Origin of the sequence: Pantoea sp. EKM103V, assembly GCF_011800365.1 — a bacterium.
In the GTDB taxonomy this organism is placed as follows: domain Bacteria; phylum Pseudomonadota; class Gammaproteobacteria; order Enterobacterales; family Enterobacteriaceae; genus Pantoea; species Pantoea anthophila.
The window spans coordinates 1-56,954 of sequence record NZ_JAALFQ010000002.1 but is presented as its reverse complement, the minus strand read 5'-3'; the positions used below and the strand labels follow the sequence as shown (position 1 = coordinate 56,954).

Here is a 56,954-nt window from a genome sequence, read left to right as displayed (position 1 = left end):
AAGTTTAGCTATTGCTTAAGCATCTAATGTTTTTATAGCGAATCATTTATACACAAACATAATGAATTTATATAAATTCAGAACTTAATCATAGTGGCTTAACCTGGCGCTGATCCCAGCGTGACCCGTCTTTAATCTTTGTCTCAGAAGAGGCCCGTTATGAATAATAGTCTGTCATGCTGTCTTGTTTCACCTCAGTCAGGCTTTGAAGGTAAGCAAGGTCTGAAATATTACGTGGGAGTTTCAAGAGAAACCACAGGTTCCTCTCATCTTCATATGCAACTCGCTACAATACCCCCTTCAACTCAGGGCAAGGCTCACCTTCATGAAAATCATGAAACCGCGATCTATGCATTGCAGGGAACGACCAGAATAAGATACGGGGAACGGCTTGAAAACGAACTTGAGGTACCAGAGGGCAGTTTCCTGTATATCCCAGCAGGCTTACCACACTTACCTTTTAACACCAGTGACTCTACCGCCACCCTCGTTATTGCCAGAACTGATCCTTCTGAGCAGGAAAGTGTCACCCTCTTACCTGAGCTGGATATCAACCTGATTAAATGAGACAGGTCAAACCCTATTCCATTTCCCGTTAGTGATGGGCTTTGGTTGGGCCAGCTTTTACAGTTACTTATCACATCTTTACTGGCCCTGAACACGGTAAAGCTAAGCTGTTTTTCGCGGAGGCTGGAAAGTGCCGAACCCATGCTGTGGAATCTTCCTCTGGGGCCGGCTGGCAGCCAACAGGATAGAGGAAGATTAGAAGAGCCCCTGAGTTAGCTCTTCTATTTCAAACGCACGGAGTAAAAAATTGCGCCATCGGCAACTCATCCTTCAGCTGCAGTTAACGAAAGCGCATCCCCCCTTACTCACGCTGTGCTCGTGCGGACCACACTGACAGCATCCCTCAGATTAGCAGCACGGCTAGCAAGCTCATCAGCGGAAGACGCTGATTCTTCGACAAGTACGGTGTTCTGCTGCGTGACCTGGTCCATTTACGTAACAGTAATATTCATTTGTGAGACACCCGCACTCTGCTCTTCTGATGAAGATGAAATCTCTCTGACCAGCTGGGATGTTTGCTCAATGAAGTCATAAGAAACCATGCAGCCCTCATCCGGTTTCCACTTCGCCACACCCAACATTCGGCTTTGGCTTAGTCCTTTTTCTGATACCGGTGTCCAGATGTCATAACAGTCTCTTCACTGACTACCTAAAAAAATTTCAGACAGAGCCTTGATTAGGTAGAACGATCGTTCTACCATCCTTTTATGAAAAAAATTACGACAGACACGCGGGAGAAAATTCTCGCAACCGCTGAACATCTCATTTACCAGAACGGTATTCACGCCACCGGCATGGATCTTCTGGTAAAGACCTCAGGCGTAGCCCGAAAAAGTATTTATCACCATTTCACTAACAAGGATGAAGTGGCTGCCGCCGCTCTGAATGCCCGTGATGTGCGCTGGATGGAATGGTTCAGGTATGAGTGTGACAGGGCTGATACGCCACGAGAGCGCATCCTGAATATGTTTGTTGTGCTTAAAGGATGGTTTGAGTCGGAAGGATATCGCGGCTGCGCCTTTATCAATACGGCAGGCGAAATGGGTGACCCTGACGATCCGGTTCGTCAAATCGCCAGAGTTCATAAAGAAAAACTGCTTAACTACCTGCTGGAGCTTACCGGGCAGCTGAATACCGCGGAGCCATTACCTCTGGCCAGGCAGTTACTGATACTGATCGAAGGCGCCATCACCATGTCACATGTTATGAGTGATTACCGCGCCGCTGATGATGCAAAAGATATCGCTCAGAGGTTACTGAGCCAGAGCCCTGAAGAGAGCTGAATACACGAACAAATAATCGTTATATTTTCCGGTCCTACAGGAGGCTCCATCATGTCAGATTCACATATCCGTCCACCCCTGCCGCCGTTCACCCGTGAGTCGGCAACTGAAAAAGTCCGGCTCGCAGAGGATGGGTGGAATTCCCGTGATGCCGGTAAAGTCTCTCTGGCTTACACGCTGGATACCCAGTGGCGCAATCGTGCTGAATTTGCCAGCAATCGCGAAGAGGCCAGGGGATTCCTCGAGCGCAAGTGGAAGAAAGAGCTGGACTACCGGCTTATCAAAGAGCTGTGGGCATTTGAAGGTAACCGCATCGCCGTCCGATACGCTTACGAATGGCACGATGACTCCGGCAACTGGTTTCGCTCTTACGGCAATGAAAACTGGGAGTTCGGCGCTGACGGGCTGATGCATCATCGATACGCGTGTATCAATGATATGCCGATTGAAGAGAGTGAGCGTAAGTTTCACTGGCCTCTGGGACGTCGTCCGGATAACCATCCGGGATTATCAGAGCTGGGACTGTAACATTATCAGGCAGGTCAGGATTCAGTCACGCCTGTCATCCTAACTTCCTTTATTGTACACATTTAGCTTTTAGCGGACGTTCATCTGACTCCGTCCGCTTTGTGCCAGAAGCGGACATTGCTTTAACGGCATGCCTGGCCAGTCACTCCACCGCACAAGTAATCCCCTGATGTTGCAATGTTTATTTTTTCCTCCGCTATCACCCTTATCTGTCAGTTGACTCGGTTTAAAGTTTAAAAGGTGACATCAATTAAGCTGTAGTCAATTTAATTAATTAATTAACTAATCCCCGCTACTGACATACCGTTTCATGCCGATAAATTTTCCATTCGGAACCATAAGCAAGGCAACAATCACACGGCGCGATATCACTTAATGAAAATTTCAACCCGCCTCAGCGCAGATTTTGGCCTGCTTATTTTACTTTTTAACCTTTGTACGGGCATTGCCGTTCACACTCTGAGGCAGGTCTGGGATGTTATTCAGGTGAAGGCGGCATAGCTGTAGCTACCGGCAGAGGAGAATGCAATCTTAAGATAGTCAGCATGGTGGGATAACTGGCGGACTGCATGGATATCCGCTCTGCCATCAGGCAAACAGATGCAGGGTATCTCTCAGGTTCAGCATCGCCGTAAGGCAGACTGACCGGGTAAAGCAGAATAACATCGCTCTGGTTGAGGAATCTTCCACGGCTCCACATTCACTATCGGCTCAGGCTCCGGACCTGCGCGGCGTGGTGGAAACATCCGGGTATGATGAAAGCTGGCGGAACTGCGAATCGGAATGTTTTCGCCGTATTTTATGAACTCATCAGGAACTGATATATGAAATCTCATGCATGTGATCGACTCGGCTTGGCGGTCTCTGAGACGTCACTGTGTGCCATATACCTGCTGTCCTCATCCGGGGAGGTCCTGAGCTGGAACCGGGGAGCCCGGAATATAAAAGGATGGGAAAGGCAGGAGATTACAGGACTGCACTTCTCGATTTTCTACGATGACGATGAGCGGGCCAGACATGTACCGGAGGAAAACCTTATCGCTGCCCGCAGGTGCGGACGGCATTCTGTAGAGGGCTGGCGCCTGCGCGGGGACGGCAGCGCTTTCAGGGCACTTGTGGACATAGAGTTTCTTTATCCGGCTGAAGGTGAGCAGGCTGCTTTCATTAAAATTGTGCGTGACGTATCACGTCATTATGAAGAGAAAATGGCGCTCAGTATTGCGCAGCGTGTGACATCCCGGCGTGAGGCAGCACTGTCAGATGCAAGCCAGTTACTTGATGAGATTTTCAGCCACACACCCTATGCGCTCATTCTGTGCGACGCGGGAACAGGGAATATTGTCCGCACAAATCAGTCTGCCATCCACTCGGCATGGCTCAGAGCTGCTGTTCTAGGTGGTAACATCCTTACCCGTCAGTCGGCAATGCGGCCAGCGGCACTGGAAACAATATTCAGGCGCGGTCTGCACCTCTCGCCGGGGGATGGACTTGTTGAAACGTTCACTTCCGGAGAGAAGGTGCCGGAGACTGCTCTGAGGATAGTGGCAGAAAGGTTGAAAACCGGCGGGGCCGGCGAATTTATTCTTTTCACCGTTCTGGATATCACCGCTGAGCAGCAGGCTATAGTCAGGGCGACTTATCAGTCCCTGCACGATCCCCTAACGGACCTGCTGAACCGCCGGGGTCTCATGCCGGCGCTTAACGGATTTCTGAAGGATCATCTGTCTTTTACACTCATGATACTTGATGTCGACCGCTTCAAAAGCGTCAATGATGCACTGGGGCATGCTGCCGGGGACGCCCTGCTCACGGGAATCGCTGACCGTCTGCAGGCCGTCCTGAGCACAGGTGATTTGCTGGCACGAACAGGTGGCGATGAATTTGTCATTCTCCTGCCCGGAGTGATTGATGCGGAAGCTGCAGGCGAAACAGCCCGCCTGTTTACCGGCCTGCTGTCGGAGCCGTTTACAATCGGGGACAGGAAAGTAATGTCCGGATGCAGCATCGGTATCTGTCTCAGCAATGGCGACGTGCGGCAGGCAGAAGGTATGCTTGCCGCCGCCGACATTGCGCTGTATGAGGCAAAAGCTGCAGGGCGCAACGGCTACGCGATGTTTTCCTCCCGGCTGGCAAGTGCAGCGGCAGAACGCTTCAGCCTGGAGAATGACCTGCGCAGCGCGCTGGCGAACGGTGAGTTACAGCTCTTTTACCAGCCCGTGGTTAACAGCAGCTCAGGTGTGACGGTGTCTTATGAGGCGCTAATGCGCTGGTATCATCCCGTCAGGGGCAGCGTACCGCCGTCCGTATTTATTCCTTTGGCAGAGCAGACCGGTCTTATCCATGAGGTGGGGGCTTTTGCCCTGAGGCGGGCATGTGCAGAAGTTGCCGGCTGGCCTGACAGCGAACGCATAGCCGTAAACCTTTCGCCCTGCCAGTTTCGCGAGCCCCAGCTGGCCGACATCGTCAGACACGCTTTGCAGCAGAGCGGACTTGAGCCACACCGGCTTGAGCTGGAAATTACTGAGTCGGCCCTGTTTCAACATCCGGAAGACAGCTATCGCGTCATTCATGAGTTAAAGGAAATGGGGGTGCATATAGTACTGGACGACTTTGGCACAGGTTATTCATCACTGAGCTACCTGCGTACCCGGATGTTCAGCAAAATCAAAATTGACCGGTCCTTTATCAGCGATTTAATTTCAGATGCGGGCGCAACGTCAATTGTCGGTGCCGTCCTGATGCTGTGTCGCGAGCTAGGACTGGAGGTGGTGGCGGAAGGCGTTGAAAAAGAAGAACAGGCGGAATGGCTCCGGACGTCCGGCTGTGGGCTGCTGCAGGGCTTTCTCTTTGGCCGCCCGGGGCCGCACAGAAAGCAAAACCCAACGCCCTGACGAACTTCTGATGCACGTTTACTGGTCATCCACTGCTCTGTTAATGCAGGCCGACGCGTAATGAACGTAATACCCGAAAAGATGTCTTTGAAAAAAGGATGAAACATAGTGAATTTTGTTCACTCAAAGCGAGTCACGCTGTGATACCGGTAACGTCTGTTTTGTGCCAAAGGCGGACATTGCCGCCATTAGCAAATAGCAGGTCACTACAGAAATAACTGTACAATAAAATTTAATTTGTATAATTTCACTTGCATGTACTGTACAGCACTCATACAACCGGAGTTCACTATGCTACAGACCCTTACGGCTAACAGCCTGAACAAAGAAGTTGCCGCTTATTTCAGCCGCGCGGTTATGCCGTCACAGCAGGAAGTGCTCGGCGCTATCGTGGTTGAAGTATTACGTTCCGGCCGCAAACTCAGCCGTAAAGCCATCTGCCTTCGTCTGATGGCTCGCCTGGAAAAAGCCTCTTCGCCTGAAGAGGAGCAGCACCTGCAGGAGCTGGTTGGCCTTATATTTTCTGAGTAAATTGTCCGTCAGCAGGGCTGAGAACGTGCTCAGCCGGACAGCTATAACTGATTAGAGAGCACTGGCAGTAATGAAAAGCATCAGAAATAAAGCACCCGGTGAGATACTGATTGGCGAAGCCGCACTGACGCTTCTTGATGAGAAAAAGCCCGTGTCATGGGCAGGTATTCTGAGCAGGCTTGAAGCCAGGCTTGCGGATGAGCAGGATGAATCCAGAGCTGAAGCTTTTAAAGCGGCCATTGCTGATATCAGGACAGAGATGCAGCGGCGTAATTCAGGCCGGAACGAACATCACCAAGGTAAGGACACGGCATCACCTGATGATCATGACAGACTGACCCGCCACTGATAACAGAAAATCTTTTTCTAAGCCGGTCAAAACCGGGGATTAATATTAAACCGATAGCAATAAGGCTATGGATTATAATATGCATCAGATACTTAACTCAGACGGACCCGGGCTGATATATACCCTTGAGAATATCGATGATATTTATGACGAGGAGAAAAGAGTTTTTTCTGCTGCAGTCAGGACACTTCTGACCGAAAAGGGCAGCGTGACCAGCAGGGAGGTGCTTTTTTATCTAATCGCTCAGATGGAAGCTACCACTGACATCGTCCGGCTTGACGTGCTGCGTACGTGCCTGGAAATTCTGTTGGGCCTTAAAAACCCGGCTCGCTCAGTGTGAACTGGCGTATTTTCCTTCAGTGCAGCTTCTTCATTAGACGCTGAATCAGCCGCAGGCAGTCAAGGCAAATCTCAGTATTACCGTCAGTCTGACTGAGCTGGTACAGTGCCTGAATAAGGCTCTCCGGCGTGACAGCATGTCCTGCCGAAAGCATTCGCGTGACAATGTGTCCTGTCAGGGCACAGACTTCATCTGAAATATCGTGCGTATTGTCCTTCAATCCGCCCCCACATAGTGTACATATACCCAGTACATCATCACCCACCACGGCCAACTGAACAGCAACTGCTGTCACAGTTTTTTCACGGATAAAAGCAGAGAAATTTTGTCAGTGCTGACTCGCACCAGTGCGGGAAAATCAGCAGCTCCGATGAACATCAGGGCCGGACATGAATGCTCCGGTCAGTATGAACCTGCGTGCATACAAAGATACAGCATCTGAAGCAAGTGCCCTTTTTCAGCAGCGGCCCCGGCGGTCTGAAACAGCAGTTCAGGAGTATTTACATGTGCGTCATTCTTCAGGGCGACTACAGTCAGTGGTGAGGTTATCAACAATCGTGCTAACAGAGGATGTACCGTGTTAATTCAGGACGACGGGAAAGTCCACGCCATTATTGGCGAAGCGGCACTGCCCCTGGCGCTGGCTGAAAAGGAGATAAACGTTATCTCTCTCATCGCTGAACTGGGTCATATGGCTGCAAATGAATCCTGCGATGAAAGGCTTGGCTACATTTTCGCGGCCAGAAGCTGGCTTAAGAAGTACGCGAATCCCGGACCCGCAGAGCAGCGCGTGCCGTTCCTGCAAAAACTTGCAGGTCTGAACGAAGAAAAGCATTAACGCCACAGGACATAGTCCGGCTCCGGCCGGAAGACGATAGCACCAGATGACCTCATCGGTTGCGTGAAAACGTATACCGGCCGGAGAAACTGTCAGGAATGATCTCTCCGCTCCGCTTCAGAGGCTGTACATAATTTATGCACTTATTCTGTGGATAAAGCTTTAATTTTAAGCAGAAAGCTCTTTCTGATATGTCCGCTTCCCGAAATAAAGATCCCCTGATTAAACTGCCTTTCCCCGAATTTCCTGTCGCGTGCAGATTTTTCAGAAATTTTAAGCGCCTCAGTTTCACAAAAACTCTGGTGCGGTATGATGTTTTTTTTCAGACAGAGAACAATGCCATGGCCAGAGCCACTCCGCCCTATATCCCCGAATCTCCGGCCTCCCTTGCCGCACACCTGCGGGAAATCGCAGACATGCTGGAGTCACGAAGTCCTTTTATCCGAAGCATAGAGCGTTATTACGCATCAGGTGAGGTCGGCGAGCAGCTGTCTGTCATCCATATTGAAATGCTGACTGAACCGGATTAACGTTCATTTCAGAGATAGCTTTCTGGGAGCAGCTTCCGGGCTGCCTCAGTGCATTAAAAAAATCCCGATATCGGGCACAGCACACCAGGATGACACAAGCGCCATTGAAATTCGCGACTCGGAAAAGTACGCCTGTACACTATAACATCCCGGGCTATATGACGTTTAATAATCAAAAATGTCTTCAGCGCGCCCAAACTCTCTGCTGAGGTGACACAGTCTTCTAAATAGCTCTGAGAAATAGTTTTGCATGCAGGAATAGCAACGGACCTTTTTCAGACTTGTATAGCTGGAATTACCCTTGTAGCTAGTCATAAGGTGCTCGTCCTTTTATCCCTCTAATTACGGCCGCTTTTCGCTCATAGCGGACCTTGCCACTACCGCATGACGCCACGTCGTCTGCTGCCGTAGGGCGCTGACATGCTGTCGCTATGGGTACAGCTGCTTGGCTCCGCGCAGCTGGCAAAAGTGCGATCGGCAGTTGAGGCGGGTACTGTGCTCGCCAGCGGCGCTTCCCCGGTCATCATGGGTGTGCTGATTGATTATCACGTCACTCTCCGGATACAGGCACTGATATGTCTGGCCTTCATTCTCGCTGCCAGTCTGATTGCAACCCGCGTTAAAAAGACAGTGCCAGGATATAAACTGCTGCTGAAAGCTCCTCCTGACAGGCCAGGACCAAATTGAATTTACTGTTGATAACTAATGCTGCTTACAACCAGCCAATGGATTTTGGCTTTACTTTCTTCAGAGATGCATCGTCCACTTGCCAGCGCACTAACGCTCATTAATACTGTATTTACAACCAGTATTAATGAGGCAGTGTTATGCGCCATTCACCCAGCCCGTTGCAATACACGTCGGACATCCTGATAACTGAGCCCACGTTTCTAATCCAGCTTGGTAATTCGGGCTTAATTTCACAATGCATACAGCAGCCATCGGCTGTCCAAAGTGCCGTATGGCTCTTTAACAACACGCATGTTTGTTTGAGGTAGTTATGCCCATGTTTGGACTTGCTGACGTCAACTCGTTTTATGCCAGCTGCGAAGCGCTTTTCCGCCCGGATTTGCGCGGTAAACCTGTTGTGGTACTCAGTAATAATGACGGTTGTGTTATCGCCCGCAGTGCCGGTGCTAAATCGCTGGGCATAAAAATGGGTGCGCCCTGGTTCCAGATAAAGAATCAAACCTATCCCGAAAAGGTCTTTATTTTCAGTTCGAACTACGGGCTTTATCATAATCTCAGCCAGCGTGTAATGACTGCGCTGGAAGAGCTGACGCCCCGCGTCGAGCAGTACAGTATTGATGAGATGTTTCTCGATCTGACCGGTATTGACGGATGCGAAGACTTTGAACATTTTGGGCGACGGCTACGCACTCACGTACTTAACACGACCGGACTTACAGTGGGCGTGGGTATGGGACCAACTAAAACGCTCGCAAAATCCGCACAGTGGGCAAGTAAGGAGTGGAAGCAATTCCGGGGAGTTCTAGCGCTGACGGCAGGTAACCCTAAAAGAACCGCTACTCTCTTAGAAAATCAGCCTGTGGAGGAAGTCTGGGGGGTGGGACGCCGCATAGGCAAACGTCTCAATCTGGTGGGTATTCGCAATGCCCTGCAGCTGGCTCACGCCCACCCAACCCTTATACGGAAAAACTTTAACGTGGTGCTGGAGCGAACCGTACGTGAGCTGAATGGCGAATCCTGTATACCGATCGAGGAACTGCCACCGGCCAAACAGCAGATTTGCTGCTCAAGGTCATTTGGCGAGCGCATTACCTCAAAGATGGCCATGCAGCAGGCACTGTGCCAGTATGCGACGCGTGCGGCAGAGAAGCTCAGGGTCGAACGTCAGTTCTGCAGGCGCATCAGTGTCTTTATCCGGACGTCGCCGCACGCCGTGAACGAAGTGTTTTATGGCAATACCGCCGGTGAGAAGCTCCCGCTGCCCACACAGGACACGCGAGACATCATAGAGGTGGCCATGCGAAGCCTGGACCGTATCTGGCTTGATGACCGACGCTATATGAAGGCCGGCATCATGCTTGATGACTTTACGCCAAGTGGCGTCAGCCAGCTAAATCTATTTGATGATACACAGCCACGAAAGAACAGTGTGCAGCTGATGAAAGTGCTCGACGGGATCAATCAGTCCGGGCTGGGAAATGTGTGGTTCGCCGGACAGGGAATTAATACTGAGTGGAAGATGAAGCGTGAGATGCTCAGCCCTTCGTGAACGACACGCTGGTCTGACATCCCAGTTGCGCGCGTACTTTAACCAGCCAACGGGACCTGGTCTGACGTTGTATTTGCATTCCACATAAATCACAGTATGTCTCAGCGCGTTATGACCGCGCTGGAGGAGATAACGCCCCGCGTGGAGCAGTATTCTATAGACGAAATGTTTCTGGACCTGACCGGCATTGATTTCTGCGAAGATTTTGAACATTTTGGCCGGCGCCTGCGCGCGCACGTACTGGCCACGACCGGCCTCACTGTCGGCGTAGGTATGGGTCCGACAAAAACCCTGGCAAAATCGGCGCAGTGGGCCAGCAAAGAGTGGCCGCAATTCCGCGGTGTATTAGCGCTGACGACGGGCAATCCAAAGCGCACTGCTACCCTGCTGGCCAATCAGCCTGTAGAAGAAATCTGGGGCGTTGGCCGACGCATCGGCAAGCGTCTTAATCTCATGGGCATTGAAAACGCCCTGCAGCTGTCGGGCGCCCACCCTGCCCTTATCCGTAAAAACTTCAGCGTGGTGCTGGAGCGTACTGTTCGGGAACTTAACGGGGAATCCTGTATTCCCCTCGAAGAGTTTGTGCCTGCGAAACAGCAGATTGTCTGCAGCCGGTCCTTTGGCGATAGAATCACGTCGAAGGTGCTGATGCAGGAGGCGTTGTGTCAGTACGCAACCCGGGCTGCGGAGAAGCTCAGAAAGGAGCGGCAGTTCTGCCGGCGCATCAGCGTCTTTATCCGCACTTCGCCGCATGCGCAGGGTGAAATATTTTATGGGAATAGCGCCGGCGAGAGTCTCACCATTCCAACCCAGGACACACGTGACGTGATTGAAGTGGCCATTCGTTCGCTCGACCGCATCTGGCTTGAAGGGAGACGTTACATGAAGGCCGGGATAATGCTCGATGACTTTACGCCGAATGGGGTCAGTCAGTTGAGCCTGTTTGATGAAGATAAGCCACGTGCAAACAGTGCGCAGCTGATGAAGGTTCTTGACGGGATCAATCAGTCCGGGCTGGGAAGTGTATGGTTTGCCGGTCAGGGCGTGAATACGGAATGGAAAATGAAGCGGGACATTCTCTCACCGGCGTGGACCACGCGCTGGAGTGACATCCCTGTGGCGCGCGTAATGTAACCTGTACCGCAGGGCACAGCAGGCAAGCGCATATCTGTTGCTCTGCCTTCTCATGAAAACTGCTGCCAGAACTCATCCACAATGATCAAAGGTTTGCCCGGGCGCTTTCCGTGGAAGTATCGTCCGCGCGGAACCCTGTCCTTGCGCGAAAGCTGATGGAGCCAGTCATCAAAGGCCGGGCGGCGCCTGCGGACGGGGCCCTTAAACATATCGGATGACTGGATACTTGTTGTGATCATCATTGCGTGTCCACGCATCTGCGTCAGCATGCAGTTCAGTTGTTCCTGTCTTTTCATAGATTCCTCTGCTTTTAGAATTCATTCATCCGGGATTTTTCTTTTTCCAGCCGCCGTTGGCCAGGAATGCAGCGCGCGAAACGCAGGCGCCCCACAGCAGTTGCATACCGATTTTGATCAGTTCACTGGCATCATGCATGAAGAAAAGCGGCACTATAAACAGCGTGCTCAGCAGGAACCCCCATTCAGCAGCGCTCTTTCTATCTTTATCGCTCATTGAACTCATCGACTTAAAGCCCAGAAACCCAGAAAGCATTATTTTTAATCTGTTCATATATCAGCTCGCACGAACCCAGAAAATTACGAATAATCACATAATCACATAATCACATAATCACATAATCACATAATCACATAATCTAGAGATTATTGATGCTTTGCCATCCATTCATTAATGAGCTCGATTGTTACGTCTGTCATGTCCCTGTCCTGCTTCAAACAAGCCAGCTTAAAAGACTTGTGCAGATCTTCAGGAATGTTCATCTGGAGTTTTTTCGTCGGTAATCCCGGCTTGTGGATAGCGTCAACTGCATGCATTGTACTTTTGCTTGCACCGAGTTTCATTTTCATTGGCATAATTCCAGAATGTCGTTTGTTAGTACGTCGATTTCACCTTTGGCATTAGAATCATCTGTGTCAAAAACGGTGCCGCCATCAAGCATTGTTTTGATGTAACTCTGCCTTTGTGTCGTTCCTGTCCGTAGCGCGGGAATGCCAGTATCCTCAATGGATGCCTTAAGAACGCCCAGCATTTTGGCAGTATTCACCTTTTTGGTTATTACAAATCTAGCCTTGATTGGTTGTAGTTCTTGTCGAGCTTCAATCACAGCAATGATGGCGCCACAGGCAGCAAAATCCAGCGGTGAAGGAGTAACAGGGATTAAAACCACGTCAGAAACCATGACTGCAGCAGCTGAAATAGCAGATATCGCAGCCGCACCATCTATGATTATATAATCATATGATTTCAAGGTTTTCCTTACCGAGTAGACTTCTTTTTCTGATCCGGCATCGGCTACGTCAAACAGGCATTTATCCTCGTTGTACCAGTTTCCGATACTACTTTGAGGATCAGTATCAACCACTATTACTTTGGAACCTCTTTTTGCAATTGCTGTAGCTACATTTATCGAAGTAGTCGTTTTACCTACCCCGCCCTTACCGTTCAAAAATGAAATGACTTTAGCCATACACATACCTTTAGAAAGTAAAATAGCGCCCTAAAAACTGTAACCCTGCCATCCTGTAATCCTGTAATCCTGTAATCCTGTAATCCTGTAATCCTGTAATCCTGTAATCCTGCAATCCTGCAATCCTGCAATCCTGCAATCCTGCAATCCTGCAATCCTGCAATCCTGCAATCCTGTAATCCTGTAATCCTGTAATCCTGTAATCCTGTAATCCTGTAATCCTGTAATCCTGTAATCCTGTAATCCTGTAATCCTGTAACTATACGTGCGTAAATTGAAAACACAATCATAAAGATTATTTGATTACAAAATCATGTAATCAAATAATCATGAAATGTCTTGATTATTTGATTATCTGGTCGTTTTGTTTAGTAAGGCGAAGTTATCAATATGAAAAATAGTGGATTTTTTAAATGGCACGTTACATATTGAATACATCAGGTCTTATTTTTGAGCATCGCAACAGCTTCAGTTCCAGGCATATGGAACTGCACCCGGTGCCTCGCAGCCACGTCCAGCGCAAACACTTTCGTGTAAACCTCGGTAGACTTCATGTTTTTGTGCCCCATCAGACTCTGCAGCGCCTTCAGCGGAATGCCCGCATAGAGCATGTGCATGGCGTAACTGTGCCGGAACGTGTGTGGCGTTACCGGCACCGAGAACGTGACTCCGTCACCGGCGGCAGCGGTGACAGCTTCGTTCAGCCAGGTGCGCACCGTTCTGTCAGTCACCGTCCATAGCCTGACCTTTTCGGTCCGGCCCGTCTCCGGGTTGCGCCGCTCCAGCGGAATTTTCAGCGTGGCGACCGTCATCTCCATCTGGGCCACGTACTGCGGATCGGACAGCGGCACCAGGCGGTGCGGCACTATACCGGCAGGTGCGCGTCCCGGACCGCGGGCGGCTTTCTCACTGCGCTGCTTCAGCGTGGCCAGCTGTACATAGGGGTAGGGCGGTGCTAGGCTGAAATCCCCCCGGGTCAGCGCCAGCACCTCGTTAATACGCGCGCCGGTATTCCAGAGCGTGGTGAACAGCATCTTGCGGTGCAGATCCGGCACGTAATGGAGAAGGGCGCTGACCTCAGGAGCCAGCAGGTACTGCGGATACTCATCATGCTGCGCAGCCATCTGCCGCAGCGCCAGCGCGGCCGGATAGTCAATTGCCACTGGCAGTTGCGCAGGCTGATGTGGGTTTGAATGCCCCCAAGATACGAGACCGGTCATGATACATCCCCTTGTCGGTCAGTAAACTCTGTTTCAGCCGATGTGACTGGTAATTGATGCTGGCTAAGTGCGAACATTGTTTTATGATGGCTACGGGCATACAAAAGCTCTGCACTAATCAGTCTGCCTCTAGCGGCTGAAAGAACGCGCCAGGCAGACCAGTGATGCGCTGATAACCCTTCATCAGGCATGCCGCATGTTCGCCTAAGTTCACGTGAAATCCTGATGGCCCGAAGTCCGAGCCTGCAGGACTGGTTATTAAGCTCGTGCAGGCCGTCGCTTCCATCATATGGGGTATCATCTTCAAACGCTGCATGGATTGATTTTCGCCCTTCTTCTTCCTGAAGAACAGGAAGTTCGCTTATTCGGTACATAAGCGCGTGAGGGAGAGAGCGCCAGTCACCGGTTACGCCGGCATAACCGATTTTAGGTAGGTAATGCTCTAACATGATTTGACCATTATTGTCATAATCTCCGGACTCGGTTGCTGAAAGCACACACTGCTGGGCAAACCGCTCCAGCAGGAAGACCAGCTCGGTTGCGATGAAATACCGCTCCCGCTGCAGCCTGTCTTCTGACGCCTGCCTCTCACGTTTTAACGTGAACCGGTGCGTCAGCATCACCGCCGCAATCGCCGCACCGGCAGTGATCAGCCCGGTGGCCACATTTCCCCATATCCCCGGCCCTTGATTAAGGACCTGAACGGTCAATGGATGTGAAAAAGCGCCTATCGCTCCGCTAGTAAGGCTGTCTACCTGAGTTATCATCCGTCACTCCATTTCTACTCAATCCCGCGCAGCCTCAGCTAAAAAGACTCAGTTGTGCAACGGAGTCATCACGCTTACTTAGATCTAGTGGCCAGATTTCATGTAAATCAGAATCTGAAGAATGTGAAACTGGCCAGTAGCATAATGTCCATCCACTGTGTCCCCCGGCCTCGCGAAGATTTTTTGCAATCGTATCGCCATCATCGCTGATAATGAGATACACCTCTGCCGATCCATCATCGGTGTGCAAAAGGCAGCTAAACAGCGTCACCTTTTGATGACCATCATCGATGAGGGTGTCAATCATTTCTTCATAGCCCACGGCACTTCCTTTATTTGCAGTAATAACTCATCGTAGTTATGACGCCCGGCACATTTTAGAACGCAGACTCTTGCATCAATAACTTCTGGTTAATATTTCATGCATTATATTTGCATGTATAAACATCACCTACCTGATAGTAAGCATGCATATAGACACCCTAATAAATAACCGCACAGCCTTACATGGATGATCCGACTTATTCCCGATACAGCAGTAAGCGGAAGCACAGCACGTCGGCGGGGCGGGGTAAAGCCCGCTTTGTCAGAGGACCTCCGCAGCCAGAACCCTATATCTGGTAGCCGGACCAGCTGATTTAGCCACTACATATAGTAATCTGCGCAGAAAGCCGCCACCGGGGAAAAAAGATCCGGTTCTTGTTCTTTTCGGATCTCAGCAGAAAAGGAGATAAGAAAGCATATGCATTACATATCTAAATACCAGTCATTTGCAATTAGCATGCACACACATATTTTTAACATATGCAGATGTCAAGTATATGCATATGCATAACATCTGCCTATACTTGGCACAGGTATGAATATAGCGGCCAGCCGGCCAGGAGAAAGACCATGAGAACCGTATCGATATTTAGAAACGGCAACAACCGTGCCATTCGTCTTCCCCGCGATCTGGATTTTGACGGGGTGAGCGAACTGGAGATCGTCCGGGAAGGGGACAGCATCATTCTGCGTCCCGTCCGGCCCACCTGGGGGTCGTTCGTCAGCGGAGAAAAGGCCGATCCGGTCTTTATGGCGGAGCGTGAGGATGTTGTCACCGACGAAGGACGGTTTGACCTGTGAATAAGATCTGTATGCTCGACACGAACATCTGCTCATTCATCATGCGCGAGCAGCCGACCGCCGTCATTGAGCGCCTGGAGCAGGCGGTGCTGCGCGGCCACCGCATCGTGGTTTCGGCCGTGACCTACGCCGAGATGCGTTTCGGTGCCACCGGCCCGAAGGCATCGCCCCGCCACGTACAGCTGGTTGACGCGTTCTGCACCCGCTAGGATGCCGTCCTGCCCTGGGACCGTGCCGCGGTGGATGCGACCACGCAGATTAAGGTCGCGCTGCGGCTGGCCGGGACGCCGATAGGCCCGAACGACACGGCGATCACCGGGCACGCCATCGCTGCCGGTGCCGTGCTGGTGACGAATAATACGGGGGAGTTTGAGCGGGTACCGTGTCTGACACTGGAAGACTGGGTATGACAGGCGGCCCCCGTTTTCCACCGTTCCGGACAGGGGCCCGTCCCGCACTGTCTTCTGCGAATTGGGCTTCCTCGCGTGCGAGTCTGACAAGCACCACCACCTAAGAACTGGCCATGGCAACCCGCTTTCCACCATTCTGTAATGCCACGCCCGGCGCGGCGAGGCAGGCACGCGTTTCAGAAGCCTGGAGGCATATTTCTCAGGGAAAGTGGCCAGTCACCCGGCCATACATATCTGTCTTTCAGGATCCCGGCACTGTATCCAAGGCAGACACGAACCGGATAATCTGGATAAATACGATCCATTTCATCCATCAGCTACTGCGCGTTCTCACTGCGGCGTAGTTCCTTCACAAAATCGTTGATGTACTGTCGCGTATAACTGATGGCAGAAGAGTGGAGTGTCATTGCACTGGAAGAGTGTGCAATCCATACGTGACAGTCGGCGAATACCAGATCAGAAGCAATCAGCGTCCGGCTGGCCGGGATCCATAAGGGCGCAATGTCAGTACAGTCTCCGGCCACAAAACCGAGGATCTGAATTGTTTCACCTTCCAGCAGGATTTTATCTTAAGTCCATTTTTTTCAAAAGAAAATTTAATATTCACACCGTTATGTCCAGGAACCGTGTTTCTCCAGTACTGAATTTTGAAGTCATACATCTCAATGATACCTGAAGATACTTTTTTATAAGCAATCACTCTGGCGTCAGGATACTTCTGCTTGTTCACTTCCATACCCAGATAATGATCGCGGTGAAGATGAGTAATATAGATAAATATAATATTACGGTCGAGCCCAATCAGTTCGGCCACTAACCAGTATGCATTCTCTATCGTCATAAATGACTGTTGACGTGATACCGAAACCGTTACAATTATGGCTGCTCAAAAAACCTTTTTTCTGAGTGAGATTTTTTACCAGCCCTGACAGTAATGGTCTTAAATATGTATAACGCCCGTTTCCTGATACTGTAAAAAAGAGATCTGAAAGGAATTCAGTACCAATTAAGGAATCTGGACACGCGAAAAAACTATCTTTCAGACAACAATGATAAAACACCTCAGAAAAGGCTTGCTGAAAGACTTTCTAACAAATTTCATCTGGCAGTAATATATATTCTCAGTTCCGGAGCAGGCCGTTTCAATCAGATACTGAAATGTAATGACGGTATCTCACAAAAATGCTTTACCGTACTCTAAAGAACCTTGAATAGAATGGCATGGTAATGCATAGCGTCTATGGAGAAAAAGTCCCGTAGAAATGGTTTTCAGCATTACGGATTCTGGCTCTTCACTGATTAAAATTCTGGAGCCGCTCATTACCTGGTCGGGAGAGAACGTCAGAAAATTCAGTAAATACCGGCTGATTTACGTGACTAAATAAGGCGAAGATAAAAGCGGTGATTTTAAATAACAACGAAATCTGCGGTACTGGATTTTTTACGATGTAATCAGCACCATCATTAAAACACAAGCACTATAACAGGAATTTAATATCAAACTGTAATTCCAGCCTTGATTTTTAAAAAGGTAAGCATATCTCACTTACCTAATCTTTAATCTTTAAGCCAGACGGAACGCAGAAGCATATTCCGGGAACAAAACACACAGATATCGGGAGTAATATTTTCCGTGAATGACTTTTACTTTCAGCGGTTACTGACCATCAGAAAGACGGTCAGGCTTCTCTGAAGTGCGCGCATCCTGCTGCCCGTGATCCAGAAGAAAAACGGCTGGCTGACACTCTGCCTTTCAGACAGAAGTAGCACGGTACTGCTCATTGAGCGCCTGTGCAATCGCCTCGGTTTCTGCATCGGGTGTGCCGTCAGTGTTTTCCGGCCTGAAATGCATCTGAAATGCGCTGATGGTTTTTCGGGTGTCTTCATCCAGGAAGCCGCTGAGCGGGATCTGATCGTAACCGTATCGCTTAAGCAACGTCTGGACGCTCAGGACATCCGCAGGGGCATTCATTGCACGTCCGGCCAGATACTTTTGCACACGTTGTGGCTCAGGCCAGGCTCCCACACCCTGAGCCGCAAGCGCCTTCCACGGGAAAAGTCTGCCTGGATCCTGTTTACGTAGTGGTGCGATGTCACTGTGGCCGAGCACGTTATCCGGCGTGATGCCATAGCGCCGGATGATCTCTTTGGCCAAGGCTGTCAGGGCGCTAATCTGCTGCTCACGGTAAGGATACCAGGTCTTTTGTCCCAGCATATCTTCCGTGAAACCGGGATTCACGATTTCAATGCCCACCGAGGAGTCATTCAGGTTGATCCGCCCGTTCCAGTTGCTTACACCGGCGTGCCAGGCCCGCCTGTTTTCACTGACCAGCCTGTAGACGACAGGTTTGTCTGTGCGGCTGTCTGTCTGATCTGAAATCAGATAGTGTGCGCTGACGTTCTCGCCGGTAAGCAGTTTCAGCGAAGTGGCCTCGTCGACTGCCGTGTAATGAAAGACCAGGAAACGTATCCGTTCGTTTTGTGCTGCTGAGGATTGGGTCTTGTCCAGCAAATAATCCTTCATGCTGACGCGTTGAGATGTTTGCGTACTGCAGCCTGTAAGTACGCTGAAACAGAACCAGAAGGTGAGGATTAATTTAATTACTTTACCGTAAACTGACATGCGAAGTCCTTTATCCGTTAATTCCGGGAGGCAGGGGTTCTGCGACGCAGAATACCGGATTCCGCGCGCGCCCCTTGATAATTCTTTCTGTTTTCTAAAAACCAGATAATAAATTCATTGTTGTTTACCACCCCAATTTTTTTCATTACTCTCCTTTTGTGATAGCTGACTGATTTCTCGGATATCCCGGACCATTCGGCAATCTCCTTCATTGTCATGCCGGTCATAAAGAACCAGGTCACTGCAACTTCCTTCTCTGTGAATGACAGACAGCGCTGAGCGTTATCCATAAACTTCACGGACCCTCCATTTTTAAATTAATTAAATAATCATATGAGCCCCGGCGCCAGAGCAGGTTGACAGCCAGAAAGCAGACATTTATTTTTAAATTTTAATTAAGCACCTTCATAAATCTGGCATTTTTCCCGACATCATCAACGATGGTGTATTCAACAGGCGTCTTTTTACTGTTTACAGCTTCTGATAATTTAAAGCGCTTATGACTGAAAGGTGCAATCAACCGATCCATGCCAAGTGTTACTGGCTGCCCGGCGTCAGGCGAATTTACCTTTACCGAAACAGGCGTAATGTAATACGGTGTAGGATTAGTTATTTCCAGTATTCTTCCTCCGTCCGTTAAACGTAACCCTATGGATTCACCAGTAGTGTTAATATTCATGGCTTCTTTGAATGGCCGGTAAATAATCTTCAGCTGCGAGTTCAATCCGACCTCTATTTTATTTATATGGTGCGATTGCTTAGTTTGCTTGACGCCCGGTATTTCATAGAGGTTGATCCAGAAGACGGACTCACGGTCTGTTGGTAATTCACTGATTTTTTCCGTGGGCAGTATCTTCAGGTTTAAAACCTTACCCGGTGCCATCCGGGCCACCGCCGGAATAACCACAAAAGGATAGTTTTTTTCTTTGTTCATATCACCTGTAGCACCGTCATCAATCCAGCTCTGAAGAAGCACCGGCGCTTGTCCATCATTGTTGACGATGAGCAGGCGCCTGTCGCTGTCGGTACTGCTAAACAGCACCCTGTCCTGCAAAGGAACAACCGTTGCGTGGACCCCGAGTGAAATAAACATGAAGACAACACTGAAAAGGTGAACCATGTGTCTCATCACCAGTACCTCACATTAATATAGGCTGTCGCGTCAACCTGACCGGGTATGACTGGTTTAGACGGGTCAATGATGCCGTAAAATGCGAAATACTGTGACGTAATATCTATCTGATTATTGCCGTTGTTAGAACGGGAGACGACCCCGTCGAGTGGAGAAAACCATCCGACTCCCAGATCCTTATATGCGTTGGTTAAAAACCCGACTTCCTTACCCGCAACAGATAAGCCGATGCCAACATTAGAAGCATAGCCGTCCAGCCCGTCATTATCCGATAATGTATAACGCGACCAATCAACCCCACCCGGTACGGGATGGTTCGTACTGAATGCCACCGATATTTTATCGGCTCCCGCCCCCGCGAACCTGTCAATAAGCTGAGCAATGGCTGTTCCTCCACACCTGTAAGTGACATTAAAGTTAGCGCCTCTTTCTACGCCAGCCTTCAGTTCACTGAGAGTGACGGGAGGAAGAGTTACAGGATTGGTGTAGTTGAAAACACGGCATCCCCATTGTGTCTGTGTGAAGGAATTATCCGCAGCGTAATGCATCCCAAAGCCAATCCAGTTACTGGCGCTGAAGCCATCCCAGTTGGTATTGCTGTCGGTGCCGGGCTTGATGTTTCGGGTGTCATTCCAGCCGGGACCGACAAAAACCGTATAACCATTTGGCTGGGAACACGTGTAGCCTATCCCATTGGCAGTATCATCGGCGGGGCCGTTACATCCCCAGTGTGCGATCGGATCACCGCCCCTGAGCGTCGCAGGCAGACGGTAAATTTCTGCCGTCACGCTACTGAAGTCGCTGGCATAAAAGTTAAGTTTATTACCTTCTCTGTGTCCTCGAATGGGCGAACTCTGCCAGTACCTTGAAAATACTTTTCCATCAGTATCCCGGATGAGCTTTATGCCAATAAAGGGGAAAAAGGTCTGATAGACGCTGTCACCCGCGCTGATGTTGCCGCCGACGTTACTGTCTCCGTTGGTGGCAAAATACTCATAGGTCTGTCCCTCATCGGCAAGATCGCAGGTATATAACAACGTATCCGGTCCCTGTCTTGCCTGAAACGCCTGGGCCTGCCCCACGCTCACATTTGTGACGCCTATCAGGCCGGCTGGCATGAATTCTGCCGGGGTAAGTTTTATGGTACCGTAGCTGAGAGGCACACCTCCCTGAGCATCCCCCCCCGGGGAGCCGTGCTCGACAGATTGACATCTTGCCAGGGCTGATGATGTAAAGAACATCGCCATCAGCAAGGAAAAAATAGTTACATGCTTTTTCATGTTCTGACCTTATTCACAGAGTGCAGTGACATAATTGAGGGCCTTTACGGGCGTCGCATTCACTGGCGCATAGTGGATAACACACTGTTCATCCTGTGCGCTGCCCCAGCGGGCGCTCAGCGCCTCACGGTTTTCCAGCCGCAGATAGGTATTCCCCGCCTGACTGACCGTTGCAACACTATTGCCACTGGAATCAAAGATATCTGATCCCAGGGGAACGTAGCTGCCATCCCGGCGTTTCAGCTGCATCATGACCGGTATTCCCTGACGGGTTTTGAAGACCACCCGGTTGACTGAACCTGCATAGGGGGTAACCACTTGATGACTGTCGATAATATCCACATCAGCGGACTCTCCCTCCGGTGCATCAAGGTTGACGTTGTTACGTCTGTACGGCATCAGCGAAGGAACGATGGCGTAACCTGAACTGTCAATTTTAATATTCTGGCCGTTCAGCACCGTCGCACCCTCAGCTCCTTTGGCTTCTACGATGGCAAAGGTGTCGCTTACGGTATGGCCCAGGGTGATACCGCCGCTGTGAACGGCGACCGCGCCACTGACAGAACCCGATGCCTGCCAGCTGCCCGTGGATTTTGAGACCGTTCCGCTTACGTTGGCTTTTGGCAAAACTGTGGCCAGATTAAGACCCGTACCACTGCCCGTTCTGTCCCGACTGTAATTGACGCCCCACTGGGTATTATTATTCCTGCCTGCGCTGCCAGACAGCGATGTCTGGTAGCTGCCTTCATTGTTGCTGTTAATGTATGAGGTACTGAGCGTGGTATTCCGAGTATCCCGTCCGAGAGGCACGGAAAAGTTAAGGGCAAACTGGGTATCTTTGGAATACTCCTTGTAACGGTCATTATCACGTGCCCCCCATCTTTGCGCATCTGATACGCGGGTGCGGTACTGTCTGGAAATGCTGAAATCCATGTGAATACCGTAGGGCAGCGCCGTGGTGTATCCGAGCTGGTAAGACGTGTCTTTGTTCCGTCCGTCATAGTAATTCTGTGAAGAACCCGAAACATAAATGCTCCCCAGCCCGTCCAGCGGCTGACTGACGTTCACCTGAATGCGATTTTTTTGCATGAACGTCCCCCCCTCAACCGACGACAGCGGGGTGTCGTAATTATTCAGCGCGACAATGTCCTGGAGATCCCTGTACCCCTTCGTGGAATACCGGTAGCCGGCAAAACTGATCGTGGTTCCGGTTGGCCCCAGCGTCTTACTGTACTGAGTGTTTAACATCCATCCCTGCGTGGTACTGCCATTTCTCAGCCTAGCATTTGACCAGGTTGCGGAGCTCCCGAAGGCTCCGAGCGATGATGAGTAAACGGCCCCACCGTTGACAGCCTGGTAACCGCGACCAATACGTAACCCACTGTTGGCCGTCGTCGTATTGGAAACACCGTAATTAACAGATAGTTCAGAAAACTGGTTATCGCGGGAATAGTCGCGAATTTCCCCGGCAGAAAATGCATAGTCCAGTCGACCCGGGCGGACCGAACCCGGCAACGTAGAATAAGGTACTGAATATTCGGTTGTACTGCCGTCACTTTCCGTGACCCTGACACTCAGGTCACCGCCGTAGAATGCGGGTGCAAGGTCATCAATGCTAAAGGCGCCCGGTGGTACAGTCGTCTCATAAATCTTGTTTTTCTTCTGAAAAACCTCGACTTTCGCGTTAGTTCGCGCCGTCCCTTTTACAGTGGGGGCGTAGGCGACAAGCGAGGGGGGTAGCATGCGGTTGTCCGTCTTCAGGCTTAATCCCGTGAAACTAAGCCCGCTGAAAGTATCTGATCCCGAGCTGAGCTGTCCGAGCGACAGTTCACTTCTCAGCGCGGGTAAACCGCGTCTCACATACAGGCGCGATGAATTCCACCGTGAACCGTAACGATTACGACTGAAATTGCCCTGCTGCCGGAACTGCCACTTGCCTGCATTAAAGCCGCTGTTGAGTCCAAGGTATGTTGAGCTCAGCACGCTTCCATAGGCGCTGTGCGACTCATACTGGTTTACCGTATAGTTTGAGAATAAAACGCTGCTGCCCGCCTCAAACTCACTCGCCGGAATATAGTCATCCGGTCGTGTTTCCAGCAAAGACTGTGGAACGGCAATATCGACCCTCAGAGAGGAGAGATCAAGCCCAACTTTTGACTGGGGCAGGACTGATTCCAGGAAATATTTTTTATCCCCGTCAAGAGCCTCAGGCTTTTTTTTCAGGGACATGCCGTTTATAAAATCGCCTGTAAATAACGGAACTAAGTTTTTACCTTTCATTTTAAAAAGTAGCGTTCTTTTAGAGTACAGTTTGTTATTCACATAAACAGAAACCTCATACTCTCCCGGTTTATAAAAAGCATTTCCATCTGATAAAGCAGCAACGCCCGTCAGGCCACTTGCTTTCAGCATGGCGGGGCTGAATTCGTATTCTTCCGCATGTAAAAGAAATGGGCAGAAAGAAAAAATAAACAGTAATATCTTAATATTCATTTCACTGAAATCATTAATTTATTTATCGGTGATCAGGAAATTTACTGGTGTACCGTAATCATTGATCATTACCGCATGAAGCGGACCGCTGACAGAACCACCTTTAATATCTTTAGAGAAGGAATCACCAGGCTTCAGGGTCAGATTTTTCGCAATTATCAGTTTTCCATTGCTGATATCTCTGATGGAAAGAACATTCGGGCTCTGATTGCTGATGGATAACCTTCCATTCTGAATATGGTATGAAACTTTAGTTTCTTCTTTTGCAGGAAACGCATTAACTGATTCAGGTCTGTAGATAATTTTCAAGCGGCTTTTGATGATAAAATTTAAATGGTTATCGTCATTTTCACTTTTTTTGGCACCAGGGATCTGAGTGAAATTAAGGTAAAAAAGTGACTCTTTATCCTCTGGAAGAGATGAATGCAACAGTCTTATTTTTACCGTCTGCCCCCCTTTTTCTTTAATTTTAAATACAGGTGGCATGGCAATAAAATCAGGATCCCCGGTATTATCGGATTCAACCTGTACGATGAAAGGGTTATCACTGGTATTATCGAATGTAACGGTTTTCTCCATGCTGCCTTCCATGACGATCCGCGAAGCATTCAGCACAACGGCAGCCTGCGACAACCCACTGATAAAGAATAATGAAAGCAACATCGTCTTCATAAATGATATAATTTTCATAATTTTTTCCGTCCCCGCGAATATTCGCGGGGCACTTTAATTAAAGATAATTAATGGAGTACTGAACTGATGCCTCGACATTACCGGCTGTGGCCGCACCAGTGGCAATATACTGCGCGGTAAACTGTGCTTCTGCACTGTCAGTACCTGATAGCAGTGAAAACGCTTTTGACGTAGCCTGGCCAGACGATAAATTGATGGCGTGACTGTCTGGATCCAGTAACTGAATAGCCACGTTAGTCGCAGGGGATGTGGTGGCAATATTTTTCAGGTTGCCAGAAGCATCAACATTATTAGATACAAAGTTGATTTTGATATCCTCCCCAGCGGTTCCCGGATCCGCACATCCTGTCAGCTTCATGCTGAAAGTTGTTGGAGTTGAAGTATTACCCGCCGCAGTAAGGTCACTGACTTTTGCGGCCTGCAGAAGGATAACAGGCGCTGCAGAAGTTGAGTCATTGACGCTGATATTACATGTCTGAGCCGACACACTTCCTTTGAAACGAATGCTGTTTTGCTGTGCTGCAAATGCACTGCTTGCAGTCAAAGCAACAATCATCGTGACTAGAGTTTTCTTAAACATTTTTTCTCCTTTAAGGTTCATAAAAAACTGATTACTGTTTTAGCCGAATAACCAGCCAGCTTAATTACCTGCATTACTGTTAATACCGAAGTATCACTTTCATACCAGCACATTAAATTTTCACCGGCATGTTAGACACTGAGGGGTAAAAAAGCACCTTTGAATATCTCTAAATATATTTTATCTTATACTAGTTATAGTTTATTGGTTTTTTTTAATGAAAATCAATGAGTTATGTTTTAAATTTCTTTTTTTAAACATAGCAGGAGAGTGGCCTAACATCGAAAAAAATATTAATTAAATCATTTAAATTGATTCATACAGCTTTAAGTATTATGCTCATCTTTTTACAGAAATATCTTAAAGAATTTTTATTCCTTATATTTATTGTGGGTTTATGGTTTTCTTTCGCGTCACTGGAGAATATCTTGAGCAGAAAATTCACTCTCAACGAGTTTCTGATTTTCGAACCGGAAAAAAAAAGAATAACCGGCAGGGGAAGACCTGTGATTATCAGTGCATCGGCATCACTGTGCCTGGAGCTGATGATTGAGAACGCAGGTCAGCTGATCACACATCAGCAATTTTACGATTTTGTATGGCGTCGTTTCGGAACAGAGCCTGCGCCGACGGCCCTCTATCAGAATATATCAGCCCTGAGGCGAGCGCTGAATAAAGCCGGTCTCCAGGAGGATATTATCCGGACTATGCCCAGGAAAGGGTTTATTCTGTCACCTAAAACGACTATATCCAGAGAAATTACTTCTGCTCCGGCTTCCGTTCCGGTGCGGGCAGAGAGTGTTCAGGCTGTCAGATCCGATGAGAACAGCAACTTTGTGAATACAGAAAATCCTCTTAAGAAAACAATATCTGAAGAAAAGCCCAATGTTATACACTCCGCCAGGAAGCGACTCACACATTCTTTTTTTATCAAAGGCATCCGTTTCTGGTCGGCCTTATTCTTTAAAGAATCTATGGCAATAATCTCATTCACGCTTATGCTGTTTGTTATTGTTTATTTTTTCTCTCTCAGAACGGACATGGATGATGAAAATGTATTATTCAGTTACAGCACAGATTACAAAGGCTGTAAAATTTTCAGTAAATCGGACGCATTACTAAGCACTGAAAATGTTCTAAAAAAAGTAGATCAGCTTAAAATAAATTGCAGAACTGCACCTTATATCTATCTTACTGCTTATGAAAACGCTGACAGACTGTCATATTTCAGCTGTCAGCATCCCCTTGATAGCAGCCTTCGAGCAAACTGTCGCTCTTTCTACTATGTGAAAAATTTCAACGATGAATAAGATAATTTATCCTGTTTCGCTGTTTTTTTTGTTCTATTTTTTTTGTCCTGTAAAACGTCAGGGTGGGCACGTTATTACGTGTAAAGCCAGCGTCTCTTATTTCTGGAATGAAGAGCGGCTTGACCTGCGCATCTCGCAGGACCTTGATGGTGGAAAAGGGTTTCTCTCAGTGTCAGGAATTGTTTATAACAGTGATAAAACTAAATCCTATCTGGACAAGACAATCTCATTTTCATACAGAAAAAATAAAGAGTTTTATTATTTTCAGTCTGAGATCATCATGAACTCGCCACAAATGACGATGAGTGTCAGCGAGCAGAAGAAGTGGTTGCCTGAATTTTTTATCAACCGTGACGCGGCAATGTTGCAGAAGATAAAACCCTATGGCAAAAATGCCTGGTTATTTTATTCTGCAACCAGTCCGCTTTTTGTTTGCGAAAACATTCGCTGACTGCCTTCACTTGCTCGAACCCACCTTTGCGGCACAATTCTGAGAACTGAATACGTCATTAAAATCCGGTTCAGGGTGACTGAACTACTCCTGAAGTCATCACCCTGTTCCGGCTTTCATGCTTTGCGCTATATAGAAGTTGATCGGCTACAGACAGGGCTTTTTCCATATCTGTATCATCGTGTTGAAGGCCGCAGACGCCTGCTGAAACTGTGATGTGGCCCGCTATGGGGAACCGGATACCGGCTATGGTTTGACGAATACGCTCAGCGACAGACGTAGCTTCAGTCAGCGTTGTATATGGAAAAAAAATAACAAACTCTTCACCACCAAACCGGCAGATAATATCCTGCGTGCGGCATCCTTTTTTCAAAAAACCGGAGACGGCGACCAGTATCTCGTCACCAACGTCATGTCCGTAACGATCGTTAACATGTTTGAAATGATCAATATCAAAAGCAGCAACGCAGTGAGGCCCCGGATGACCAACAAAATGGGCCGTGAGTTGTTCAAAACCACGTCGGTTGTGCAGTTTCGTCAGGTGGTCAGTCAACGCCTCATCGCGTAACAGTGAAAACGTTTTGTTGATGGTCTTTGTATACATCAGAAATGCTTTTTTTAACCTGTCTGCTTCTCTGTACCAGGTTTTTACCTCTCCGATCTTTCCGGTTAATCGCTCTGTGGTACCAGTGCCAGTCAGGCGGGCCAGCTTTTCAAGGGGCTGTGAAATACGGGCAGAGATATACATGCTCGCGCTCACCAGCAGAAGTGCCAGCACCAGCCCATAAAGAATGACTTCACGGACAACATGGTCAAGGACATTGCTGGTGACGTCCGGCGAAACGCAAACAAAGACATGCCAGTTTGTTTTGACAACATCGGAATACCCCAGCAGACAGCGCTGCTGATTTAATGTCGTTTTTAGCGACCCGTATCTGTGCCGTTTAAGCTGCACTGAGAGATCGGAACTCAAGTTGAGAGTTTGCCCGGTCAGCGATTCATCGGTTGAATAAACGACTTCACCGATGTCTGACACAATACTGACGACCGTTTTATCAGCATAGAAATGTTCACTTAAAAGACGGCTCAGCATACTCTCTTTTTTCAGATAGATTGAGCCTGCCAGATAGCCCAGATATTTGCCCGTGGATGAATGTAAAGGGGCTGACAAAAATACGAGATAATTTCCTGTATAAGGCGCGAGGGGTTCCGAAACGAAAGGGCCTTTTTTTACGGCCTGTAACTGCTCAGGGGCAACATTCAGCGAAGCACCGGATGGAATAAAGTTTAAGGGTGAAGTAATTATCACCTGCCCCTCAGGAGAAAGAACGAGCACCGAACCGAACATGTCTGACTGCAGGCGCAGCCTGTCGGTTTCATACCGCAACGCCTGAGAATCCGCGAAACTGGTGATTTGACTGGCGCTGAAAGCCAACTCCTGCTGCGCAGTACGGAATAAATTATCAGCACTGTCAGCCAGTTTACGGGCATAAGCAGTGTTGGATTCAAGGATTCGCTCTTCAGTAAAAATTTTGAGCACAAAGACAGTTATTGTGACAAGCAGTATTGCTGTTATCAGTATGCAACTTAAAGAAAGAAGACACAGCAGACTCTTCAGTGGCGGCTTGTTCAGCATGGCGTGTACCTGAGTGACCTTTTGTTTTTACGGCCGGAAGATGTTTTGACAGCCAGTTATCAAGATAGGATCGCTTTAGAAATAAGTAAATCAGTTATTCCATTTGTATCCAGGAATGACACAACAACGGTATTTTCCAGGAATTATGTCGGGTATTCATTTACTCGTCTCAGGACCTTGAGGCAGACAAACAACACTTCCTCTTTCAACCGAACTTTTAACTAAACGCCGCACTCCTGCCATTATACCACTTCATTAAGTAGCAGTACCGGACGTAACGATCACAAACTGACGACATGAGTTAAGCCTATGTCATTGCTTTCAGGCTTTCCGAAAACTTCAAAAGATGTTTAAGAAGAATGAAATTTTCACTTAACCGATTGTTTTATAATAATAAAAACTAAAATATAAAAATCGCTAACTGCTGCCGGATCATGGCGATTGCAAAGTTATCCGGAACGTACGAACTCCTCTATTACAGAAATATCAAACAAAAACACATATGAATCAACACTAAACTCTGTTTCCGGTTCTGCCTTTTTTCGGATCTCAGCGGAAAAAGACAGAACAGAGGATAGGTCTGGCATATCCATATCCCCGGCATCTGCATAGGTGTTGCATACGCATATGTTAATCATCTGCATCTGCCTTACCTATACAATTGCAGAACATCTACCTATACTTAGCATAGGTATAAATATAAAGACCAGTTGGCTAGGAGAAAGACCATGAGAACCGTATCGATATTTAGAAACGGCAATAACCGTGCCATCCGTCTGCCCCGCGATCTGGATTTTGAGGGGGTAAGTGAGCTGGAGATCGTCCGGGAAGGAGACAGCATCATCCTCCGTCCCGTCCGGCCGAACTGGGGCTCATTCCTGCAGCTTGAAAAAGCCGATCCGGACTTTATGGCGGAGCGCGGGGACGTTGTCAGCGACGAAGGACGGTTTGACCTGTGAACAAAACTTATATGCTGGACACCTGTATCTGCTCTTTCATCATGCGCGAGCAGCCGACCGCCGTCATTGAGCGCCTGGAGCAGGCGGTGCTGCGCGGTCACCGCATCGTGGTATCGGCCGTGACCTACGCCGAGATGCGCTTCGGCGCCACCGGCCCGAAGGCCTCGCCGCGTCACGTGCAGCTGGTCGAGGAATTCTGCGCCCGGCTCGATGCCGTCCTGCCCTGGGACCGCGCCGCGGTGGACGCCACCACGGAGATTAAGGTGGCGCTGCGCCTGGCCGGCACGCCGATCGGCCCGAACGACACGGCGATCGCCGGACACGCCATCGCTGCCGGCACCGTGCTGGTGACGAACAATGTGCGGGAGTTTGCGCGGGTGCCGGGCCTGACCCTGGAAGACTGGGTATGACAGGCGGCGCACCCGTCTTTCACCGTTCCGGGTAGGGGCCCCGTTCCGTGATGCCCTCTGCGGGCGGGGCTCCCCCGCGGGCAAGCCTGACAAGCATCACCACTTCAGAACGGGCCGTGGCCTCCCGCTTTCTCAGGCAGTGCCTGACCGCGCTGACGGTCGCGCCCGGCGCCGCCATTTTTTCGTCTTCTGAACCCTGCATCAGACTCTCCCGGGGCTCCCGCCGGCATCACCGCACCTCACTGATGCTCTGCGGTCATGGTTAATTCAACTCACCATTCTGTAATGCCACGCCCGGCGCGGCGAGACAGGCACTCCTTTCAGAAGCCTGAAGGCATATTTCTCAGGGAAAGTGGCCAGTCACCCGGCCATACATATCGATCCTTCAGGATCCTGGCACTGTATTCAAGGCAGACACGAACCGGGTAATCAGGATAAATGCGATCCATTGCATCAATCAGCTGCTGCGCGTTCTCACTGCGGTGTAGTTCCCGCACAAAATCGCTGATGTACTGTCGCGTATAACTGATGGCAGAAGGGTGGAGTGTCAGTGCACCGGAAGAGTGACCCGGTACAACGATATCCGCCTGCAGTGCCTCAATTTTGTCGAGGCTTTCTGACCATTTTTTTAACAGTTCAGGCGTCCGCATGTCTGCAATCCATACGTGACAGTCGGCGAATACCAGATCAGAAGCAATCAGCGTCCGGCTGGCAGGGATCCATAAGGGCGCAATGTCTGTGCAGTTTCCGGTCATAAAACCGAGGATCTGAACTGTTTCACCTTCCAGCAGAATTTCATCTTCCGTCCATTTTTCAATAGAAAATTTAATATTCGCACCGTTCTTTCCAAGAACCGTGTTTCCTCAGTACTGAATTTTAAAGTCATACGCCTCATTGATATCTGTAGAGGCTTTTTTATAAGCGATCACTCTGGCGTCAGGATACATCTGCTTAATCACTTCCAGACCCAGATAATGGTCGGGGTGAAGATGAGTGATGTAGATAAATAAAATATTACGGTCGAGTTCAATCAGTTCGGCCACTAACCGGTGTGCATTCGCTATCGTGAACTGGGGATCAACAAGAATGGCATCGTGATCGCCATAAATGACTGTTGATGTGACACCGAATCCGTTACAACTATCGCTGCTTAAAAAAACCTTTTTTCTGAGTGACATTTTTTACTTCTCCTGAAATTTATGGTCTGGAAAATGTATAATGCTCGTTTCGTGAGATTTTGAAAAACATACCTGAATGGAATGAGCATGATTTATCCAGGGAATAAGCCTTTCCGCTTCGGCGCCGGGACACGCTTGCGTACCGCAGCCTGTAATCATGGTGAAACAGCATAAGAAGGTGAGAATTAATTTAATTCCTCTACTGTAAAAGCACATGCGAAGCCCTTTATTCGTTAATTCCCTTATTCATTCCCGGAGTCAGGTATTCTGCGTCGAAGAACACCTGATTCCGCGCGGCTTTCCTGATAATTTTTTCTGTTTTTTAAAAACCAGATAATAAATTCATTATTGTTTTCTGCCCCAATTTTTTTCATTACCCTCCTTTTGTAATAGCTGACCGATTTTTCGGGTATCCCGGACCATTCGGCTATCTGCTTCATGGTCATGCCAGTCATAAAGAACCAGGTGACAGCAACTTCGTTCTCGGTAAATGACAGGCAGCGCTGAGTGTTATCCATAAATGTCACAGTTCCTCCATTGATTACGGATTAATTATTTTCCTGAAAACCTACTGGCAGGATCGTTCTGCCAGTCCATACACCGGTGAAGTGGAAACGTTAAATCAGGGCGTCAACGAAACCTGCCACTTTTACGGTTTCATCAACCGGCGTGTATTCCACAAAAAATTTCTCGTTAATTCTGCTCCCGGTAAGCGTTAATGACTGTCCAGAAAAAATGCCTTAATCTTTACGAAACGGGCGCCACGTATTAATAAACTGAAGATAAATTAACCGGTTCCGGTGGATATTCGTTGTCTGAGGTGTGACATTTATGAGTCCGGCAGTTTTTTAATTCAGTGACGGACCACTCCGGTCGGTTCTCTGTCGCGAATTAACCCTGTCATCGTCAGCAGGCATCTCAGACTGTGGCTAGCGGTAGGTAAGCGTAAAGGTCGCGCTGGCGTCTGCCGTGCCCGGCGTAACGTCACTGCCGGTCTGATAGTACCTTGCCCTAAAAGGGATGCTGTATGCGCCCTCTGACGCCGCCGTTCCGGTGCTGATCGGGCGACCAAACTGCACGGCCCCACCACTATCCCCGAAAAGTAACTGAATCCCCACGCCGGATGCGCTGCCGGTGCCACCGTTCAGATTCAGCACACCCCGCGCAGCATTCTGGATGCTGCCGTCTATCTGAACGTTGACCCGAGTGCCGGCATTGCAGTTGAGCGGGATGGTAAAACGGCGGGTGTTAGCATCCCCGGGCCAGGTCCCCGTGCCTCCGAACGCCCGCCTGTCCACCGTACCCATCGGGACGGAAATGACCGACTGGCTCACCGAACGGGCTGTACTTGTCACGTTGAAAGCGGCAATGCTGATGGCAGATTCGGGGTTCTGCCAGCCGCTCTGATCATTACGCAGGATGAATGCACCCACATTACGGGCACTGACCGTCCCGGTACCCGTTGATCGTGCCGTTTTATAAAACTGTATTCTGGCCTGGGCGGTAATCGTATTCCCCCCATCAAAAAGACCGTTGACGGCACAAATTTTTTTGTTATCGGAGTTACCATCCATCGTATCATTGCCATCAACGAACTTAGTCCTTCCTGGGCAGCTAACGAGAACGGTGCCACCCAAAGCATATCCCACGCCTGCCACATTAGTGCTGTAAACACGTTGCCCGTTGATACTGGTAACGTAGTTGCCATAGGCCTTAACGCCGAATTCCTGATAGGTGAGGGCGGGGGCCGGAGTATTTGAACATTTAAACGTCTGCACCACCCCGGAAACCAGCTCGCTGCCGATAGACGACCCGACAGGCAGATCTCTCGGGATCGTAAGAGCTGCCGGCGTCAGCACGGTCGACATCGTGAGCGTTTCACAGGAATAGGCCTGCGCCTCAGTGGCCGTCAGAGCCAGCAGCCCGCCTGCGGCAATAAACAGTACTTTTCTCTTCATGATTTTTTGTCCTCTACCGGCATGCTGCCGTGATGAAATGCACGTGCTGCTCATCCGTGCCCGTGTCGTATGGGGCTTCGCAGTGGCCGCCCTGCCAGTGCACTATGACGGTACCGCGCTGTGGCACGCCGCTCAGGTAGACCTGCCGCTGCTCGTCCACGATGCCCGATGCTGTCTGACTGCCCCGGTTAACGGTGGCTGAGGCGCCAAAAGGCACCGGGGCCGGAGAATTCAGCGTCAGCATTATTTTCTGCCCGTAACGGGTCGGGAAGTCAGCCAGAACCAGTGCACCCTGTCCGGGCACCACCGTCCGGGTGTCAGTGGTGAGGTCAGTGTTTTCGCCCAGCGTGCCGGTGTTCAGCCTCACGGCATTACGGCGATAGGGTGTGACGTAAGGCACCACAGCATAGCCCCGCCCGTCGGTGTAAACGCCGGTATTGTTTTCAACTTTGACGCCCGCCGCCTTTTCAGCCCTGACCAGTACCATGGTATCGCCCAGCGGTTGCGACAGCGTCAGGCCGTAAGGATGAATAATAATGCCGCCTGAGGCGCCGTAGTTAAGCTGTCGCGTCTGCCGGGTATAGTTATAGCACCACTGATACTCACCAGAAGATGCCCTGTAATCCGCCGTCGCGCTGCTCGTGACACCGGTCCCTCTGCCGGTAAAACCCTGCTGAACGTTATAGCTCAGGTTACTGTCGGCTAGTGCTGTGCCTGAAATGCCGGCAGACGTCACAGACGCGCCGTGGCTGGCCTGGCTTGCAGACAGGTTAAGCCAGCTTGCCGGAAGAAAACGATCAAGCGGGATCTGTACGGCCAGCGATATCACCTTATCCTTCTGGCTGTAGTAGGGGGACGCTGACCACGCATAGTTAAGCGAATAGTTAATCGCACTGACGCTGACGCTGTACCCGAGGTTCAGGCTGTTTTCCCGCCCGCTGATCCCCCAGTACTGCTGTTGATAGGCAGACACATAAAGGCTACCGTAGTCACCCAGCGTCTGGTTGACATTGAGCTGCGCTTGTTATGCTGACGACGCCAGAGGGCATAGTTGCGCTCTGCCAGCGCCTGTCCGGATTCCGTCAGATCGCCGCCGGCTCGTGGATCCGGCGGCAGGGAGTCGTAATAACCGTTGGCTTCGCTGAAATCCAGATAGCCGGACGTGGCATAACGGTATCCGGCCAGCGTGAAGGTGGTGCCGCTGTCCGTAAAGTCTTTGGAATACTGTAATCTAAGCGAGGTGCCGCGCCGGTAAAAACCATCCAGCTTCGCCTGTGCCCAGGTCCCGTCTACTGACACCGAACCCAGGCTTCCCGGCACTTTCAGCCCTTGCGGCCGGGTATAAGGTTTATGCCGTCATTGATGCTTCCGGCGATGTGGGCCCTGCAGTTGCTCAGGTTACGATAACGCGCCTTGCTCAGGCAGGCGTCATTGTTACAACAACCAACGCACTCACAGCCGAATTACAGAAAACATGGAACCGCGCTGATGCAGCTGATTTTGCCGAAATCTACTGCGCGACGACACCTACCTATGCGGCTGCCGTTGAAAGTCACTTTTCAGTACAAAAATCGGCCAGGCGCTAAACGCCAAATCTCGCCGGACACCCTTTCATTATGTGGTCAACGGTAACATCAGCATCTGCAATGACGGCGTAAAGAAATGGCATCTTGTTAAACTGGGTGATGAAGGTGACCAGATTCATATTACCGCCCAGGAGGATACCGTTTTTTATTTTCAATACGCCGAACCGTTCAATGAACCGGTTGTTATCTTTAGCCCTTCTGTGATGAATACCCTGGATGATATTCAGCAGGCTTTTGCCGATTATCGTTCAGGGTCTTTTAATCTAACTCTACGATAAGTTAATCCTCCCAAGCAGGGGCGCGGCGTTACAGCACATGCATGAGTTGGTACTGATAAACTGACCTTATTGGTCGGTAAACTATTTTCTGTATACCAGCATCCATTCATGTAGTCCGGTTAAACAAGCCTTTACGACCTATGCTGCGGCCCATTCTGACGATAATGATGACTGGCCTGATTACACAATAGTCTTTAAAGATCTATCGCCGAATACATGGCAATCTTTTGAAATTTCAGCCGGATTTACTCGCTCACTGCCGACCAAGTTAATGCCGCGGGGTTTAACGTAACAGTAAGTTCTCATCTCACTAAAGCGGGCAGTTACTCCATCAGCGCTACGGGCGTCGTAGACAATCCGTAACGAACCAGCATGACCTCTTTAAGGTCGGCAGAGGCATCACCGTACCCCATGGCCGGCGCGGCTGAAAAAAACAGTGACACTCAGCAAGAAAAACTCAGGTATCGGACGGGCTGTGCGCCCTTTCATCGCAACAGAACCGGCCACCGGACTGAGCCGACATTGATGAGCACTGTGCGGTCAGGGTTTTCCGGTGTCATGTCGCGCAAGAAAACCCGGCTGCAGCAGAGGCTCAGTGGGGACATCCGCAGTCAGTTGCGGCCGCGTATTCCAGCGTTCCTCGATATAATTGCAAAAGTCGGTGAAAATCCTGCTCTGCCGGGGGCGATGCCGCCAGATAAGCCAGGCCGGGAGGTCAGGTATATTCCATTCCGGCAGAATAATTTCAAGTTGTCCACGCCCTAAATAACCGGAAGCCAGCCAGCCGGGCGTGGCAACGCTGATCCCGCGCCCCTGAATCGCCAGGTTCAGCATAGCGAACAAATTGTTTGACGAGATGCCTGTTTCAGCATCCTGCCCCAGCGCATAGGATTCTTCTCCCCTGAAAAGCAGGAGCGGGCCAGCAAGGCCGTGATGGTGCATCCCCAGAAGCCGATGATTTTCAAGGTCGCGCGGATGAGAAATCGCCGGATGCCGCTGAAGATAACGGGGACTGGCACACAGCACAAGCTTCAGGGGAGACAGCTTTCTGTGCACCAGATCTTCACTTTCGATCCTGCCGCTGCGCAATACCAGGTCATCCAGTTCGGGGGATTCCCGGCTAAGGTCGCTGCGTTCGCGCGCGTCAAGAAATACCTTCACTTTCGGATGCATCTGCGCATAATCGAAGATCCACTCATTGGCAAGAAACTCACACACGATGGCAGGTGCCGTCAGACGGATATGCCCCTTTATTTCATTTTCCGGATTACGGATGTCCTCAAGCAGCGAATGGAAAGACTCGGTGATCTCCCTTGCGCGGTTTAGCGTTGTCTGACCTGCTTCGGTCAGGATCATTCCCTGTGATGACCGGTTAAACAGCACCGCATCCAGATAAACCTCAAAGCGACGGACGGCCTTGCTGACGGCCGCGGTACTGATATTCAACTGTCGGGCAGCCTCTGAAATGCTTCCGGTTTCTGCCGTACGGATGAAAATGAGCCAGTCCCGCATACCACGGTTATTATCTTTGTCCATCATGGTTCCTTAATCAGTCTTTGCGAAAAAACAGAGCAGATGTGTTTTTCATCGCGTCTGTCAGGGGTTTACGTACAGGGATACAGGATAGTTTACCCCACAGCCAGCAGGGAGAGGTGCCGGCTGTCACCTCGTGAAAGCCCTGAGCGAAAGGTGTGCCCACTCGGAAGGATTACCTGCGGTGCAGCCGACGGGTAGTTACACCACGGACACGAATTATCGTCCCCTTCCTGATCTGCGCGCCTGAGCCTTTCCTGAAAGTTAACGACAGTTTAACTACAGACGGGTTCCCCCTTCCCCTTCCCGACATTATGATTCGCGCCCTGAATTAAGTCCTCAGCTCACAGGCCGCCGCGCTTCTTCCTTTCAGGCAGCCGGCAACCAGTGTCTTGTCTGACGGACTGAAAATAACGGGAACATCGCATGAACAACTCAGTCATCACCACAGCCCTGCTGGCCGGGGCCTTGTTTACCCAGTGTGTCTCTGCAGCAGCGGCGGGACTCCAGCCAGCAACGAGCGCGAATACTTTCCGCGTAACGCTCGGGACCACCCGTGTCATCTACCCGGAAGGAGCGCCCGGGGCGCAGGTGTCGGTGTCCAACCCGCAGGACCGCCCCATGCTGGTCCAGTCCACGGTGACCGGCGAAGACCACAAAACGCCGGCTCCCTTTCTGGTTACACCGCCGCTGTTCCGCCTTGAAGCAAACCAGCAGAGCCGGCTGCGCATTATCCGCACCGGAGGCAGTCTTCCTCAGACGCGGGAGAGCCTGTACTGGCTGTGCGTGAAGGCGCTGCCACCGTCGGGTGACGCATCCGGTCGCGCAACCGGGGTGTCAATGACGGTGAACATGGCCATCAGCATGTGTGACAAGCTGATTTTCAGGCCATCCGGCCTGAAGGGCAGTCCGGAAGATGCGGCCGGCGCGCTCACCTGGGCGCGCATGGGCAAGGTGTTAAAGGTCAGCAACCCGACGCCATTTTACATGAACCTGAAGGCGGTGAGCGTGGGGGGGAAAGAGGTCGGTAACCTGACCTATGTCCCCCCTCAGGGGAGCGTGACGCTGCCGCTGCCATCGGGCGCGGACGGGGCGGTGAAGTGGAGCGTCATAAACGACCAGGGAGGCGAGAGCCGCCGTTTCGAGGGCACAGCTGACTGATTTATCCGATTTAACGCGAAGAGCCGGAGGGGCGTGTGCGCCGTAAAGCTTTCATCGCGGCCCTGCCGGTAGCGTGCTTCACCTCCGGCGCTGCCGCACAGCAGTATCACTTTGACGCCTCGCTGCTCGGCGGCGCGGCGAAAAACGCGGATCTGTCGCTGTTCGAACAGGGTCTTCAGCAGCCGGGCACTTACCGGATGGACGTTCTGCTTAACGGCGAACAGGTTGACAGTCAGGACATCACGCTGCGACTGGTGAAAGCTCCGTCGGGAGACAGCCTGCAGCCCTGCCTGAGCGTGGCACAGCTGCTGCGCTGGGGCGTCAACACGGCGTCCTGGCCTGCGCTGGCGGAAGGCGGAAAAACGTGCGCCCGCCTGTCGGCCATACCGCAGGCGCGGGTGACGGCGGACGTGGCGGCACTGCAGCTGAGGCTGGACATTCCGCAGGCCGCCCTGCGCCCGCACTACGGCGGTCTTGCGCCGGAGGCGCTCTGGGACAACGGCATCACCGCCTTCAGGATGAACTACAGCGCCGGCACCTCACGCACGCACGGTCAGCCCGGCGGTCCGGTGGAAACCTCATGGGCACAGCTGCAGCCGGGCATCAATACCGGCCCGTGGCGTGTACGCAGCAGCCTGAGCTGGCAGAGCGGGGAGCGCTGGCAGCGGGCTTACGCCTGGGCAGAGCGCGGGTTCGTGAAGATAAAGAGCCGCCTGACGCTCGGTGAGCGCACCACTTCCGGCGACGTGTTTGACGGCGTGCCGTTCACCGGTGCCATGCTTGCCACCGACGAGGCCATGATACCGGTGGACGAGCGCGGCTACACGCCGGCGGTGAGGGGCGTGGCCCGCACCCCCGCCAGGATTGAGATACGCCAGCACGGCGCTCTGCTCAGGATGCTGCAGGTCGCGCCCGGGCCTTTCAGTATTAAGGATTTGCCTGCGGGACAGGGCGGAGATGACCTGCAGGTCACGGTGCATGAGGCGGACGGGCATAACCAGTTCTTTACGGTTCCGTGGCAGACACCTGCCGTGGCGCTGCACGAAGGATACCTCAGGTACAGCGTGGCCGCAGGCCGTTACCGCCCTTCTGCGGCGGAGGTTGCTCCGGCGCCGTTTGCACAGGCCACACTGATGTACGGGCTGCCCCGCGGGCTGACCCTCTATGGCGGACTGCAGGAGGCGGCCGACTACAGCGCAGCGTCGCTGGGACTGGGTAGCTCGCTGGGACGCTGGGGCGCCGTCTCGGCTGACGCCACGGCGGCCCGGGCCCGCACCCCGTATGACGGGAGGCAGGCGGGAACCGCCTGGCGGGTGCGATACAGCAGCAGGCTGGGCGATACGACAAGCCTTGCGCTGTCGAGCGTGCAGTACAACTCACCGGGCTACCGGTCCATGTCTGATACCCTGGACCGCTGGCGGCGCAACGGTAACGTCCCCGCGGGATATGCAGGGCGGTCCGTGCGCGGTCGAAGCACGCTGCAGGTGAGCCAGTCGATGGGCGCAGCAGGCGGGCTGGGTCTGAACGTCACCCGCACGGACTGGCGGGGCGGCAGCGGGCCGGACTACGGTTACGGCGCCAGCTGGAGCGCATCGCTGCGCGGCGCGTCCGTGTCGCTCAGCTGGCAGCAGAGCCGTACCGAGAGCGGCTGCCGGGACAGCCTGCTGAGCCTGTGGCTAAGCGTACCGCTCGGCCTGAGTACCAGCGCCAGCTGGAGCCTGACGGCCCCGCATCAGGGCGCACAGGCACAGGAGGTGGCGCTGAGCGGCCGGGCGGTGAACGACCGGCTGGACTGGAGTGTGCGGGAAAGCTACCGCCGCGCCAGCGGGTCAGACCCGGCGGGCGGCAGCCTGCACGCGGGGTGGGCCGGAACCTACGGGACGGCCGCTGCCGGCTACAGCTACGGCGCGTCGGGCCGGCAGGCAGATGTCAGCGTGGCGGGCGGTGTGATTGCTCACCGGCACGGGGTGACGCTCAGCCAGCCGCTGGGCGACACGGTTGCGCTGGTGAGCGCCCCGGGTGCCGCCGGCGTGGGCGTGGGTGGGTGGCCCGGGGTCAGTACGGACGGGCGAGGCTACACTGCCGTGTCCGGGCTGGCGGACTATCAGGACAACACGGTGAGCATGGACCCCACCACCCTGCCGGATGATGCGGACGTGCCGCAGACCGACGTGAGGGTGGTGCCGGCGGCCGGTGCTGTCGTGATGGCGGCCTTCCGGACGCGGTCCGGCGCCCGCGCGCTGGTCACGCTTCAGCACCCTGACGGCACACCCGTACCGTTCGGGGCGCAGGTGCGCGTGGCGGGACAGGCGGGCAGTGCGGGCCTCGCGGACGGCAACGGGCAGGCCTTTCTGACCGGCCTGCCGCCGGCGGGTCGCCTGACGGTCCGCGCGGGCAGCGAGCGCTGCCAGGCAGACTACCGGTTGCCCGCAGAAAAGGGCCCGGCCGGCCTTTACACCTTCAGCACGGTCTGTCGCCGGACTGCACAACACGGAGAAGAAAATGAATAACGCAACCACTGGCGCCCGGCGCTGGCATTTTGCCCTGGCGGGGCTGCTGCTGACCGTGGCGGGAGCCGCTCAGGCCGGCCCTGTGCTTCAGCTGACCGCCACCCCCGGCCTGCAGGCCGGCCCGGTCAGGGACGGCACGCTGCTGATGCGGGGTCGCGTCATCAGCAATGACCCGCACGGCGGCTTCCGGCTGTGGTGCACCGCAGATGCGGCGGGCGGCAGTTCTGCCAGTTGTGTGCTGACCGGGCAGCGGGCTGCCGGGAACACCTTGCGGGTGCGCCTGAGCGGAGAGGGATGGCAGCCGGGGACGCCGCCGGAAGGTGGAATGATGACGATAACCGCGGAGCGCAGCGTTGCGTTCCGCATAGAGGCCGACGGCGATCAGAACGCCGCTGCCGACACGTGGGCCATGGCGCTGACCGCGGCCACAACAGACTGAGGCCGGCAATTCTGTCGGCACGGAAATACTACATCACAGAGGAAAACATCATGAAAATGAAAGCACGCTTACTGACTGTCCTTGTTGCTGCCGGCTGTTTCAGCCAGATGGCCTTTGCGGCTTCTTTTTCTTCGGGCACCATCGACAACAAGACCACCGCCACCGCCACCGTGACGCTGAACCAGCAGATAACGCTGGAAAATACCCTCACGCCTGTGAAAGGTCTGATCGCGGGTACCAGCGTGCCAACACGGGACGCTGCCCTTCTTGCAAATGGTAACCTGAAAATTAAGGAGCCTGGGGTAAAGGCACAGCTTGCCGTAAAAATCCACGGCCCTGGTGCTTCAGAATCTGTAGTGTATGCCACAGGCCATGAAGGTGACCCTGACTACGCACTGAATTATCGTTTATTTCCCATAACATCTGACGGAACTAATGAGATGGATACGCCAGACGGGACTTACTATTTTACTAAAGTACCTACCGATAATTTGGTTTATACAGTTAACACCATGTCAGACAAACTGCCCAAGGCGGGTAATTACGTCATCAGCGCTACGGGCGCCGTCTACAATCGTTAACGCATCAGCCTGACTTTTTTAATGGCCGGCAGGGGGGCATCACCGCGCGGACCTTGCCGGCGTAACGGAAGAAAACAGCGACTACGATGAGTAAAGATATAAATACTGGACGGGCCGTGAGCCCGTTCAGCGCAACGGACCTGGCCGTCAGTCTGGGGCGGTACGGCTTCACCGAGTGCAGCACGCTGCGTGCTTTTATACTCTGCATCTGCGGCGACACCCCCGGCCCCCCGGAGCTGGTCTACATCCGGCTCAAGCTCAGGGAGTGCCTGAGCCGCCACGACGACGGCAGCGCCTGGTTTGCGGACCTGCGCGAGGCTGATAGGTGGGCCGGGGCAGCCTGGAAGGCGACCGGCGGGCAGGCCGCTGGCGGCCCCTGCGACTGAAGCTGAGAAAACTAAAGCGCGGCCCGTCACGGACACCGATCATGAGCCAGCCGGACAGGCTGCGTGACCCGCTGTCGTGGAACGCTGAACTGCCCGCCCGCGGGGTGAGGACTCAGAACCGGTAGCTCACCTGGAGCGAACCCTGACTGTCGCGGTAGCCATCGCCTCCGGCCTGCTGTGTGAACACAACGGCTCCCGTCAGGCGCTGCGAAAGACGCCCCTCCACGCCCGTTTTCAGCTCAGCGATATTCCTGCTTCCCTGCACATCATCCGCTTCTCCGTTCATGCGCACGCCGTAACTTTCTGTATTATGCAACCAGTTCACCTCCACAAAAGGCTGAAATTCGCGCACGGTCTGCTGGTCTGCCCTGCTTTTCCCGTTCAGGTACGTTCTGAGTCCGAGGCGGGTGGTGACGCCGTCGTTTCCCGTATCCTGCACGCGGGTGCCGACCGCCTCAGTGTGGTCATCCGCACGGATGCCGGACCAGACGACTTGGGCGTGCGGCTCAAGAAACACCCGGCTTTCCATACCGGTGTCACTTTGCCAGCTTTTCACCAGCCACGCGTATCCGCCCTCAACCGAGGCCTTTATTCCCTGACTGTTGTAATGCTCCACCGGCAGCATGTCGCCGGACACCTCATTGCGGAACCAGTTGTACTGCGCCCACGTCTCTGCCCACGCGCCGGTCTTCGCCTCCGCGTTCTGGTACCAGGTCCCGTAAAGCCCTGTGCTGTATCCGCTCACGCGGCCTTTTGCGTCCCGCCCGGTCATGCCGTTGTGCGAGCTGCTGTCCGCCCTGCCGTAGCCGCCCATCAGGCCGGCGTGAAGCGCGTCCGTTCCGTTCGTGGAACCCTGAATAACGTCACCGCCCAGCTGCAGCACGTAGCGGTTAGTTTGTGTGCTGTTCTGTCCGTCAGCCATTGATGTCCGCCCGTGTCCGCCCAGGTTGCGCATCCACAGGCTGGTTATCCGCCTCTCGCCCGTTACCGGGTCGGTATAGCGCGTTTCCCCGCTGCGGTCGCGCATTGACAGGTCAAACAGGGTATTCGCCGCCTGCAGGTTGGCCGTGTAGGTCGCCGCTTCCGGGCGGTACATTCTGACCAGCTGAGGGGCTGGCTGAGGCTGAGGGGCTGGCTGAGGCTGAGGAGCTGGCTGAAGTGGCACGGAAGTGAGGCTGGTCAGGTACCAGCCTGCCGGGTCAGTGCCCGACACGTTTCCTTTGCGCAGGCTGTAGTCATACGCACCCGCCACAACGCGGTTACCCAGCGAGAACACGGCATCAGAGCGCCCGCCCACGCTGATGAGCTGAATGCCGTCCAGCGTCTGTGCACCACCGCCGTTCTCATTAGTCACGAAGAGGGTGCTGGCGCCGTTCGTGCTCCCGGTTACCACCAGACGGTCGGTCAGGGAGTCATCGCCAGCCAGCATGCTGCCGAGCGACACCGAGCTGCCGGGCAGTCCGGTGTAGTCACCGTTAACGGTCAGGGTATTACCGGCGCTGGTCGGGGTCGGGTTCAGCACAAGGCTACCACGGTTGATGAGGCTGGCATTAATGACAGAGGAGGCGTTTTTTTCCGTACTGAAAAGCAGCAGGCCGTTCTGAGAAAGGGCGCCGTCAAGGATACTGCCGCTTTCCAGGGTCAGGGTGCCGTTATTTACCGTGCCGTCAGCGGCGGACCAGTGGGCCGATGGTGAGAGCGTCAGTGAACTGCCGGAGTTGACGGTAATGTTGTCCACGCTGACTTTGTTCGTGGCGGTGAACGCTGCGCTGTAATTTACATCCCCCACGGACACAGTGGAGCCGTCGCCCGTTGTACCGCTGACACTACCCCCGAGTACGGCCCGGTTGCCGGCCAGAATGAGGGTGGAGCCACCCAGACCGACGTCACCACTGATGGTGCCGGCATTGAGAATGCCGCCCGTAACCATACCGGTGTTCGTGAAGGTGCCGAGCGTCCCGGTGTTGCGCACCGCGTAGAGGCCACCTGAGAGGGTTCCGAGATTGTCTATTGCCCCCACACTGCCGTTGTCTTCAATATCCAGCGCCACTCCACCGGCCCTGACTGTACCCGTATTGGTGAACGCGCCTGAAATGGTGCCGTCAGAGGTAAAGGCAATGGTGTCCGACAGCGTGGTGGTGGTGTTGAGCACGCTGCCGACACTGGCACCACGGCTAATCCAGAGCGCGCGTCCGGTACCGGAGACCGTGCCGCCATCGGTGGTTTCCCAGCGGGCGATGAAGGCGCCGGGTTCGGCGAGAGACAGAAACTGATTGTAGCCGGTGATGTTTTGCGCAGGGGCCCTGTCGTAAAATATTGAGTAGCGGCCGGTCGTACTGGTGCCGGTGGAGCCACGCAGAACAAATCCGTTCAGTCCCCTCAAATTAATACCGGGGGATGAAGTTTCTGACCCAAACAGAATGCCAACAGAATCCAGACCATTGGGATCCACTACAGCATAAGTATTAGCATCGGCGGGCGCGATGCTGAGTAATGAATCAAAAGCGCTCTGCGTGAAGACACTAGGGCCACCTGTAAAAACGGATGGCGTAACAGTAGTTATTTCCGGAATCCCCGATATGGCCGATCGAGCTGAAACGGCTACCAGGCAGCATATAAGCCCCATCGAACTTTTCTTCATCATACAGGTTGTCACCTTATTAAAAATATGAACGTCAATATGGTTTGTACATGACGGACAACTAATGATACCTACAGATTCAGCCGGAGGCATTGATTCGCCCGAATCAAATTAATTTTTCCCCTGGGACTGGCTGGCTTCGGATACTCTTTTCAAAGAGAGATTACTGACAATTTTTTTTCCTAACTGCACTGACGGCATTTCAACCAGCTTGAACATAACCGCCGCTATTCCGGTGCTTACTGCAACTGAGAGTAAAAAAACTGCCGGATTTCCGTTTTGTAGCGCTGATGACGGTAACGCTTTTAGTATAAAAATCAGTACCGGGTAATGAACCAGATACAGTGAGTAAGAAATATCCCCCAGAAATGACAGCGCGCGAATGTTTACGGTTTTTGTATGGCAGCTCAGCGTAATGACCGAAGCCATAATTACCAGCGCCGGCCAGAATCCCCCGCTCATGCCGAAAACCTGCGGCCCGGTGAGGGTGACAAAAGTAATGGCTAAAGCGAGAGCCACCCACGCCACTGCCCGGATAACGCGGGAGTCGCTGATTTTGTCATTCACCATCAGTTCTGCCAGGAACATGCCCATAATGAATTCGAAAAAAACCGTGTTGCTGGCAATTTTAATCCAGCCCTGCCACCAGTGCGGGACAACCATTTCAGGCGATACCTGTGAGGAAAAGCTGAAACTGCCGTTATAAAAGAGCTGAAATCCTATCATAGCAGCCATAAAAATCAGTGCACAAAGAGTACTGCGGTAGCGATAACTGAGACTCATGGAAAGGGCAAAAACGGCGTAGAACATGACTTCATAGGACAGCGTCCAGGGGGGGCCGAGTGGGCTGTAACCAAACGTCGGCCCCTGCCTGGTGAAATCCTGAAGGCAGAAATAAAGCACACATGACATCTGACCGACTGTCCGTTCAGGATAAACAAAGACAAACGAGGCCAGCCAGACCAGAAAGAGTGGAGGCCATATGCGGAAAAAACGCTTAATCAAAAATGTACCGGCTCCCTCCGGCGCCTGGCGGGTGATGAACGTCATAATGAAACCACTGACGATGAAAAATATGTCTACGCCAAGGGCGCCGGGAATGTGGCTTGCCCGGTATTCGCCCAGAAAGGCAGAGTTATGTGCAACGACCACAAGCAATGCCGCCAGCCCGCGTACGTACTGAATACTCAGAATCCTCACTGTTATACCGCCCCCATTCAGTCAGTAATTATTCAGTTTTATTTAACTTATCAGTATTATCCATGTCAGGCCAGATATCGACCGGAACTAAAATGAGCAGGAGGCATAACCGGTCATACAGCAGGTTCTCCACCCTGACAAACCCACTTTGACGTTCTGTACTAGCACCTCACCGGCATTTGGCTTGGGTTATTACGTTTACCACCGTTATAAAATACTGTTTCGGGCGCCGCTTTTCAGTGCCGGTGTTAATCAGAGTAATGACTGAATTTTGTGGGAGTTGTGTTATTTTATCCGGGCGGTGAATCCCCCTAAGCGGCGGGGCTGAGCCACAAAAGGGGTGAAAGCCTTGGCCAATAAGCGGGTCAGGTTGTGGCTTTTCCTGACTCACCGGGAGGCACCCGGCACCGCTCGGTTTTTCTCAGGGGAAACTGACAGACGTAAACAAACGGACGAAATAGGCTCTGCCCTCCGGGCAGCCGGCACGCCCTGAACAGCTGCCGTTTTCAGCAGACAAAAGCCCTGCGGAATTCTCTGCAGGGCTTTTTATTCACCACTGTCAGCAGAAAGTGACGGCTTTTGTCGTTTAACCTCCGTCAGGAAGCACTGACAGTATTCAGGAGGATAAATATGACTCAGATAAATAAAGGCACCAGATTCACGTTACCTCTGTTTTTGCTTTTCCTGTCCGGAGGTACGCTCCCTTCACATCCCCACATTAAGAAAAAACATGGTACCTACCGAAACGCCTGTAAATAAGAGTGTTCCGGTCAGAAGGGAAAAATATACCTGATTGCAAGCTCGTCGCAGTATGAAGAAAAGGTCATTCCTGAATTTGAGGAGGCGTTCTCCCGCCTGTGCTACGCCACGGATCAGCATTATCCTGACCAGAAGCCGAACCGGCCTGGTTATGTCAACACCGATGAGAAACAGGCAAAAATGCTCACCGACGCGCTCAGTGACCTAAATGTGCACTATCTCTGGTTTGTCAGAGGTGGTTCAGTAGATCTGAACCCTTACCCTGCTCTCCGTTCAAACCAGAAGTGTATTTCCCCACCCACACCGAAAGTCATCGTCGGTTTCAGCGATGTGACGGCCGTTCACAGTATTGTTAACCATGAACTTAACTGGCCCGGCGAGCATGCCTTGTTGCTGCTTACAGCAGGGACATGAATGAAACTGACAAAAGAAAACGCTTAATCTTAACAGCAGCCTCGCGGTCTCATGGGATGGGTTACTCCGGCGTCGAGCTGCTGAACCCCCAGGCCGTTAAAACGGCCATCAATTTTTCTCTCCCGGAACTGGCAACCCAGGATACCGGGCGCGCGCTGAACGCCGGGCACCGGTGCGGCGCAGGCGGCAGCAGGCCGCGGAAGACTATGATGCCTATGCGCAGATGATGGCGTCAGACACCGCGCCGCAGGCTGAGGCTACCCCGGAGGGAAATATAGCGCCCCTCGATGCTGCTCCTGAAAAATGCGTCGCCGTCCGCGGCCGCGCAGAAGGCCTGGTACACCTTTGCCGGCACCGCGAGCCAGCGCCGGCACGCGCCGTTCCGATACTCCAGTTCCAGCACGCCGGTGGTCGGATCGTAGCCCGCGCTGCGAAACAGCTGAGACGTCATTTCATGCCTGTTCATAGTGTGGTTCCTGTCAGGGCCATCGCTCACGTGGCCGCCGTCCGAAAAAGTGGGGTGCCGCCCGGCAGCTCCCCCGTTCAGGGAGTAAAATCAGACGATTTATTATTCAGATTACGTGGGTGTTGTTACCGGTCGCCCGCCGTGAAACCTGAGCCGGCGCGGAGGTTCACTGTAGTCTGAGAAGTTCGTCAGCTTTCCGTCCTGCCTTCACTCTGCACTGAATCCGTCCGCGAGGAGAAGCTGATGTTCATCAGAACCTCCGGCCGCTCCACGGCGCCAGCCCGAACGCTGCAGCAGCTTATCCAGCGCAGCCAGGTCGCCGGTGATGCGCATAGGCAGGGGACTGCGCTGCCGTCCGTGCTCATCAAAGCCGGTTTCCAGTGCGCTGCGCCTGAGATAAACACCGGAAACGGAGGAGTTGAGCGGCAGCTGGCGGCGGCCACTCCATTCGTTTTCTGACAGCACCATATAAATCCAGCCGGTGAGCTTCACGACGTGCAGGTCGTTCTGCGCCTGCAGGTGGCCGTTTCCGGCGCGTCACAGGTATTCCAGCTTGCCGGGCAGGTCGGCGCGCAGGCCCTTCTCCCGCCCCTCCTTCAGCAGCCAGCTGATGTCACTCGCCAGCGCCCGGGGAAAGCGACGCTGTTTTTCGGCGGTGGCCAGCCAGCGGGTCAGAAACAGGTTGTCCTGTGCGGGTGAAGTCACGAGCCCGTCGCGGCGGGCGATATGCAGCGCAATCAGGCCGCACCACGCCAGGTGACTGACGTTCAGGTTGTCGTTATTCATAAGCAGCGTCCTTCATGCCGGACCACATGAAAAAATGGCCCTGAAATACGGCATTTTATGACATCATCAGGCCTGAGAAAACCCGGCGGAGCCGGCAGGAGGTTCAGCAGCACGGCCTGACTTTATCCGGCTGGCTCCGCAGGTGTTCAGTCCCGCAAATCAGGGCGGGAGCAGGCGTAATGAGAGCGGTCCTGGTTGCAGGGACCGGGTTGATAGATTAAATACCGCTCCGGATTGCTGAGGTCGATTGACAGCAAAAATTCTGCTATATCTGCGTGCTGACAGGTTCAAACAATTTAGGGATGAAGGTAATGTTAGTCAGTGAAGAGGGGTTGCTGCGTTCCGGCTTCAGTTCTGCGGAACTGCAGGCAGTTAAAAACAACGTCGAAAGTTATGGCGGGACGCTTGAGCTGGCCATCCATGACCTGGCAAGGCGATTTAACAGAATGCTCTGGACGGTAGCGGTTTTTCTGGCAATTTTTGTTATCCTGGTGCTGTTCAGTTCAGGGATAAAAATAATTGCCGGCGGCATATCTTTCCTGTTGGGTATTGGCTTTATGATACTCAGCCAGCCCCCGGTGCTTTGCTACAAGTCATGGCGATACTGGCGGGCTGTGCAGTCTTAGTGCGACGAGTTATCGACCGTCAGCAGGTCAAAAACTACCTTCGCTTTTAGCCCATAGCCAGCAATACGCATAGTAAGTTTGGGCTTACTCATGCTATCTACTTTGCGGTAATAGTCTCTGGGCATCCATCTGAACAGGCGCAATACCCCGGCTTTCCTGGCCGCGCCAAAAACACCATAAACGCTGGCAGATAATGTGGCCGCATTATATATAGCCAGACCCGTCTCAGGCCTGAATCCTAAAAATTCAGCGCCGGCCATTGCCGCATCTCCGAATATACCTTCGGAATGAGCACTCCCTGGCGGTGAAAAATGGTTAATGATTTCCTGAGAGAGCCCATTGATGCCGTCGCTTACCAGTACAGCACCGGCCAACATCCCGATTGCAGGCATCGAGGTTATCATCGCCAGCCCGGTGAACAGGGCAATGCCCGATATGGCAATATGGACAGCAGACAGGGTATAACCAACAATTTTGTTATTCTCCCAGACAAATTCGACCTTCGCGTACAGTTGCGCCGTCTTGATTTTCAGCAACCTGTCCTGCTCAGCCAGATTCTCAGATTCTTCACGAAGGTTTTTTATGCAGGCCATGCATTCTTCGTCAGTCCTTGCCCGTCTGGCGATCGCAAACTGACCTTCAATGACATCCCTTATTTCCTGCACAAACTGAAGTCGTATGAGTCCATCCCTTATGTGAAATCCGGCTACACGGTTAGCTGTTTCAATCAGCTTACGGGCTTCAAGATTCACCATCGTTTCTGCCCAGGCCTTATTGCGCCCGTTTGAGCGCATCATAGCGAGTAGAGCTTCATCCATTTCACAGTTCCTTTGACTGGCCGATGATTTGATATTACTTAATCAGTTCCATCCGTAAAATGAGAAATTAATCCGGGCACCGGGTTTACGCATATTCGGAACCCTCAGCGTCAGTTTTCGCTTTGTTGAGCATCAGCCCCAATTTGAGGGCTGACGGGCAGTGTGCAGCCCGCCCTCTATGCCGCGTCAGCGGCATATGTCATTGTCTTTACTCATTTTTTAAAATCAGAAAAAACATCATCTGTGATTTGCGCAGTAAACCGAATACCTCTTGGCAGCTCAATATTTACACTTTTTTCAGAGTTAAGCTGAACAGCCACTGGAGGAACCGGAACTGATTCAATGACGTCGCCTACCAGTTTGCCGTTCACATATCTCTGGGTATCGTAGTAGTTGATAACACCGGAAATTTCTGCTTTGTAACCTCCATTATTTTCAACAAGATCGATATACAGAGTGGTTGCGTTAAATTTTCTTTCCAGCGCATCGTGGAATTGTTTTCCCGGAAGAGGCGACAACGAATAGAGGCGGATGTGACGGACATTGTCCTCCTTGATGTAGCTAAGTACCGGATCTGTATATCCTGCTTTTCCGGAAACAGGAGACTGCATTTCCGTTTTCAGATAGAGGGGAGCAGAAGATTGCGGTTTTGTTGCACAGCCTGTCAAAAGAACAGCTGCAGCCAGAGTTAAGCTGGTTAATAGTTTCATTTTATTCCTGTTTCTATGCGGGATCTGTTCAGTATATCGGCTGAATTATACGTGGCTTGATACCATTTATAACGAGGATTTTGACAGAAGCAGGCAAGCCCCCCTGAATGCCGCATGAGCAGCATGGGGGCGTCAGAAAGCATTCAGGACGGCGCTGATGCCATCGGGCGCAGTGAGCCCGGCGGAGCCGGTTACAGCGCCAGAACCACAGAATAAACTGGCCCTGATATTTGGCATTTCAGAACGTCATCAGCCCTCAGAGAGCTCAATCGCCGCCATCGCGGTGCCTCTCCACAACCTCCTGGTCAGGATAGATTTCCAGCGTATCGATCGCACTCAGCATGGCCGTTTCCATCTCCGGCGACCACGCCTGCGTTCTGGCCAGTTCTCCGCGGATAAAGCCGGCAATCCTCATCCGCGTGGTTTCAAGACCATCGCCGGCCATGGCCATAACCACGGCGCCGATCATGGTGTAAACCCTCTCCAGCTCCCCGTGCTGCTGTTGAGCCATCTGCATCGCACTTACCTCTCAGACGTAGCCGGACGGGCGAGCAGTGCGCAGCCCGTCCTGTGAATGCCGCGTGAGCGGCATGGAGGCGCCAGAAACCGTTCAGGACGGCGCTGATGCCATCGGGCGCCGTGAGCCCGGCGTAGCCGGTTACAGGGCCGATGGTGGCGAAAGCCCAACCCCGCCCTGACCGACGCAGTTTAAGCAGCGGCCTGTTAGCAGCTTATCAGTCAGACGGTCGGAGACGAAAGAAAGAAACCGCGGGCCTCTGAGCATAAAGCGGCTCAGATTCAGTAGTTACAACACCCATTAATCAGCCACTGCAGTTCCGGCCCTAGGGGCCGGGCGGCGGAGGCTGTTCAGTGGGGGCAACCGGGCTTCAGGTACGGCGCGGGTCCGGTCTGAGAGGGGCTGCATGATTCAGAACTGGCTGACCACAGTGAACTCCTTGTTTGTTGTAACTATTTGCATTATCCGGGGCCCGCGTCAGCGGGAGCTATTTCAGATTCTGAGCGGCGCGGACGCTTGCGGCCGCTGCAAGCGAAGGCATTTACTTATCTCCGCAGAATGCCTGCATGAAAAAGATCTTATCTTTATGAAGATCTCTTACTGACGTAAGTCAGGAGTATCTTGCAGGTAACACCGACAGTAGTTGCAGGTAAGCCATGCATATTAATTGCGGGTAACTGTGGATAAAAATAACGGCCTTAGCCGTCGGGCGGAATATCTGCTTTTTTAAGGCGGAATTAACGGCGGGACGCACGCTCAGAACCGGCGTTCTGTCCCCGGCACAAGCGGCTTTACCGCCAGTCAAGGCGGTAAACAGAGGAGGAGGCGCTAGTGTACCCGGTCAGGTACCGGGGGGGCGGGCTCGTAGTCCAGCCCGAGATCGAGCTGGCGGAGACTCTTCCAGACCAGGCGGTCAAACTCATCCGGGGAGAGTTTCATCCACTCGTGCGCCGGTCGCATGCGCAGCAGTTTGGCCATCGCATTGCGCCTGTCATCGAGAGAAAGTTTACCCAGCCTGTTCCGGCGCTTGTTCCGGGACGCCTTTTCACGGCGGCTCAGCAGCGTGGCCATGCGCATATTTTCATACCATCGCCGGCGCGCGGCGCGCACGGAGGCGTGCGTCCCGGGCTCAATAATGCCGTCGGCTTCTGCCTCCAGGCGGGCGTTACGTTCAGCCAGGAACTTATCCATGTCGATGCCGCACAGCTGCCAGAAGCGGTCCGTCAGGACGATGTGGCGTGGCATACAGTAGCCGGTGGCCGGGTCCGTTTCCAGGTCCGGACGCTCAATCAGGCCAAAACGCTCCCACTCCTCAAACAGGCGCGAAAGCCGGGATGGCTCAACGCGCGTTTCCGGTATAACGTTGCCGTTTTCATCTTTCGGGCTGAGCTCGTCGGCCAGCTTACTCCCGTTGAAGGTAACCACAGAGGTGGCTAAGTCCGCGCGCTGAATAACCAGCGGCCAGGTCGCATCGTACAGCGCCTGTTTTTCCGGCCGGAAATCGCGTTTGCGGCCGGCGGCCTCGCGCAGCTGCACAAAATACGGGTGACGGGACATGCGCTGGCGCAGCATCATTTTGCCGGTGCGTTTGTCTTTCATAACGAGCCGGCTCATGGCGTGCCCCATCTGTCCCGGCAGGCGCCGGAAGTTATCGGGTGCAAACCATTCAGGGTTTGAGCACTTGCAGGCAACGGAGTGATCGCCGCGACGGCGTCCGTCATTTTTGAGGTTCGGGCGGTTTAACCCGATTAAAATCTGGTCATTCACCCTCTCCCGAACTTATGGCGGACAGGGGTTGTCTTATGAAAAGCATGCGTTATAATCCTTCACAGGCCAGCGCCTGCTTTTGGACCCCCTGATTTCTGCCGCCTTCCGCCAAGTTGATGACAGATTTCGGGGGGTTTTTGCATTCAGAGCCCGGTGAAACGTGGGCTCCATACCCTGGACGTTTTTACGGATACGTCCTATCCGGTTGATTCGTTCCCGCTCCGCGCATGTCCGGCCACAGGTTTACTGCACACCCTCATCATCAACCACCACAGTATCTGACAAGGATCTAAAAAGGATCGCCGCCCGGCGAATTCTGAAAAGAATACCCATCTCACCCGCTTAAATCCAGCACAGTTTGCTCATAGCACGAATCGTAAGGATAAAAAAAGTTCACCGATAAACTTTACCGTGACCGGGTTCACATCTGCGAGCGGACTTAATCCAAATCACGCGTCTGGCGGGACGGCGATGTCCGGAAGAGGTATTCACTGATATTCAGGCAGCCGGCTGTGGCGGGGTCGCAGACAATCGCTTTTAACTTACGACGGGCAGGGCGGTCAGGCTGAGGCGTACCGCAGCACCGCGAGGAACGAACAGCCTGAGCGGCGTGGTCGTCATGGGGTAAAGGTTCTGGCGGAATCGCCGATATCCCGCACAATGCCCACTGGCTGGCGCTAAAGGGCAGACTGACATGTTTTTGCTTCCCGGCTCCGTGCCGGGATTTTTTATGGCCACATGCGGTAAATGGTTTGACAGAATGGCGGACGCTGTCTCATGCTACCGGCGGGATTTCCTTTGTTTGGTGGTGTTATTCCGTTTGGGATAATGTGCCCGGCCCTCTGTCACGCAGGCCGGGTTTTTTTATCCCTTTTCTGCACGCGCTATGGCCTGCTGCATGACCTGTTCACTGACCACACCCGGGATAACCGTAGTGTTGTCCGGCGTGGCGTTTTCGGCCGGCATCACGATAATGCCCGGCGTTCCCCTCAGCCCCAGCATCTCAGCCAGGGCTGCATTGTTCTCCGTAACGTGGTCAGACATGGCTTTATCCTCGTCTGAAGCCGCACCCGCACCGGCCGCGGCGGCGACCTTCTCAATGTCTTCTGCCGTCAGTTTTCCTTCATTATGCCCGGTCCGGTAAATACCGTTGTGAAATGCCATGTACGCATCTGCCCCCTGCTTCCGGTAAACACCCAGTCCGCGGTGCGATGCCTGCGATGACTCCGGATAGCGGGCGGCAAAGATGGTCCAGTCCCGGAACGCAAAGCGCACACCGGCGTTTGCAGCCATCACTTTTTCCATCACCGGCGCCATCATGCTTCAGGCACTGCATTCGTAGTCAAAAAACTCGGTCACGATGACTTTTGAGTCCGCCGGCCCTTTGGCGGGCACACCATCCAGCTGCATCAGCAGCCGGTGTGTTTTCAGCGCTGACTGCACGTAAGCCTGCTGCTGCATGGCCTGCTGCCGTGCCTGCAGCTTTTTGCTCACCTCAATGAGTACGTCCGGGTGCGCGACCAGATAGTCCGCCGCAATCTCGCCGATGCGGGCCTGCTGCTCCGGGGTAAACGCTTCAGCGCTGGCGGCACCGGCCTGTACTGTAAACAATGCAGAGCTTATGGCCAGAGCAATGCTGGCCATCTTAAGGGGCTTTTTCATGATTTATCTCATATGCCTGCGGAGGCAGGCTGAAGGTGACGCGGCCGCACTGAGGACGGCCGCAAAGGATATTAACGTTCTTTCTGTATGTGACGGGTGATTTCCGGGGCAGGTAACTCCCTCTCAGGCTCCCGCCCCCGCGCTTCAGGGGGCAGGCTGACCTGCGCCTGCAGGTTGAGTTCGCGCGCGGCACTGGCCAGCGCCGCTGACGGGATTTCCGGCTGAGCCGTTTTAACTGCAGACCGCGAACGGTTGAGTTCTTCCTGAACCTGGCGGACCACGGCAGCCGGGGCCGCGCCGTCGCTGCCTGCTGCGGCAGCCTGCCTGACGCTGTCCGGTATACCGCTCACTGACAGCGCACCGAGCACGGCGCGCACCGCAGCATCAGATAACGGTGAATCAGGGTAAAGGCGCGTCGTGCGATGCCGATAAGTCCCTGTGCCGCCGTTCCGCTGCGCGGCGGGCAGGCTTCCGCAGACCCCTGCACCAGTGCAGGGTGTGACGTGACAACTTTCATGTGTAAAACCCTCGATTTGAGTTAAAGAAATGTCAGTGTGCGTAAACAGACGTAACGCGCCGTAAGTGTACATTTTCTCAAAAAAAAAAAATCTGTGACGGATGTCACACTTTTAAGGACTCTCATGCATTTTTTTAGGATTAATCCTTAAATGCGGTGGCGTACGCTTGCTGCCTGTACGGTTGAACTCCTGAAGGCGGTTCTGAAACATGAAAGTGAAAGAGAGTATGGGCGACGGTCGCGGCCGTCCGAGGAAATATGCCAGAGGAGAAATGCAGTACCGGAAATTATGGCTGCCGGAAAATCTCCTGATGGAGCTGCGCGTGGCTGCACGCGTCAGGCGATATACCACCAACGATGAAATTATCAGCCGGCTTATTGCGTCGATGCACTTCTCGCCACGCAGGCACATTATAAAAACAGATGAGGGTCAGCGGCTGGTTGCGCTGGCGAGGATGTTCGACGAGTTTATTCAGTCCAGGCTGGATATTATCCGTGAAGAATATCAGCCGGATGAATCGGTACGTGCGGAAAAGAAACCGTTCGTTCCGGGAAAGAATCGTGCATTCAGCAGCAGCTTTCCCGAAAATCTGCGACGGGATATGGAAATCAGCGCCCGCTTTAACCGCCGGAGCATGAATATGGAAATACAGGAACGCCTGCTGGACTCACTGAATTATTTAACGGAGCAGCAGCTGCCTGAAAATGAAGAGGTCAGGCGACTGCGGGAGCTGGCGATATTATTTGACGAGTTCATACTGGAAAAAGTTGTTGTGGCAGAAAACCCATTGTCAGATAAAAAAACGGAGACGTGAGTCAGTTACCTGACCCTTCACGCGGTTATAAAAGAAGTTTCAGATAACACTTCTTTTTTCACCTCACAGCAAAGGTTCGCGCATCGTTACAGCTGTACGGGTCATCCGGCTCGTACAGCGCTGGCAAAACCTGCCCTGAAAAGAAAGGAATAAAAAAGATATATAAATAAACGCGCCAGCAGAATGATTCTGTTCACGCATGACAATTATTATGCAAAAGAACCTCCGGTCCCGCAGAGATTGCAATATAACTGCCGCGGTGCGGTCTCTGCTGTTATTCACTGCTCAGCTGGTGATGTCACATCCACAACGACGACTTAAGACGTTAATAACAGACAGGCTGAGATATTATACTGTGTAAGGTCAGCGGACTGAGTAACGTCACCAGAAAGAATAAACCGGACGTGACACTGACAGGGGGCTGGTGCTGAGGCTGAAGTGACGCCGGCAATAAATCACTCAGTAGTTATTCATTACCGGTAATATAAAGGGTCAGTTAATTCTGCTCTTCCTTAATAAAATGCTTACTCTCCGCCTTATCCTCTGCGGAGCTCATTCCTGTCAGGTTCTGGTCAATCATCTCCTCAAGCGCCTGCGGCCCGGCCTCACCGCGGATATGCAGATACATTTCCGTCAGCATCGCCATCATGATGCTGGTTCCTTCGCGCGTGCCTGCAACGCGACGTATTAAGTCGCGGTTAAACTCCTCCAAATCAAACTTATTTGCTTCACCCTGATGTTTCTTTACCATCAGACCGATACCTACCAGTTCATTCACCACGGAGGAGAAGTTAACCTCACCGTGGGTTGCGCCGTTCTGCAGCTCTATCTGCACCAGCTCCTGGACTTCTCTTTCGGTTTTTTCTTTGAAGTAAATGTTTCTGCGCGCCATTCCCGTATTCCCTGTAAGACAGGGTATATTTTACCCTGCCTTTTTGATTTATTTAAAAAATATTTCCTATGCGGCACCAGCGTTACTGCCGCATTCGGATAAGATTGCCCTTCCTGTATTATTTACCTCGTTTTCAGTGTGTGTCAATCCGGCACTGTTCATTTAATCCGGCTGGTGTGTTAATCAGGCACTGCACCTCAGTTCTGTGTGTGTGTCAATCCGGCACTATGTACGCTTTCAATACGTAAATCGCGACTTCAGTCTTTGAAAAATGTGTGTCAATCCGGCACCGTACCGGCTTTTGATGTGTGTTAATCCGGCACCACAGGTCTTTTTCATGTGTGTTAATCCGGCACTGCACACTAATATACCATGCATAACAATATGTTTTTATTAAATAGCTACAATCAGCACACACCACAGTGCCGTTTGCAGTGCCGGATTAACACACAATCAGGCACTGTACTAACACACAATCAGGCCCCCCATTAACACACAATCAGGCACTGTAAAGTGTGTGAATTAACACACAATTTTCATCATACAGCTAAAAAACAGCTAAATATTATAGTTAAACTCATGATTTTAAAAAACTAAACTGCAAGATTACATCTTGCGTAGGGTGTGATGGAAATTTACCTCTGAAGAGCGGCTTGTTAATTAACCCTGTCTTACTGAATTCTTTATATCCCGGCCGAAGTTCGTCACATGCCCGTCAGCGCACTGTGCGCGTCTGTAACGAATTTTCTTGCAAGTGATGATCTGAGCGCGTATTTTTCACCCGAACCCGCCTGGCGCATTACGCGCATGCACGTGAGATTATCAGAATGAAATGGTCAGCTGTCTTCGGGCTTGCCGCTGTATTCAGCGCACAGGCCGCGCCGGAAATGTGTTTCACAAAGGCCGGTCAGGATTTCGGTATTGATCCGCGTCTGCTGATGGCGCATTC

At 52.3% G+C, this 56,954-nt stretch carries 59 protein-coding genes and 6 pseudogenes; 28 read left to right on the top strand and 37 right to left on the bottom strand.

Going from position 1 to position 56,954, the window contains the following annotated elements; translation table 11 throughout:
* Positions 1-159 precede the first annotated feature (159 nt).
* Positions 160-567 carry a cupin domain-containing protein gene (locus tag HFD97_RS06590; RefSeq protein ID WP_167431583.1) on the top strand — a complete coding sequence of 136 codons (408 nt, stop codon included), beginning with the start codon at positions 160-162 and terminating at the stop codon, positions 565-567.
* A 305-nt stretch (positions 568-872) separates the two neighbouring features.
* Here the strand turns inward: HFD97_RS06590 and HFD97_RS22305 are convergent.
* Positions 873-1,103, bottom strand: a pseudogene (locus tag HFD97_RS22305) (methyl-accepting chemotaxis protein); the annotation flags it as partial.
* A 171-nt stretch (positions 1,104-1,274) separates the two neighbouring features.
* Here HFD97_RS22305 and HFD97_RS06580 point away from each other — a divergent pair.
* The 11 genes and pseudogenes from HFD97_RS06580 to umuC (HFD97_RS06535) all read left to right on the top strand — a co-directional run.
* Entirely contained in the window at positions 1,275-1,850 is a 576-nt protein-coding gene (locus tag HFD97_RS06580) for a TetR/AcrR family transcriptional regulator (RefSeq protein WP_167431582.1), read from the top strand.
* A gap of 51 nt (positions 1,851-1,901) precedes the next feature.
* Positions 1,902-2,378, top strand: a complete 477-nt coding sequence (locus HFD97_RS06575) for a nuclear transport factor 2 family protein (protein WP_140033973.1) — start codon at positions 1,902-1,904, stop codon at positions 2,376-2,378.
* A gap of 488 nt (positions 2,379-2,866) precedes the next feature.
* A pseudogene (locus tag HFD97_RS22300) lies at positions 2,867-3,183 on the top strand (hypothetical protein); the annotation flags it as partial.
* Between the two features lie 19 nt (positions 3,184-3,202).
* Positions 3,203-5,269 carry a bifunctional diguanylate cyclase/phosphodiesterase gene (locus HFD97_RS06570; RefSeq protein WP_167431581.1) on the top strand — a complete coding sequence of 689 codons (2,067 nt, stop codon included), beginning with the start codon at positions 3,203-3,205 and terminating at the stop codon, positions 5,267-5,269.
* Positions 5,270-5,560: 291 nt separating this feature from the next.
* Positions 5,561-5,800 (top strand): regulatory protein YcgZ, encoded by a 240-nt coding sequence (gene ycgZ, locus HFD97_RS06565; RefSeq protein ID WP_167431580.1) that lies wholly within the window; start codon positions 5,561-5,563, stop codon positions 5,798-5,800.
* 70 nt (positions 5,801-5,870) lie between these two features.
* The gene (locus HFD97_RS06560) at positions 5,871-6,149 is read left to right on the top strand and encodes a hypothetical protein (protein ID WP_167431579.1); all 279 of its coding nucleotides are present in this window, start codon (positions 5,871-5,873) and stop codon (positions 6,147-6,149) included.
* 79 nt (positions 6,150-6,228) lie between these two features.
* Positions 6,229-6,489, top strand: a complete 261-nt coding sequence (locus tag HFD97_RS06555) for a biofilm development regulator YmgB/AriR family protein (protein ID WP_167431578.1) — start codon at positions 6,229-6,231, stop codon at positions 6,487-6,489.
* Positions 6,490-7,066: 577 nt separating this feature from the next.
* On the top strand, positions 7,067-7,327 hold the full coding sequence (locus tag HFD97_RS06550; RefSeq protein ID WP_167431577.1) for a hypothetical protein: 261 nt from the start codon (positions 7,067-7,069) through the stop codon (positions 7,325-7,327).
* A gap of 191 nt (positions 7,328-7,518) precedes the next feature.
* The gene (locus HFD97_RS22295; protein ID WP_244319751.1) at positions 7,519-7,857 is read left to right on the top strand and encodes a hypothetical protein; all 339 of its coding nucleotides are present in this window, start codon (positions 7,519-7,521) and stop codon (positions 7,855-7,857) included.
* A gap of 1,006 nt (positions 7,858-8,863) precedes the next feature.
* The gene (umuC, locus tag HFD97_RS06540) at positions 8,864-10,096 is read left to right on the top strand and encodes a translesion error-prone DNA polymerase V subunit UmuC (RefSeq protein ID WP_167431576.1); all 1,233 of its coding nucleotides are present in this window, start codon (positions 8,864-8,866) and stop codon (positions 10,094-10,096) included.
* Between the two features lie 90 nt (positions 10,097-10,186).
* Positions 10,187-11,230, top strand: a pseudogene (gene umuC, locus HFD97_RS06535) (translesion error-prone DNA polymerase V subunit UmuC); the annotation flags it as partial.
* 50 nt (positions 11,231-11,280) lie between these two features.
* On the opposite strand, the gene HFD97_RS06530 reads toward umuC (HFD97_RS06535), so the two are convergent.
* The 7 genes from HFD97_RS06530 to HFD97_RS06500 all read right to left on the bottom strand — a co-directional run bounded on the left by HFD97_RS06530 (position 11,281) and on the right by HFD97_RS06500 (position 15,025).
* Entirely contained in the window at positions 11,281-11,526 is a 246-nt protein-coding gene (locus HFD97_RS06530) for a hypothetical protein (protein ID WP_244319750.1), read from the bottom strand.
* Between the two features lie 25 nt (positions 11,527-11,551).
* Positions 11,552-11,800 (bottom strand): hypothetical protein, encoded by a 249-nt coding sequence (locus HFD97_RS06525; protein ID WP_167431574.1) that lies wholly within the window; start codon positions 11,798-11,800, stop codon positions 11,552-11,554.
* A 92-nt stretch (positions 11,801-11,892) separates the two neighbouring features.
* Positions 11,893-12,096 carry a plasmid partition protein ParG gene (locus HFD97_RS06520; RefSeq protein ID WP_167431573.1) on the bottom strand — a complete coding sequence of 68 codons (204 nt, stop codon included), beginning with the start codon at positions 12,094-12,096 and terminating at the stop codon, positions 11,893-11,895.
* Complete coding sequence (parA, locus tag HFD97_RS06515) at positions 12,093-12,716, bottom strand: ParA family partition ATPase (protein WP_167431572.1); 624 nt, start codon at positions 12,714-12,716, stop codon at positions 12,093-12,095. The genes HFD97_RS06520 and parA overlap by 4 nt, the downstream gene beginning before the upstream one ends.
* Before the next feature lie 437 nt (positions 12,717-13,153).
* On the bottom strand, positions 13,154-13,936 hold the full coding sequence (locus HFD97_RS06510) for a site-specific integrase (protein ID WP_167431571.1): 783 nt from the start codon (positions 13,934-13,936) through the stop codon (positions 13,154-13,156).
* On the bottom strand, positions 13,933-14,703 hold the full coding sequence (locus HFD97_RS06505) for a hypothetical protein (RefSeq protein WP_167431570.1): 771 nt from the start codon (positions 14,701-14,703) through the stop codon (positions 13,933-13,935). The genes HFD97_RS06510 and HFD97_RS06505 overlap by 4 nt, the downstream gene beginning before the upstream one ends.
* A gap of 34 nt (positions 14,704-14,737) precedes the next feature.
* Positions 14,738-15,025 carry a hypothetical protein gene (locus HFD97_RS06500; protein ID WP_167431569.1) on the bottom strand — a complete coding sequence of 96 codons (288 nt, stop codon included), beginning with the start codon at positions 15,023-15,025 and terminating at the stop codon, positions 14,738-14,740.
* Between the two features lie 572 nt (positions 15,026-15,597).
* Here HFD97_RS06500 and vapB (HFD97_RS06495) point away from each other — a divergent pair.
* Both vapB (HFD97_RS06495) and HFD97_RS06490 read left to right on the top strand, forming a co-directional pair.
* Positions 15,598-15,828, top strand: a complete 231-nt coding sequence (gene vapB / locus HFD97_RS06495) for a type II toxin-antitoxin system VapB family antitoxin (protein ID WP_167431568.1) — start codon at positions 15,598-15,600, stop codon at positions 15,826-15,828.
* Positions 15,825-16,238: pseudogene (locus HFD97_RS06490) on the top strand (type II toxin-antitoxin system VapC family toxin). The gene vapB (HFD97_RS06495) and the pseudogene HFD97_RS06490 overlap by 4 nt, the downstream one beginning before the upstream one ends.
* Before the next feature lie 466 nt (positions 16,239-16,704).
* Here the strand turns inward: HFD97_RS06490 and HFD97_RS22290 are convergent.
* The 8 genes from HFD97_RS22290 to HFD97_RS06450 form a co-directional block, all read right to left on the bottom strand.
* On the bottom strand, positions 16,705-17,052 hold the full coding sequence (locus HFD97_RS22290) for a hypothetical protein (RefSeq protein WP_255461638.1): 348 nt from the start codon (positions 17,050-17,052) through the stop codon (positions 16,705-16,707).
* A 939-nt stretch (positions 17,053-17,991) separates the two neighbouring features.
* Positions 17,992-18,861, bottom strand: coding sequence for an N-acetylmuramoyl-L-alanine amidase (locus tag HFD97_RS06480; RefSeq protein WP_167431567.1), 870 nt, complete (start codon positions 18,859-18,861; stop codon positions 17,992-17,994).
* Between the two features lie 17 nt (positions 18,862-18,878).
* Positions 18,879-19,151: a helix-turn-helix transcriptional regulator gene (locus tag HFD97_RS06475; RefSeq protein WP_167431856.1), complete on the bottom strand. Its 273-nt coding sequence runs from the start codon at positions 19,149-19,151 to the stop codon at positions 18,879-18,881.
* 101 nt (positions 19,152-19,252) lie between these two features.
* On the bottom strand, positions 19,253-19,990 hold the full coding sequence (locus HFD97_RS06470) for a molecular chaperone (protein WP_167431566.1): 738 nt from the start codon (positions 19,988-19,990) through the stop codon (positions 19,253-19,255).
* Positions 19,990-21,273, bottom strand: coding sequence for a fimbrial protein (locus tag HFD97_RS06465; protein WP_167431565.1), 1,284 nt, complete (start codon positions 21,271-21,273; stop codon positions 19,990-19,992). Before HFD97_RS06465 ends, HFD97_RS06470 begins: the two co-directional genes overlap by 1 nt.
* Before the next feature lie 9 nt (positions 21,274-21,282).
* Complete coding sequence (locus HFD97_RS06460) at positions 21,283-23,766, bottom strand: fimbria/pilus outer membrane usher protein (protein WP_167431564.1); 2,484 nt, start codon at positions 23,764-23,766, stop codon at positions 21,283-21,285.
* Between the two features lie 18 nt (positions 23,767-23,784).
* Positions 23,785-24,456 (bottom strand): molecular chaperone, encoded by a 672-nt coding sequence (locus tag HFD97_RS06455; protein ID WP_167431563.1) that lies wholly within the window; start codon positions 24,454-24,456, stop codon positions 23,785-23,787.
* Between the two features lie 40 nt (positions 24,457-24,496).
* Positions 24,497-25,039 (bottom strand): fimbrial protein, encoded by a 543-nt coding sequence (locus tag HFD97_RS06450; RefSeq protein WP_167431562.1) that lies wholly within the window; start codon positions 25,037-25,039, stop codon positions 24,497-24,499.
* 428 nt (positions 25,040-25,467) lie between these two features.
* Here HFD97_RS06450 and HFD97_RS06445 point away from each other — a divergent pair, with 428 nt between their 5' ends.
* Both HFD97_RS06445 and HFD97_RS06440 read left to right on the top strand, forming a co-directional pair.
* The gene (locus HFD97_RS06445; protein ID WP_244319748.1) at positions 25,468-26,349 is read left to right on the top strand and encodes a winged helix-turn-helix domain-containing protein; all 882 of its coding nucleotides are present in this window, start codon (positions 25,468-25,470) and stop codon (positions 26,347-26,349) included.
* Positions 26,342-26,800 (top strand): FidL-like protein, encoded by a 459-nt coding sequence (locus HFD97_RS06440; RefSeq protein ID WP_167431560.1) that lies wholly within the window; start codon positions 26,342-26,344, stop codon positions 26,798-26,800. Before HFD97_RS06445 ends, HFD97_RS06440 begins: the two co-directional genes overlap by 8 nt.
* Positions 26,801-26,870: 70 nt before the next feature.
* Here the strand turns inward: HFD97_RS06440 and HFD97_RS06435 are convergent, their stop codons facing one another.
* Entirely contained in the window at positions 26,871-28,436 is a 1,566-nt protein-coding gene (locus tag HFD97_RS06435) for a sensor domain-containing diguanylate cyclase (protein WP_167431559.1), read from the bottom strand.
* 728 nt (positions 28,437-29,164) lie between these two features.
* Here HFD97_RS06435 and vapB (HFD97_RS06430) point away from each other — a divergent pair.
* Entirely contained in the window at positions 29,165-29,395 is a 231-nt protein-coding gene (vapB, locus tag HFD97_RS06430) for a type II toxin-antitoxin system VapB family antitoxin (protein WP_127835158.1), read from the top strand.
* On the top strand, positions 29,392-29,805 hold the full coding sequence (locus tag HFD97_RS06425; RefSeq protein ID WP_167431558.1) for a type II toxin-antitoxin system VapC family toxin: 414 nt from the start codon (positions 29,392-29,394) through the stop codon (positions 29,803-29,805). The genes vapB (HFD97_RS06430) and HFD97_RS06425 overlap by 4 nt, the downstream gene beginning before the upstream one ends.
* 320 nt (positions 29,806-30,125) lie before the next feature.
* Here the strand turns inward: HFD97_RS06425 and HFD97_RS06420 are convergent.
* From HFD97_RS06420 to HFD97_RS06400, 5 genes and pseudogenes are all read right to left on the bottom strand, one after another.
* Positions 30,126-30,983 (bottom strand): annotated as a pseudogene (locus HFD97_RS06420) (MBL fold metallo-hydrolase).
* Positions 30,984-31,225: 242 nt separating this feature from the next.
* Positions 31,226-31,501, bottom strand: coding sequence for a helix-turn-helix transcriptional regulator (locus HFD97_RS06415; RefSeq protein WP_167431557.1), 276 nt, complete (start codon positions 31,499-31,501; stop codon positions 31,226-31,228).
* 411 nt (positions 31,502-31,912) lie between these two features.
* Entirely contained in the window at positions 31,913-32,941 is a 1,029-nt protein-coding gene (locus tag HFD97_RS06410) for a fimbrial protein (RefSeq protein ID WP_167431556.1), read from the bottom strand.
* Between the two features lie 13 nt (positions 32,942-32,954).
* Positions 32,955-33,914 (bottom strand): fimbria/pilus outer membrane usher protein, encoded by a 960-nt coding sequence (locus HFD97_RS06405; RefSeq protein ID WP_255461637.1) that lies wholly within the window; start codon positions 33,912-33,914, stop codon positions 32,955-32,957.
* On the bottom strand, positions 33,860-34,240 hold the full coding sequence (locus HFD97_RS06400; RefSeq protein ID WP_255461636.1) for a fimbria/pilus outer membrane usher protein: 381 nt from the start codon (positions 34,238-34,240) through the stop codon (positions 33,860-33,862). Before HFD97_RS06400 ends, HFD97_RS06405 begins: the two co-directional genes overlap by 55 nt.
* A gap of 271 nt (positions 34,241-34,511) precedes the next feature.
* Between HFD97_RS06400 and HFD97_RS06395 the strand changes: the two genes are divergently transcribed.
* Positions 34,512-34,805, top strand: a complete 294-nt coding sequence (locus HFD97_RS06395; protein ID WP_255461640.1) for a pirin-like C-terminal cupin domain-containing protein — start codon at positions 34,512-34,514, stop codon at positions 34,803-34,805.
* A 540-nt stretch (positions 34,806-35,345) separates the two neighbouring features.
* On the opposite strand, the gene HFD97_RS06390 is transcribed toward HFD97_RS06395, so the two are convergent.
* Positions 35,346-36,344: a LysR family transcriptional regulator gene (locus HFD97_RS06390; protein ID WP_208971004.1), complete on the bottom strand. Its 999-nt coding sequence runs from the start codon at positions 36,342-36,344 to the stop codon at positions 35,346-35,348.
* Positions 36,345-36,764: 420 nt separating this feature from the next.
* Between HFD97_RS06390 and HFD97_RS06385 the strand changes: the two genes are divergently transcribed.
* From HFD97_RS06385 to HFD97_RS06365, 5 genes are all read left to right on the top strand, one after another.
* Complete coding sequence (locus HFD97_RS06385) at positions 36,765-37,499, top strand: fimbria/pilus periplasmic chaperone (RefSeq protein ID WP_167431554.1); 735 nt, start codon at positions 36,765-36,767, stop codon at positions 37,497-37,499.
* A gap of 35 nt (positions 37,500-37,534) precedes the next feature.
* Positions 37,535-40,009, top strand: coding sequence for a fimbria/pilus outer membrane usher protein (locus tag HFD97_RS06380; protein ID WP_167431553.1), 2,475 nt, complete (start codon positions 37,535-37,537; stop codon positions 40,007-40,009).
* Positions 40,002-40,448, top strand: coding sequence for an AfaD family invasin (afaD, locus tag HFD97_RS06375; RefSeq protein ID WP_167431552.1), 447 nt, complete (start codon positions 40,002-40,004; stop codon positions 40,446-40,448). Before HFD97_RS06380 ends, afaD begins: the two co-directional genes overlap by 8 nt.
* 50 nt (positions 40,449-40,498) lie before the next feature.
* The gene (locus tag HFD97_RS06370; RefSeq protein WP_167431551.1) at positions 40,499-41,029 is read left to right on the top strand and encodes a hypothetical protein; all 531 of its coding nucleotides are present in this window, start codon (positions 40,499-40,501) and stop codon (positions 41,027-41,029) included.
* 116 nt (positions 41,030-41,145) lie between these two features.
* Entirely contained in the window at positions 41,146-41,415 is a 270-nt protein-coding gene (locus tag HFD97_RS06365; RefSeq protein ID WP_244319745.1) for a hypothetical protein, read from the top strand.
* Positions 41,416-41,527: 112 nt separating this feature from the next.
* On the opposite strand, the gene HFD97_RS06360 is transcribed toward HFD97_RS06365, so the two are convergent.
* Together HFD97_RS06360 and HFD97_RS06355 are read right to left on the bottom strand one after the other, a co-directional pair.
* Complete coding sequence (locus HFD97_RS06360) at positions 41,528-43,798, bottom strand: autotransporter outer membrane beta-barrel domain-containing protein (protein WP_244319744.1); 2,271 nt, start codon at positions 43,796-43,798, stop codon at positions 41,528-41,530.
* A 369-nt stretch (positions 43,799-44,167) separates the two neighbouring features.
* Positions 44,168-45,256 carry an acyltransferase gene (locus HFD97_RS06355; protein WP_167431549.1) on the bottom strand — a complete coding sequence of 363 codons (1,089 nt, stop codon included), beginning with the start codon at positions 45,254-45,256 and terminating at the stop codon, positions 44,168-44,170.
* A gap of 783 nt (positions 45,257-46,039) precedes the next feature.
* Here HFD97_RS06355 and HFD97_RS22470 point away from each other — a divergent pair.
* A complete protein-coding gene (locus HFD97_RS22470; RefSeq protein ID WP_167431851.1) occupies positions 46,040-46,429 on the top strand; it encodes an LD-carboxypeptidase in 390 nt (129 codons plus the stop codon).
* A gap of 232 nt (positions 46,430-46,661) precedes the next feature.
* Here HFD97_RS22470 and HFD97_RS06345 read toward each other — a convergent pair whose 3' ends face one another.
* From HFD97_RS06345 to HFD97_RS22280, 3 genes are all read right to left on the bottom strand, one after another.
* Entirely contained in the window at positions 46,662-46,895 is a 234-nt protein-coding gene (locus tag HFD97_RS06345; RefSeq protein ID WP_167431548.1) for a KTSC domain-containing protein, read from the bottom strand.
* Between the two features lie 207 nt (positions 46,896-47,102).
* Positions 47,103-47,363, bottom strand: coding sequence for a hypothetical protein (locus tag HFD97_RS22285; RefSeq protein ID WP_244319743.1), 261 nt, complete (start codon positions 47,361-47,363; stop codon positions 47,103-47,105).
* A gap of 69 nt (positions 47,364-47,432) precedes the next feature.
* Positions 47,433-47,681, bottom strand: a complete 249-nt coding sequence (locus tag HFD97_RS22280) for a DUF2913 family protein (RefSeq protein ID WP_244319742.1) — start codon at positions 47,679-47,681, stop codon at positions 47,433-47,435.
* Between the two features lie 311 nt (positions 47,682-47,992).
* Here HFD97_RS22280 and HFD97_RS06335 point away from each other — a divergent pair, with 311 nt between their 5' ends.
* Complete coding sequence (locus HFD97_RS06335) at positions 47,993-48,307, top strand: hypothetical protein (RefSeq protein WP_127835178.1); 315 nt, start codon at positions 47,993-47,995, stop codon at positions 48,305-48,307.
* On the opposite strand, the gene HFD97_RS06330 is transcribed toward HFD97_RS06335, so the two are convergent.
* From HFD97_RS06330 to HFD97_RS06300, 8 genes are all read right to left on the bottom strand, one after another.
* The gene (locus tag HFD97_RS06330) at positions 48,304-49,125 is read right to left on the bottom strand and encodes a DUF4225 domain-containing protein (RefSeq protein ID WP_167431547.1); all 822 of its coding nucleotides are present in this window, start codon (positions 49,123-49,125) and stop codon (positions 48,304-48,306) included. The genes HFD97_RS06335 and HFD97_RS06330 overlap by 4 nt on opposite strands.
* Positions 49,126-49,337: 212 nt before the next feature.
* Positions 49,338-49,835, bottom strand: a complete 498-nt coding sequence (locus HFD97_RS06325) for a hypothetical protein (protein ID WP_167431546.1) — start codon at positions 49,833-49,835, stop codon at positions 49,338-49,340.
* A 265-nt stretch (positions 49,836-50,100) separates the two neighbouring features.
* Positions 50,101-50,352, bottom strand: a complete 252-nt coding sequence (locus tag HFD97_RS06320) for a DUF2767 family protein (RefSeq protein ID WP_167431545.1) — start codon at positions 50,350-50,352, stop codon at positions 50,101-50,103.
* Positions 50,353-51,180: 828 nt separating this feature from the next.
* The gene (gene repA / locus HFD97_RS06315) at positions 51,181-52,119 is read right to left on the bottom strand and encodes a plasmid replication initiator RepA (protein ID WP_167434909.1); all 939 of its coding nucleotides are present in this window, start codon (positions 52,117-52,119) and stop codon (positions 51,181-51,183) included.
* A gap of 864 nt (positions 52,120-52,983) precedes the next feature.
* A complete protein-coding gene (locus HFD97_RS22275; protein WP_244319848.1) occupies positions 52,984-53,412 on the bottom strand; it encodes a DsbA family protein in 429 nt (142 codons plus the stop codon).
* A gap of 30 nt (positions 53,413-53,442) precedes the next feature.
* The gene (locus HFD97_RS22270; RefSeq protein WP_244319850.1) at positions 53,443-53,781 is read right to left on the bottom strand and encodes a hypothetical protein; all 339 of its coding nucleotides are present in this window, start codon (positions 53,779-53,781) and stop codon (positions 53,443-53,445) included.
* Positions 53,782-53,852: 71 nt separating this feature from the next.
* A complete protein-coding gene (locus HFD97_RS06305; RefSeq protein ID WP_185155340.1) occupies positions 53,853-54,131 on the bottom strand; it encodes a hypothetical protein in 279 nt (92 codons plus the stop codon).
* Complete coding sequence (locus tag HFD97_RS06300; RefSeq protein ID WP_167434907.1) at positions 54,128-54,298, bottom strand: hypothetical protein; 171 nt, start codon at positions 54,296-54,298, stop codon at positions 54,128-54,130. The genes HFD97_RS06305 and HFD97_RS06300 overlap by 4 nt, the downstream gene beginning before the upstream one ends.
* A gap of 209 nt (positions 54,299-54,507) precedes the next feature.
* Here HFD97_RS06300 and HFD97_RS06295 point away from each other — a divergent pair, with 209 nt between their 5' ends.
* Complete coding sequence (locus HFD97_RS06295; protein ID WP_167432538.1) at positions 54,508-55,113, top strand: hypothetical protein; 606 nt, start codon at positions 54,508-54,510, stop codon at positions 55,111-55,113.
* Between the two features lie 496 nt (positions 55,114-55,609).
* Here HFD97_RS06295 and HFD97_RS06290 read toward each other — a convergent pair whose 3' ends face one another.
* Positions 55,610-56,005 (bottom strand): relaxosome protein TraM, encoded by a 396-nt coding sequence (locus HFD97_RS06290; protein WP_167432537.1) that lies wholly within the window; start codon positions 56,003-56,005, stop codon positions 55,610-55,612.
* Between the two features lie 827 nt (positions 56,006-56,832).
* On the opposite strand from HFD97_RS06290, the pseudogene HFD97_RS22265 reads away from it, so the two are divergent.
* A pseudogene (locus tag HFD97_RS22265) lies at positions 56,833-56,954 on the top strand (lytic transglycosylase); the annotation flags it as partial.

Coding starts and splice junctions, on each gene's coding strand:
- HFD97_RS06510 (WP_167431571.1), bottom strand. CDS start 13,936: ATGACCGGTCTCGTATCTTGGGGGCATTCAAACCCACATCAGCCTGCG.
- HFD97_RS06300 (WP_167434907.1), bottom strand. CDS start 54,298: ATGAAAGTTGTCACGTCACACCCTGCACTGGTGCAGGGGTCTGCGGAA.
- HFD97_RS06450 (WP_167431562.1), bottom strand. CDS start 25,039: ATGTTTAAGAAAACTCTAGTCACGATGATTGTTGCTTTGACTGCAAGC.
- HFD97_RS06480 (WP_167431567.1), bottom strand. CDS start 18,861: ATGTCAGTTTACGGTAAAGTAATTAAATTAATCCTCACCTTCTGGTTC.
- HFD97_RS06330 (WP_167431547.1), bottom strand. CDS start 49,125: ATGGATGAAGCTCTACTCGCTATGATGCGCTCAAACGGGCGCAATAAG.
- HFD97_RS06560 (WP_167431579.1), top strand. CDS start 5,871: ATGAAAAGCATCAGAAATAAAGCACCCGGTGAGATACTGATTGGCGAA.
- HFD97_RS06580 (WP_167431582.1), top strand. CDS start 1,275: ATGAAAAAAATTACGACAGACACGCGGGAGAAAATTCTCGCAACCGCT.
- HFD97_RS06570 (WP_167431581.1), top strand. CDS start 3,203: ATGAAATCTCATGCATGTGATCGACTCGGCTTGGCGGTCTCTGAGACG.
- HFD97_RS06520 (WP_167431573.1), bottom strand. CDS start 12,096: ATGAAAATGAAACTCGGTGCAAGCAAAAGTACAATGCATGCAGTTGAC.
- HFD97_RS06345 (WP_167431548.1), bottom strand. CDS start 46,895: ATGAACAGGCATGAAATGACGTCTCAGCTGTTTCGCAGCGCGGGCTAC.
- HFD97_RS06455 (WP_167431563.1), bottom strand. CDS start 24,456: ATGAAAATTATATCATTTATGAAGACGATGTTGCTTTCATTATTCTTT.
- vapB (WP_167431568.1), top strand. CDS start 15,598: ATGAGAACCGTATCGATATTTAGAAACGGCAACAACCGTGCCATTCGT.
- HFD97_RS06590 (WP_167431583.1), top strand. CDS start 160: ATGAATAATAGTCTGTCATGCTGTCTTGTTTCACCTCAGTCAGGCTTT.
- HFD97_RS06325 (WP_167431546.1), bottom strand. CDS start 49,835: ATGAAACTATTAACCAGCTTAACTCTGGCTGCAGCTGTTCTTTTGACA.
- HFD97_RS06290 (WP_167432537.1), bottom strand. CDS start 56,005: ATGGCGCGCAGAAACATTTACTTCAAAGAAAAAACCGAAAGAGAAGTC.
- HFD97_RS22270 (WP_244319850.1), bottom strand. CDS start 53,781: ATGAAAAAGCCCCTTAAGATGGCCAGCATTGCTCTGGCCATAAGCTCT.
- HFD97_RS22280 (WP_244319742.1), bottom strand. CDS start 47,681: ATGAATAACGACAACCTGAACGTCAGTCACCTGGCGTGGTGCGGCCTG.
- HFD97_RS06335 (WP_127835178.1), top strand. CDS start 47,993: ATGTTAGTCAGTGAAGAGGGGTTGCTGCGTTCCGGCTTCAGTTCTGCG.
- ycgZ (WP_167431580.1), top strand. CDS start 5,561: ATGCTACAGACCCTTACGGCTAACAGCCTGAACAAAGAAGTTGCCGCT.
- HFD97_RS06390 (WP_208971004.1), bottom strand. CDS start 36,344: ATGATGGACAAAGATAATAACCGTGGTATGCGGGACTGGCTCATTTTC.
- HFD97_RS06525 (WP_167431574.1), bottom strand. CDS start 11,800: ATGAACAGATTAAAAATAATGCTTTCTGGGTTTCTGGGCTTTAAGTCG.
- HFD97_RS06505 (WP_167431570.1), bottom strand. CDS start 14,703: ATGATAACTCAGGTAGACAGCCTTACTAGCGGAGCGATAGGCGCTTTT.
- HFD97_RS06575 (WP_140033973.1), top strand. CDS start 1,902: ATGTCAGATTCACATATCCGTCCACCCCTGCCGCCGTTCACCCGTGAG.
- HFD97_RS06555 (WP_167431578.1), top strand. CDS start 6,229: ATGCATCAGATACTTAACTCAGACGGACCCGGGCTGATATATACCCTT.
- HFD97_RS06470 (WP_167431566.1), bottom strand. CDS start 19,990: ATGAGACACATGGTTCACCTTTTCAGTGTTGTCTTCATGTTTATTTCA.
- vapB (WP_127835158.1), top strand. CDS start 29,165: ATGAGAACCGTATCGATATTTAGAAACGGCAATAACCGTGCCATCCGT.
- HFD97_RS06370 (WP_167431551.1), top strand. CDS start 40,499: ATGAAAATGAAAGCACGCTTACTGACTGTCCTTGTTGCTGCCGGCTGT.
- HFD97_RS06460 (WP_167431564.1), bottom strand. CDS start 23,766: ATGAATATTAAGATATTACTGTTTATTTTTTCTTTCTGCCCATTTCTT.
- HFD97_RS06295 (WP_167432538.1), top strand. CDS start 54,508: ATGAAAGTGAAAGAGAGTATGGGCGACGGTCGCGGCCGTCCGAGGAAA.
- HFD97_RS06320 (WP_167431545.1), bottom strand. CDS start 50,352: ATGCAGATGGCTCAACAGCAGCACGGGGAGCTGGAGAGGGTTTACACC.
- HFD97_RS22295 (WP_244319751.1), top strand. CDS start 7,519: ATGTCCGCTTCCCGAAATAAAGATCCCCTGATTAAACTGCCTTTCCCC.
- HFD97_RS22285 (WP_244319743.1), bottom strand. CDS start 47,363: ATGGTGCTGTCAGAAAACGAATGGAGTGGCCGCCGCCAGCTGCCGCTC.
- HFD97_RS06440 (WP_167431560.1), top strand. CDS start 26,342: ATGAATAAGATAATTTATCCTGTTTCGCTGTTTTTTTTGTTCTATTTT.
- HFD97_RS06530 (WP_244319750.1), bottom strand. CDS start 11,526: ATGAAAAGACAGGAACAACTGAACTGCATGCTGACGCAGATGCGTGGA.
- HFD97_RS06385 (WP_167431554.1), top strand. CDS start 36,765: ATGAACAACTCAGTCATCACCACAGCCCTGCTGGCCGGGGCCTTGTTT.
- HFD97_RS06410 (WP_167431556.1), bottom strand. CDS start 32,941: ATGAAGAGAAAAGTACTGTTTATTGCCGCAGGCGGGCTGCTGGCTCTG.
- afaD (WP_167431552.1), top strand. CDS start 40,002: ATGAATAACGCAACCACTGGCGCCCGGCGCTGGCATTTTGCCCTGGCG.
- HFD97_RS06475 (WP_167431856.1), bottom strand. CDS start 19,151: ATGGATAACGCTCAGCGCTGTCTGTCATTCACAGAGAAGGAAGTTGCA.
- umuC (WP_167431576.1), top strand. CDS start 8,864: ATGTTTGGACTTGCTGACGTCAACTCGTTTTATGCCAGCTGCGAAGCG.
- HFD97_RS06465 (WP_167431565.1), bottom strand. CDS start 21,273: ATGAAAAAGCATGTAACTATTTTTTCCTTGCTGATGGCGATGTTCTTT.
- HFD97_RS22275 (WP_244319848.1), bottom strand. CDS start 53,412: ATGGCTGCAAACGCCGGTGTGCGCTTTGCGTTCCGGGACTGGACCATC.
- HFD97_RS06435 (WP_167431559.1), bottom strand. CDS start 28,436: ATGCTGAACAAGCCGCCACTGAAGAGTCTGCTGTGTCTTCTTTCTTTA.
- HFD97_RS06415 (WP_167431557.1), bottom strand. CDS start 31,501: ATGGATAACACTCAGCGCTGCCTGTCATTTACCGAGAACGAAGTTGCT.
- parA (WP_167431572.1), bottom strand. CDS start 12,716: ATGGCTAAAGTCATTTCATTTTTGAACGGTAAGGGCGGGGTAGGTAAA.